The sequence below is a fragment of the Microtetraspora niveoalba genome (genome assembly GCF_001570405.1).
Taxonomy (GTDB): Bacteria; Actinomycetota; Actinomycetes; order Streptosporangiales; family Streptosporangiaceae; genus Microtetraspora; species Microtetraspora niveoalba.
The window spans coordinates 1-56,293 of record NZ_BBYM01000034.1; the positions used below are offsets into that span (position 1 = coordinate 1).

At 71.7% G+C, this 56,293-nt stretch carries 51 protein-coding genes and 1 pseudogene (1 of these 52 cut by a window edge); 23 read left to right on the forward strand and 29 right to left on the reverse strand.

Annotated elements, in window-relative coordinates; genetic code table 11:
- The first annotated feature begins 198 nt into the window (after positions 1–198).
- Entirely contained in the window at positions 199–1,623 is a 1,425-nt protein-coding gene (locus AWQ70_RS29120) for a hypothetical protein (protein WP_157530566.1), read from the forward strand.
- A 193-nt stretch (positions 1,624–1,816) separates the two neighbouring features.
- Positions 1,817–3,427: an NYN domain-containing protein gene (locus AWQ70_RS29125; protein ID WP_067182936.1), complete on the forward strand. Its 1,611-nt coding sequence runs from the start codon at positions 1,817–1,819 to the stop codon at positions 3,425–3,427.
- 284 nt (positions 3,428–3,711) lie between these two features.
- Here the strand turns inward: AWQ70_RS29125 and AWQ70_RS29135 are convergent, their stop codons facing one another.
- Positions 3,712–4,344 (reverse strand): response regulator, encoded by a 633-nt coding sequence (locus AWQ70_RS29135; RefSeq protein WP_067182942.1) that lies wholly within the window; start codon positions 4,342–4,344, stop codon positions 3,712–3,714.
- A gap of 3 nt (positions 4,345–4,347) precedes the next feature.
- A complete protein-coding gene (locus AWQ70_RS29140) occupies positions 4,348–8,523 on the reverse strand; it encodes a HAMP domain-containing protein (protein WP_067182946.1) in 4,176 nt (1,391 codons plus the stop codon).
- A gap of 245 nt (positions 8,524–8,768) precedes the next feature.
- Here AWQ70_RS29140 and AWQ70_RS29145 point away from each other — a divergent pair, with 245 nt between their 5' ends.
- On the forward strand, positions 8,769–10,211 hold the full coding sequence (locus tag AWQ70_RS29145; RefSeq protein ID WP_084517941.1) for a SpoIIE family protein phosphatase: 1,443 nt from the start codon (positions 8,769–8,771) through the stop codon (positions 10,209–10,211).
- On the opposite strand, the gene AWQ70_RS29150 is transcribed toward AWQ70_RS29145, so the two are convergent.
- Both AWQ70_RS29150 and AWQ70_RS29155 read right to left on the reverse strand, forming a co-directional pair.
- Complete coding sequence (locus AWQ70_RS29150; RefSeq protein ID WP_067182952.1) at positions 10,186–11,901, reverse strand: S9 family peptidase; 1,716 nt, start codon at positions 11,899–11,901, stop codon at positions 10,186–10,188. The two genes, AWQ70_RS29145 and AWQ70_RS29150, sit on opposite strands and share 26 nt — an antisense overlap.
- 174 nt (positions 11,902–12,075) lie before the next feature.
- A complete protein-coding gene (locus AWQ70_RS29155; protein ID WP_067182955.1) occupies positions 12,076–12,900 on the reverse strand; it encodes a putative RNA methyltransferase in 825 nt (274 codons plus the stop codon).
- Positions 12,901–12,967: 67 nt separating this feature from the next.
- Between AWQ70_RS29155 and AWQ70_RS29160 the strand changes: the two genes are divergently transcribed.
- A complete protein-coding gene (locus AWQ70_RS29160) occupies positions 12,968–13,711 on the forward strand; it encodes an MBL fold metallo-hydrolase (protein WP_067182959.1) in 744 nt (247 codons plus the stop codon).
- A gap of 176 nt (positions 13,712–13,887) precedes the next feature.
- A complete protein-coding gene (locus AWQ70_RS39365) occupies positions 13,888–14,763 on the forward strand; it encodes a TolB family protein (RefSeq protein WP_067182962.1) in 876 nt (291 codons plus the stop codon).
- A 225-nt stretch (positions 14,764–14,988) separates the two neighbouring features.
- On the opposite strand, the gene AWQ70_RS29170 is transcribed toward AWQ70_RS39365, so the two are convergent.
- A complete protein-coding gene (locus AWQ70_RS29170; RefSeq protein WP_067182965.1) occupies positions 14,989–17,250 on the reverse strand; it encodes an MMPL family transporter in 2,262 nt (753 codons plus the stop codon).
- 265 nt (positions 17,251–17,515) lie between these two features.
- On the opposite strand from AWQ70_RS29170, the gene AWQ70_RS29175 reads away from it, so the two are divergent.
- Together AWQ70_RS29175 and AWQ70_RS29180 are read left to right on the forward strand one after the other, a co-directional pair.
- Positions 17,516–18,004, forward strand: coding sequence for an NUDIX domain-containing protein (locus tag AWQ70_RS29175; protein WP_218004705.1), 489 nt, complete (start codon positions 17,516–17,518; stop codon positions 18,002–18,004).
- Positions 18,005–18,087: 83 nt separating this feature from the next.
- Complete coding sequence (locus tag AWQ70_RS29180; protein WP_067182969.1) at positions 18,088–18,315, forward strand: hypothetical protein; 228 nt, start codon at positions 18,088–18,090, stop codon at positions 18,313–18,315.
- A gap of 134 nt (positions 18,316–18,449) precedes the next feature.
- Here AWQ70_RS29180 and AWQ70_RS29185 read toward each other — a convergent pair whose 3' ends face one another.
- Together AWQ70_RS29185 and AWQ70_RS29190 are read right to left on the reverse strand one after the other, a co-directional pair.
- Positions 18,450–19,892, reverse strand: coding sequence for a rhamnulokinase (locus AWQ70_RS29185; RefSeq protein WP_067182972.1), 1,443 nt, complete (start codon positions 19,890–19,892; stop codon positions 18,450–18,452).
- A 10-nt stretch (positions 19,893–19,902) separates the two neighbouring features.
- A complete protein-coding gene (locus tag AWQ70_RS29190; protein WP_306303424.1) occupies positions 19,903–20,910 on the reverse strand; it encodes a LacI family DNA-binding transcriptional regulator in 1,008 nt (335 codons plus the stop codon).
- Between the two features lie 222 nt (positions 20,911–21,132).
- Here AWQ70_RS29190 and AWQ70_RS29195 point away from each other — a divergent pair.
- The 4 genes and pseudogenes from AWQ70_RS29195 to AWQ70_RS29210 all read left to right on the forward strand — a co-directional run.
- Positions 21,133–21,345 (forward strand): annotated as a pseudogene (locus tag AWQ70_RS29195) (L-rhamnose mutarotase); the annotation flags it as partial.
- A 13-nt stretch (positions 21,346–21,358) separates the two neighbouring features.
- Entirely contained in the window at positions 21,359–22,516 is a 1,158-nt protein-coding gene (rhaI, locus tag AWQ70_RS29200) for an L-rhamnose isomerase (protein ID WP_067182978.1), read from the forward strand.
- Between the two features lie 41 nt (positions 22,517–22,557).
- Positions 22,558–24,606: a bifunctional rhamnulose-1-phosphate aldolase/short-chain dehydrogenase gene (locus AWQ70_RS29205; RefSeq protein WP_084517931.1), complete on the forward strand. Its 2,049-nt coding sequence runs from the start codon at positions 22,558–22,560 to the stop codon at positions 24,604–24,606.
- Between the two features lie 119 nt (positions 24,607–24,725).
- Positions 24,726–25,154, forward strand: a complete 429-nt coding sequence (locus tag AWQ70_RS29210; protein ID WP_067182984.1) for a nuclear transport factor 2 family protein — start codon at positions 24,726–24,728, stop codon at positions 25,152–25,154.
- Here the strand turns inward: AWQ70_RS29210 and AWQ70_RS29215 are convergent.
- The 6 genes from AWQ70_RS29215 to pip form a co-directional block, all read right to left on the reverse strand.
- The gene (locus tag AWQ70_RS29215) at positions 25,143–25,682 is read right to left on the reverse strand and encodes an ATP-binding protein (RefSeq protein WP_084517932.1); all 540 of its coding nucleotides are present in this window, start codon (positions 25,680–25,682) and stop codon (positions 25,143–25,145) included. The genes AWQ70_RS29210 and AWQ70_RS29215 overlap by 12 nt on opposite strands.
- Entirely contained in the window at positions 25,679–25,873 is a 195-nt protein-coding gene (locus AWQ70_RS29220; protein ID WP_067182987.1) for a DUF5999 family protein, read from the reverse strand. The genes AWQ70_RS29215 and AWQ70_RS29220 overlap by 4 nt, the downstream gene beginning before the upstream one ends.
- Before the next feature lie 142 nt (positions 25,874–26,015).
- Positions 26,016–27,200, reverse strand: coding sequence for an acyltransferase family protein (locus AWQ70_RS29225; protein WP_084517933.1), 1,185 nt, complete (start codon positions 27,198–27,200; stop codon positions 26,016–26,018).
- Between the two features lie 143 nt (positions 27,201–27,343).
- Positions 27,344–28,171 (reverse strand): SAM-dependent methyltransferase, encoded by an 828-nt coding sequence (locus AWQ70_RS29230; RefSeq protein WP_067182990.1) that lies wholly within the window; start codon positions 28,169–28,171, stop codon positions 27,344–27,346.
- A 155-nt stretch (positions 28,172–28,326) separates the two neighbouring features.
- Positions 28,327–29,058, reverse strand: a complete 732-nt coding sequence (locus tag AWQ70_RS29235; protein ID WP_067182993.1) for an MOSC domain-containing protein — start codon at positions 29,056–29,058, stop codon at positions 28,327–28,329.
- Between the two features lie 120 nt (positions 29,059–29,178).
- Entirely contained in the window at positions 29,179–30,141 is a 963-nt protein-coding gene (gene pip / locus AWQ70_RS29240) for a prolyl aminopeptidase (RefSeq protein ID WP_067183153.1), read from the reverse strand.
- A 140-nt stretch (positions 30,142–30,281) separates the two neighbouring features.
- Between pip and AWQ70_RS29245 the strand changes: the two genes are divergently transcribed.
- Positions 30,282–30,704, forward strand: coding sequence for a hypothetical protein (locus tag AWQ70_RS29245; protein WP_067182996.1), 423 nt, complete (start codon positions 30,282–30,284; stop codon positions 30,702–30,704).
- 167 nt (positions 30,705–30,871) lie between these two features.
- On the opposite strand, the gene AWQ70_RS29250 is transcribed toward AWQ70_RS29245, so the two are convergent.
- The 6 genes from AWQ70_RS29250 to AWQ70_RS29270 all read right to left on the reverse strand — a co-directional run bounded on the left by AWQ70_RS29250 (position 30,872) and on the right by AWQ70_RS29270 (position 35,164).
- The gene (locus AWQ70_RS29250; RefSeq protein WP_067182999.1) at positions 30,872–31,417 is read right to left on the reverse strand and encodes an AAA family ATPase; all 546 of its coding nucleotides are present in this window, start codon (positions 31,415–31,417) and stop codon (positions 30,872–30,874) included.
- A gap of 127 nt (positions 31,418–31,544) precedes the next feature.
- Positions 31,545–32,150, reverse strand: a complete 606-nt coding sequence (locus AWQ70_RS29255) for a response regulator transcription factor (protein WP_067183002.1) — start codon at positions 32,148–32,150, stop codon at positions 31,545–31,547.
- On the reverse strand, positions 32,147–33,283 hold the full coding sequence (locus tag AWQ70_RS29260; RefSeq protein ID WP_084517934.1) for a sensor histidine kinase: 1,137 nt from the start codon (positions 33,281–33,283) through the stop codon (positions 32,147–32,149). Before AWQ70_RS29260 ends, AWQ70_RS29255 begins: the two co-directional genes overlap by 4 nt.
- A 41-nt stretch (positions 33,284–33,324) precedes the next feature.
- Positions 33,325–34,095, reverse strand: a complete 771-nt coding sequence (locus tag AWQ70_RS29265; protein ID WP_067183009.1) for an ABC transporter permease — start codon at positions 34,093–34,095, stop codon at positions 33,325–33,327.
- A complete protein-coding gene (locus tag AWQ70_RS42135; protein ID WP_281197128.1) occupies positions 34,092–34,226 on the reverse strand; it encodes a hypothetical protein in 135 nt (44 codons plus the stop codon). Before AWQ70_RS42135 ends, AWQ70_RS29265 begins: the two co-directional genes overlap by 4 nt.
- 44 nt (positions 34,227–34,270) lie before the next feature.
- Positions 34,271–35,164: an ABC transporter ATP-binding protein gene (locus AWQ70_RS29270; protein WP_067183012.1), complete on the reverse strand. Its 894-nt coding sequence runs from the start codon at positions 35,162–35,164 to the stop codon at positions 34,271–34,273.
- Between the two features lie 127 nt (positions 35,165–35,291).
- On the opposite strand from AWQ70_RS29270, the gene AWQ70_RS29275 reads away from it, so the two are divergent.
- Positions 35,292–36,257, forward strand: coding sequence for an LLM class F420-dependent oxidoreductase (locus AWQ70_RS29275; RefSeq protein WP_067183016.1), 966 nt, complete (start codon positions 35,292–35,294; stop codon positions 36,255–36,257).
- A gap of 123 nt (positions 36,258–36,380) precedes the next feature.
- Here AWQ70_RS29275 and AWQ70_RS29280 read toward each other — a convergent pair whose 3' ends face one another.
- Positions 36,381–37,214 (reverse strand): MerR family transcriptional regulator, encoded by an 834-nt coding sequence (locus AWQ70_RS29280; protein ID WP_067183019.1) that lies wholly within the window; start codon positions 37,212–37,214, stop codon positions 36,381–36,383.
- 11 nt (positions 37,215–37,225) lie between these two features.
- Positions 37,226–38,140, reverse strand: a complete 915-nt coding sequence (locus tag AWQ70_RS29285) for an alpha/beta fold hydrolase (protein ID WP_067183023.1) — start codon at positions 38,138–38,140, stop codon at positions 37,226–37,228.
- A gap of 342 nt (positions 38,141–38,482) precedes the next feature.
- On the opposite strand from AWQ70_RS29285, the gene AWQ70_RS29290 reads away from it, so the two are divergent.
- From AWQ70_RS29290 to AWQ70_RS29310, 5 genes are all read left to right on the forward strand, one after another.
- Entirely contained in the window at positions 38,483–39,367 is an 885-nt protein-coding gene (locus tag AWQ70_RS29290) for an ABC transporter substrate-binding protein (RefSeq protein ID WP_067183026.1), read from the forward strand.
- Positions 39,358–40,308, forward strand: a complete 951-nt coding sequence (locus tag AWQ70_RS29295) for an amino acid ABC transporter permease (protein WP_157530571.1) — start codon at positions 39,358–39,360, stop codon at positions 40,306–40,308. Before AWQ70_RS29290 ends, AWQ70_RS29295 begins: the two co-directional genes overlap by 10 nt.
- Entirely contained in the window at positions 40,305–41,081 is a 777-nt protein-coding gene (locus AWQ70_RS29300) for an amino acid ABC transporter ATP-binding protein (RefSeq protein ID WP_067183029.1), read from the forward strand. The genes AWQ70_RS29295 and AWQ70_RS29300 overlap by 4 nt, the downstream gene beginning before the upstream one ends.
- A complete protein-coding gene (locus tag AWQ70_RS29305) occupies positions 41,078–42,673 on the forward strand; it encodes an N-acyl-D-amino-acid deacylase family protein (RefSeq protein WP_067183032.1) in 1,596 nt (531 codons plus the stop codon). Before AWQ70_RS29300 ends, AWQ70_RS29305 begins: the two co-directional genes overlap by 4 nt.
- A 128-nt stretch (positions 42,674–42,801) precedes the next feature.
- Complete coding sequence (locus AWQ70_RS29310) at positions 42,802–43,659, forward strand: serine hydrolase (protein ID WP_245647200.1); 858 nt, start codon at positions 42,802–42,804, stop codon at positions 43,657–43,659.
- A 352-nt stretch (positions 43,660–44,011) separates the two neighbouring features.
- On the opposite strand, the gene AWQ70_RS29315 is transcribed toward AWQ70_RS29310, so the two are convergent.
- Positions 44,012–44,923, reverse strand: a complete 912-nt coding sequence (locus tag AWQ70_RS29315; protein ID WP_067183035.1) for a LysR family transcriptional regulator — start codon at positions 44,921–44,923, stop codon at positions 44,012–44,014.
- Between the two features lie 18 nt (positions 44,924–44,941).
- On the reverse strand, positions 44,942–45,751 hold the full coding sequence (locus tag AWQ70_RS29320) for an SAM-dependent methyltransferase (RefSeq protein WP_067183038.1): 810 nt from the start codon (positions 45,749–45,751) through the stop codon (positions 44,942–44,944).
- A 409-nt stretch (positions 45,752–46,160) separates the two neighbouring features.
- Here AWQ70_RS29320 and AWQ70_RS40685 point away from each other — a divergent pair, with 409 nt between their 5' ends.
- Together AWQ70_RS40685 and AWQ70_RS29330 are read left to right on the forward strand one after the other, a co-directional pair.
- Positions 46,161–46,682: a COG4315 family predicted lipoprotein gene (locus AWQ70_RS40685; protein WP_067183042.1), complete on the forward strand. Its 522-nt coding sequence runs from the start codon at positions 46,161–46,163 to the stop codon at positions 46,680–46,682.
- A 378-nt stretch (positions 46,683–47,060) separates the two neighbouring features.
- On the forward strand, positions 47,061–48,125 hold the full coding sequence (locus AWQ70_RS29330) for a quinone-dependent dihydroorotate dehydrogenase (RefSeq protein ID WP_067183045.1): 1,065 nt from the start codon (positions 47,061–47,063) through the stop codon (positions 48,123–48,125).
- Positions 48,126–48,201: 76 nt separating this feature from the next.
- Here AWQ70_RS29330 and AWQ70_RS29335 read toward each other — a convergent pair whose 3' ends face one another.
- From AWQ70_RS29335 to AWQ70_RS29350, 4 genes are all read right to left on the reverse strand, one after another.
- Positions 48,202–49,833, reverse strand: coding sequence for a beta-N-acetylhexosaminidase (locus tag AWQ70_RS29335; protein WP_067183048.1), 1,632 nt, complete (start codon positions 49,831–49,833; stop codon positions 48,202–48,204).
- A gap of 54 nt (positions 49,834–49,887) precedes the next feature.
- Positions 49,888–50,760 carry an N-acetylmuramoyl-L-alanine amidase gene (locus tag AWQ70_RS29340; RefSeq protein ID WP_067183051.1) on the reverse strand — a complete coding sequence of 291 codons (873 nt, stop codon included), beginning with the start codon at positions 50,758–50,760 and terminating at the stop codon, positions 49,888–49,890.
- A 90-nt stretch (positions 50,761–50,850) separates the two neighbouring features.
- On the reverse strand, positions 50,851–50,985 hold the full coding sequence (locus AWQ70_RS42140) for a hypothetical protein (protein ID WP_281197129.1): 135 nt from the start codon (positions 50,983–50,985) through the stop codon (positions 50,851–50,853).
- 208 nt (positions 50,986–51,193) lie between these two features.
- The gene (locus AWQ70_RS29350) at positions 51,194–52,294 is read right to left on the reverse strand and encodes a LacI family DNA-binding transcriptional regulator (protein WP_084517935.1); all 1,101 of its coding nucleotides are present in this window, start codon (positions 52,292–52,294) and stop codon (positions 51,194–51,196) included.
- A gap of 179 nt (positions 52,295–52,473) precedes the next feature.
- Here AWQ70_RS29350 and AWQ70_RS29355 point away from each other — a divergent pair, with 179 nt between their 5' ends.
- Positions 52,474–53,157, forward strand: coding sequence for a TetR/AcrR family transcriptional regulator (locus tag AWQ70_RS29355; protein WP_245647201.1), 684 nt, complete (start codon positions 52,474–52,476; stop codon positions 53,155–53,157).
- Between the two features lie 200 nt (positions 53,158–53,357).
- Here AWQ70_RS29355 and bldC read toward each other — a convergent pair whose 3' ends face one another.
- Both bldC and AWQ70_RS29365 read right to left on the reverse strand, forming a co-directional pair.
- Positions 53,358–53,561, reverse strand: a complete 204-nt coding sequence (gene bldC, locus AWQ70_RS29360) for a developmental transcriptional regulator BldC (RefSeq protein WP_012895355.1) — start codon at positions 53,559–53,561, stop codon at positions 53,358–53,360.
- A gap of 321 nt (positions 53,562–53,882) precedes the next feature.
- Positions 53,883–54,755 (reverse strand): DUF8083 family protein, encoded by an 873-nt coding sequence (locus AWQ70_RS29365; RefSeq protein WP_067183054.1) that lies wholly within the window; start codon positions 54,753–54,755, stop codon positions 53,883–53,885.
- Positions 54,756–54,958: 203 nt separating this feature from the next.
- Between AWQ70_RS29365 and AWQ70_RS29370 the strand changes: the two genes are divergently transcribed.
- Together AWQ70_RS29370 and AWQ70_RS38105 are read left to right on the forward strand one after the other, a co-directional pair.
- Positions 54,959–56,125, forward strand: coding sequence for a Leu/Phe/Val dehydrogenase (locus AWQ70_RS29370; protein ID WP_218004707.1), 1,167 nt, complete (start codon positions 54,959–54,961; stop codon positions 56,123–56,125).
- A 151-nt stretch (positions 56,126–56,276) separates the two neighbouring features.
- A protein-coding gene (locus AWQ70_RS38105; protein WP_084517936.1) for a DUF3073 domain-containing protein crosses the window boundary here: on the forward strand, positions 56,277–56,293 show its start. It continues 214 nt past the right edge of the window; the window shows 17 of its 231 coding nt (coding positions 1–17); the start codon lies at positions 56,277–56,279; its stop codon lies off the right edge, out of view.

The window sequence follows — 56,293 nt, forward strand, 5'->3', positions numbered from 1 at the left end:
GCCGAAGGCGGCCGCGGCGCCGGTGACGGGGCCGCCGGCGGGACCGGTGACGGCGGTGACGGCGTCGACGGCAGGCAGCCCGGGTCATCCCCCGCTTCATCCCCGGCCGCGCCGTCGCCGCCGGTGTCCGTTCCGTCGGCGCCCTCCTCACTCACGCCGTTCTCGCCGAAGGCGTCGCCCGCGCGACCTTCGGCCGGCGTGTCCCCCTCGGCCCCGCCGACGGGTACCGCGCCGCCGCGACCGGGCGGCGCGGAGGCGGAGGCGACCCCCGAGCCGCCCGCCGAGCGGCCGGTCCTGACCAGGAAGCGGGCACAGGCGCCCCTCCCCAGGGCGGCCACGCTCGCCGCGACCGTCGAGCCGGTCGGCTCGCTCGTGCGCGCCCGGCGCGGCATCGTCGCCGTACGGCTGCGCAACACGGGGACCGCCGCCTCCCAGGAGATCGAGGCCGCCGTGGACCTGCCCGAGGGGGTCGTCCCGGCGGCGGGCGCCGCGCGCAAGGGACGCTCGGCGGGCGCGCCGGAGACGGCGGGCGGCTGGGCGTGCCGTACGAGCGGGAGGAGCGTGCGGTGCGCGCACGGCGGGCTCGGCGCCGGGCAGGTCACCTCGCTCTTCCTGCCGGTGAGCGTGGCCCGGGACGCCCCGGAGGATCGCGGCCCCACAGTTCACGTACAGGCGGGGACGCTCCGGGCGGTGGCGACGTCGGCCAAGGGGGTCCGCGCTTCGGGCGCCACCGCGCGGTTCGCCGCTGACGGGCACGTGACCGGCCGGGCGATCGGCGGCGACCTGCTGGCCTGCCTCCCGAAGAAGCCGGCCTGCGCGGAGAAGGTCCTCGTCGACCGTGACACGGACCCTTCGACGCGCGGTTCCGGCTCCGCCCGCCTCACACTGCCGAGTGGGGCCCGGGTGCTCTGGGCCGGGCTGTACTGGTCGTCCGGCAGGGAGGGGACGTCCCCCGCCGGGGACATCCGGGTCAGGTCGCCGCGCTCGGGGCGCTACGTGACGGTGCACGCCACCGAGCTGACCCGGCGCTCGCTTCCTTCGGGGGCTGGTTATCTCGCCTTCGCCGACGTGACGAGCCTCGTCCGCGGCGGTGGCCCGAACGGCGTGTGGTGGGTGGCGGACGCGTCCGTCGGGACCGGTGCCGCGGGCTCCGGGGCGACGTCCACGCCCTCTCCGGCCGCCGAGTCCTCCCCGGCCGCGAAGTCCGCCCGGGCCGCCAGGTCCTCTTCGGCCGCCGGGGCGACCGGCGCCGCCACTCATGCCGAGCCCGCCGCCTCGGCGAGGACGGCCGCCGCCCGTTCCACCCGTTACACACGTTCCGCTTCACAAGCCGGGTGGACGCTGGTCGTGGTCGCCTCCGACCCGCGCCAGCCGTACGGGCAGGCGGCGGTGCTGGAGACGGCGTCGCTGCTCCGGGGCGGGCGCCCGCTGAACGTCGCGCTCGACGGACTGGCGGCCGGCGGACGGCAGGCCCGGCTGGAGGTCATGACCTGGCCCGGGAAGGCCGGGCCTCGTCGCGACTCCGTGACGCTGCGTGGCTCCAGACCGGTGCTCAACATCCTGACCAGGAACGACGCGCTGCTCTTCGGGGTGGCGGCGATCAGCGTTCCGGCCCTGCGATAGTGCCTGATCCATAACGAAATGGGGGGCAGGCAAGACCAGGACAAACTGGTACGGTCTCCGTGAACGTACGGCATCGGGGCTGGGGCGCACGAGACCCCCATCGTGTCGGCGGGGCCTGAATCGTGCCGATTCACCCTCGTCGCTTCACCGGCTTGATTACCCTGAGATGGCCACGTTGGAAGGGCGGTGTCGCGTGGATCGCTGCGCGTTGTTCGTTGACGCCGGCTACCTGCTGGCGGACGGCGCGCTCGCCGCGCACGGAACCCGTCACCGAGAGTCCGTCTCCTGGGACTATCCCGGACTCCTCCAACTGCTGACCGGCCTGTCCAAGGACCGCACCGGCCTCCCGCTGCTCCGCTGCTATTGGTACGAGGCGACGGTCGAAGGCCGCAGGACGAACGATCACGACGTGCTGGCCGACATCCCCGGGCTCAAGCTTCGCCTCGCCCGGATGCGGCCCGGTCGCCGCGAGGGCGTCGACGCGCAGGTGCATCGCGACCTGATGACGCTGGCGCGCAACAACGCCGTCTGCGACGCGGTGGTGGTCAGCGGCGACGAGGACCTGGCCCAGGTCGTCAGTGACGCGCAGGACCTCGGCATCCGGGTGACCGTCGTCCACATCGCCGTCGAGGGCGGGTGGGCGATCTCCCGCGCCCTGCGCCAGGAGTGCGACGACCTCATCGAGATCGGCGGCGCCCAGCTCATGCCGTACGCCACCCCGAACGCGGGCGCCGACGCGGCCCCCGCGCAGGCCAACGGGCAGCAGCCGGCCCTGAACGGTCAGTCCCGGCACAACGGCTCCGGGCAGCTCGCCGGGGCGGCTACCGGCAACGGCGCGCTGAGCGGCTCCGCGAACGGCGCGTTCGCGCTCGGCGGCGGTCTGAACGGAGCCTCCGGCGGAGGCGTCCCGACGGCCGGCGCTCCGGGCACCGCCGCTTCGGGTGTCGGTGCTTCGGGGGTCGGTGCTCCGGGTGCGGATGCTTCCGGCTCCGGTCCTTCGGGGGCCGGCGCCTCGGGTACCGGTTTTTCGCCGGGCGGTGCGTCCGGTGGCGGCAGCGTCACGCCGGCCTCGTCTCCCGCCCCCTTCTCGTCGCCCTTCTCAGGAGCCGCGCACGCCCGTCCGGCCCAGCCGGCGCTTCCCGCGTACTCGGCCTATCCGGTGGAGCCGCAGCCCGGGCAGCTTCCCGCGCCGTCGCCCATCCCGGCCCCGGCCACGTCGCCCGCCTCGTCGCCGGGCACCTCTCAGACGCCTCCACAGGTCCAGAGCCCGGCACCGGGTTCGCCCCCCGCCTCACCGCCGGCGCACGGCTCGTCCCCGGTGCAGATCTCCTCGCTCGCTCCGATCTCGCCGCCGCCGCTTCCCGCGCCCCTCTCGCCGCCGCCCGGGCAGGTGTCGCCCATACCGGGCGTCTCTCCCGCGCAGAGCCACCAGTCCGAGAGCTCGGGGAACTATTCCGGGGCGTCCGCGGGCGCCTATCCGGCACCGGGCCCGATGCCGCTCGGGCCGTACACGGGGCCGCAGCCCACGCAGTCGCCGTCGCACAGCGCGGGCCCCACCACGACGCTCGCGGAGTCGGTGCAGTCGGCGCACAAGGAGGGGTTCGACTTCGGCGAGTCGGTCGCCCGTGACGCCCCCGTCCTGTGGCTGGAGGCGGTCCTGGCCCGCAAGCCGCGGATGCCCTCCGACCTGGAGGCCCGGCTCCTCCAGGGCTCGTCCCTCCCGATCGACTTCCTCCTCCACGAGGAGGTCCGCCAGGCCCTCCGCCGCGGCTTCTGGGATGCGCTGGAGCGGGCGCGACGCTGAGCCGACCGACGAGCGAGCGGGCGACGGAGGAGTCCCGAGCGAGGACGGAGGCCAGCGGCTTCGGGCGTCTGCTCCCGCCGAGCGGAGCGAGGCTGTCGGGCACTGTGCGGGCGCGACGCTGAGCCGACCGACGAGCGAGCGGGCGACGGAGGAGTCCCGCGCGAGGACGGAGGCCGGCGGCTTCGGGCGTCTGCTCCCGCCGAGCGGAGTGAGGTTGTCGGGCACTGTGCGGGCGCGACGCTGAGCAGGTCGGCGGGCGGATGTCGGGCGGGCGCGGTGTCGGGTCAGGAGAGGGCGTCGAAACCGGCCCTGAGGCGGCCGACGCGTTCGGCGAGGTCGGCCACGGGGCCGGTGAGGTGGGTGTCGCCGGACTTCCCGACCAGTTCGCGTACGCGGGTCAGCTCCTCCTCGACGGCGTCGAGCCGGCGTGACAGTTCGGGCAGCACCTCGGCCTGGTCGGCGCCGTTGGTTTCGGACAGCTCGGAGTTCAGCCGCTCGCGCAGTAGCGACGCCTGTTCGGCGAGCCGCCGGTTCATGTTGTACAGCTCGACGAAGACGGCGACCTTGGCCCGCAGCACCCAGGGGTCGAAGGGCTTGGTGAGGTAGTCGACCGCTCCGGCGGCGTAGCCGCGGAAGGCGTAGTCGGGGGCGCTGTCCACGACGGTCAGGAAGATGATCGGGATGTTGCGGGTGCGCTCGCGCCGCTTGATGTGGGCGGCGGTCTCGAAGCCGTCCATCCCGGGCATGCGGACGTCGAGGAGGATGAGCGCGAACTCGTTGCCGAGCAGGGCCTTCAGCGCCTCCTCACCCGACCTGGCCCGGATGGGGATCAGGTCGAGCGAGCTGAGGATCGCCTCCAGCGCGATCAGGTTCTCTTCGCGGTCGTCGACAAGGAGGATCTTGGCGCGGTCCGGCATCGATCAGGTTCCTTCGCGGTTTTCGGAGGTCGCCTCACGGCCGCGCATCAGCCAGCCGCGCAGGCGCTCGAGCAGCCGGTCGACGTCCACCGGCTTGGGCACGTAGTCGGAGGCTCCGGAGGCGATGCTCTTCTCCCTGTCGCCGCGCATCACCTTCGCGGTCAGCGCGATGATGGGCAGGTCGGCGAACTGGGGCATCTGCCGGATGGCCGAGGTGGTGGCCCATCCGTCCATCTCCGGCATCATGATGTCCATCAGGACGAGGGCGACGTCCTCGTTGCGTTCGAGCTGCTCGATGCCCTCGCGGCCGTTCTCGGCGTACACGACGGTCGAGCCGTGCCGTTCCAGCACGCTGGTGAGCGCGAAGACGTTGCGGATGTCGTCGTCCACGATCAGGATCTTGGCCCCGCTGAGCGGGTCTTCGCCCTGCCAGTCGTGGCCGTTGCTGACCGGCGCGAGCTGGGACACCGGCAGGTCGGTCGGCAGCGGGATCTCGGGCAGGACCTCGTCCCGCTCGGTCTCGGGGGCCTCGCGGACCAGTTCCTCGCTGTGCGCGCCGGTGGCCGTGGCGCCGCCGTCGCGGGCCGCGAGCGGGCCGGAGTACGCGATGGGGAGGAAGAGGGTGAACGTGCTGCCCTTGCCCGGCTCACTGTCGACGTGGATCTCGCCGCCGAGGAGGCGGGCGATCTCGCGGCAGATGGACAGGCCGAGCCCGGTGCCGCCGTACTTGCGGCTGGTGGTGCCGTCGGCCTGGTGGAACGCCTCGAAGATCACTTCGAGCTTGTCGGGCGCGATGCCGATGCCGGAGTCGATCACTGAGAAGGCGAGGATGTTGTCCGACGCCTGGAGCGTCTCGTCGACGTACGGCACGTGCGCGGGGGCGGGGCTGACCTTGAGCTTGACCTCGCCCTTGGGCGTGAACTTGATCGCGTTGGAGAGCAGGTTGCGCAGGACCTGCTGCATCCGCTGCTCGTCGGTGCGCAGCTCGCCGGGCACGGTGGGGTCGACCTCGACCGAGAACGCGAGCCCCTTGTCCTGGGCGAGGGGCGAGAACGTGGCCTCCATGTAGTCGACCAGCCGGGGCAGCGAGAGCTGCTGCGGGTGGATGTCCATGCGGCCGGCCTCGACCTTGGACAGGTCGAGGATGTCGTTGATGAGCTGGAGCAGGGACGAGCCGGCGCCGTGGATGGTCCGGGCGAACTCGACCTGCTGCGGTGTGAGGTTGCCCTCGGCGTTCTCCGTGAGGAGCTTGGCCAGCACGAGCAGGCTGTGCAGCGGGGTGCGCAGCTCGTGCGACATGTTGGCGAGGAACTCGGACTTGTAGCGCGAGGAGACGGCGAGCTGCTCCGCCCGCTCCTCCAGCGTGCGCCGGGCCTGCTCGATCTGGAAGTTCTGGATCTCGATGGCGCGGTTCTGCTTGGCCAGCAGCGCGGCCTTGTCCTCCAGCTCGGCGTTGGACCTGCGCAGCTCCTCCTGCTGGCGCTGCAGCTCGTCGGAGCGCTCCTGCAGCTCGATCGCGAGGCGCTGGGACTCCTTGAGCAGGTCCTCGGTGCGGGAGTTCGCGATGATCGTGTTGATCGTCACGCCGATGGTCTCGACGAGCTGGGTCAGGAAGGCGAGGTGCACCTCGCTGAACTGGTTGAACGACGCCATCTCCAGGACGCCGAGCACCTGGCTCTCGAAGAGGATCGGCAGGACCACGATCTGGGCCGGGGTGGACCTGCTGAGCCCGGTCTCGATCGTGATGTAGTCGGCGGGGACGTTCTCCAGGATGATCTGCTGGGTCTCCAGGGCCGCCTGGCCGACGATGCCCTCGCCGAGGGCGAACCGGTGCCGGGGGCTGGGCCCGGGCTGGATGCCGTACCCGGCGATCAGGGTGAGCTCGCCGTCCACCATGAGGTAGCAGGCGCCGTGGCTGGCGGACACGAGCGGCGTCAGCTCGCTCATGATCAGCCTGGCGACCTCGATCAGGTCGCGGTGGCCCTGCATGAGGCGGGAGATCCTGGCCAGGTTGGACTTGAGCCAGTCCTGCTCCTGGTTGGCCTTCGTGGTGAGCCGCAGATTGCCCACCATCGTGTTGATGTTGTCCTTGAGGTCGGCCAGCTCGCCCTCGGCCTCCGCAGTGATCGACTGGGTGAGGTCGCCCCTGGCGACCGCGCTGGTCACGGCGGCGATCGCGCGCACCTGCGTGGTGAGGCGGCCGGCCAGCTCGTTCACGTTCTCGGTGAGGCCCTTCCAGATGCCTTCGACGCCCTCGACCCGGGCCTGGCCGCCGAGCCGGCCCTCGGAGCCGACCTCGCGGGCGACGCGGGTCACCTCGGAGGCGAACGAGGAGAGCTGGTCCACCATCGTGTTGATCGTCGTCTTGAGCGCCAGGATCTCGCCCTGGGCGTCCACGTCGATCTTGCGGGTGAGGTCGCCGTTCGCGACGGCGGTGGTCACCTCGGCGATGTCGCGCACCTGGTATGTCAGGTTGTTCGCCATCGAGTTGACGTTGTCGGTGAGATCCTTCCAGACGCCGGAGACGCCGAGGACGCGGGCCTGGCCGCCGAGGCGGCCTTCGGTGCCGACCTCGCGGGCGACGCGGGTGACCTCGTCGGCGAAGGCGGAGAGCTGGTCCACCATCGTGTTCATCGTGTCCTTGAGTTCAAGGATCTCGCCCTGGGCGTCGACGGTGATCTTCTTGGAGAGGTTGCCCTGGGCGACGGCGGTGGAGACGGCGGCGATCTGGCGGACCTGCGAGGTGAGGTTGTTCGCCATGAAGTTGACGTTGTCGGTGAGGTCCTTCCAGACGCCGGAGACGCCGCGGACCTGGGCCTGGCCGCCGAGGCGGCCTTCGGTGCCGACCTCGCGGGCGACGCGGGTGACCTCGTCGGCGAACGAGGAGAGCTGGTCCACCATCGTGTTCATGGTGCTCTTCAGCTCGAGGATCTCGCCCTGGGCGTCGACGTCGATCTTGCGGGTGAGGTCGCCGTTCGCGACGGCGGTGGTCACCTGGGCGATGTTCCGCACCTGGTAGGTGAGGTTCTTGGCCATCGAGTTGACGTTGTCGGTGAGGTCCTTCCAGACGCCGGAGACGCCCTTGACCTCGGCGCGGCCGCCGAGGCGGCCTTCGGTGCCGACCTCGCGGGCGACGCGGGTGACCTCGTCGGCGAAGGCGGAGAGCTGGTCCACCATCGTGTTGAGGGTGTCCTTGAGCTCGAGGATCTCGCCCTGGGCGTCGACGGTGATCTTCTTGGAGAGGTTGCCCTGGGCGACGGCGGTGGAGACGGCGGCGATCTGGCGGACCTGCGAGGTGAGGTTGTTCGCCATGAAGTTGACGTTGTCGGTGAGGTCCTTCCAGACGCCGGAGACGCCGCGGACCTGGGCCTGGCCGCCGAGGCGGCCTTCGGTGCCGACCTCGCGGGCGACCCGCGTGACCTCCTCCGCGAAGGCCGAGAGCTGGTCCACCATCGTGTTCACGGTGTTCTTCAGCTCGAACATCTCGCCGACCGCGTCGACGGTGACCTTGCGGCTCAGGTCGCCCCTGGCCACCGCGGTGGTGACGACGGCGATGTCGCGGACCTGCGCCGAGACGCGGCCGGACATCGTGTTCACGGCCTCGGTCAGGTCGCGCCAGCTCCCCGACATGCCGCGCACGTTGGCCCGGCCGCCGAGCTTGCCCTCGGTGCCGACGTCCCTGGTGACCCGCGTCACCTCGGAGGTGAAGAGCGCGAGCTGGTCCACCATGCCGTTGACGGCCTTGCCGAGCCGCCGCACCTCGCCGCGCGCCGCGCGTGAGATGTCGATGCGCCGGGAGAGGTCGCCCTTGGCGACGGCGTCGATCACGTCGGCCACGTCGCTGACCGGGGTGACCAGCGCGTCGATCAGGTCGTTGGTGGCCTCCACGCTCTCGGCCCACTGACCGGTGCCCGGCCCGGGCATCAGCCGCTCGGAGAACTGGCCCTCGCGCACGATCTCGCGCCGTACGCGGGTCAACTCGTTCGCCAGGTGCTCCCGGCGGTCGGCGACCTCGTTGAGGAGGAGACGAATCTCACTGAGGATCCCAGGGGGCGCGTGCGGCACCCGTCGGCGGAAGTCGCCGTCCCGCCACGAGTTGAGCGTGTCGAGCAACGGCCTCAGGTCGGCTTCGGCGTAGCAGATCTCAGATCCTGCCGCCTCACCGTTGGCACGCGACATCGAGCCTCCTTCCCCTGCGGGATTTCCCGGCCCGCGGGCACGCTGAAACAGCGTCGTGCCGGGCACGAACCTCATGCCAGTCTGTCACGTTCCGTGGCATGTAGTCGTCTGCTTGTTTGACGAGGGTCAGGTGGAAGTGTGATAACACGGAATCGGTGACAACTACCCCACGTGCCGTGCTCGCCGCGTCTTTCGCGCCGGGCGACGAAGCCGTACCAGCCGCGAGGCGGTTCACGCGTGAAGTGATGACCGCGTGGGCCGCCATGTCCGTGAGCCACGACGCCGAGCGGCTCGCCGGCGACCTGGTCCATGAGGCGGGCGACGGCCCGTTCGAGGTCATGTGGGTCCACCACGGCGACTCCGTGCAGGTGGAGGTACGTGAGAAGGGCGACGCCGAGGGGCTCGCCCCGCCCACGAACGCCATCTCCTGGGGGATCACGTTCAGCGGCTCCACCCGCACCCGCTGGGCCAGGATCGACCTCCCCGGCGGCGTCGGCCGTACGAGCGACGAGTGGGTGGGCGAGCCGATGCACGGGCCGGGCTGGCTCGGGTTCCTCGCGGACGCCAGCGACCTGCTCGCCGGGACGCTCGACCCCGACATGGTGCCGGCGATCATCGCGCAGATCGTGGTGCCGAGGCTGGCGAGCTGGTGCGCCGTCTACACCATGGAGCACGGCTCGGGCGAGGTGGTCCCGGCCTATCTCTGGCACGCCGACGAGACCCAGATCGACGCGCTGCGCGATGAGCTCGCCGAGATCGTGATGCCGCCGGGCGAGGGGCCGGCCGTGCTGCACGTGGGCGAGTGGCAGGCGCTGGCGTTCCCGCTGACCGCGCGGGGGCGGCGGCTCGGCGTTATGTGCCTGGGCCGCAGCGACCGTTTCCCCGACGAGGTGATGCAGCTCGCCGAGGACCTCTGCCGCCGGGCCGCCCTCGCGATGGACAACGCCCGGCTGTACGCGCAGCAGGCGGCGGCGAACCTGGCGCTCCAGCGCAGCCTCCTGCCGCCCGAGGAGCCGCACACGCCCGGCCTCGACTCGCACGTCATCTACGAGCCGGCCGGGGAGACCAACGAGGTCGGCGGGGACTTCTACGACCTGTTCCCGGTGGGCGACGGCGTCTGGCGCTTCGCGATCGGCGACGTCTGCGGCACCGGCCCCGTGGCGGCCGCGGTCACCGGCCTCGCCCGGCACACCCTCCGGCTGCTCGCCCGGGAGGGGTACGGCGTCGCCGCCGTGGTCGCCCGGCTCAACCAGGCGATCCTGGAGGAGGGCGACCGGGCCAGGTTCCTGACGCTGCTGCACGGGGAGATCACGCGCACGGAGGGCGGGCTCGACATCAGCCTGGTGTCGGCCGGGCACCCCGAGGCGCTCCGGCTGCGGCCGAGCGGGGTGGTCGAGGCGGTGGCGTCGCCGCAGTCCCTGCTCGGCGTCTTCCCCGAGGCCGAGTTCCACGAGGAGAGCGTGCGGCTGGAGTCCGGCGACGTGCTGCTCGGGGTCACCGACGGGGTGACCGAGCGGCGGTGCGGCTCGCGGCTGCTCGACGACGACGGCGGGCTGGCCAAGCTGCTGACCGAGTGCGTGGACCTGTCGGCGCGGGCGGTGGCCGAGCGGATCCGCCGTGCCTGCCAGGATTTCGCGCCGGAGCCGAGCGCCGACGACCTGGCTATTCTCGTTCTGCGAGCGCCCTGATCGCGAAATCGATCTGGAGTGACATCCTGCGGATGCGTTCCGCCACCACCAGGGTGCCGTGCCCGGCGTCGTACCGGTGGACGTGGACGTGGTGGCCGCGCCGGGCCAGGGCGTCGAGATAGCCGTCGATCTGGCGCATCGGGCAGCGGGGGTCGTTCTCCCCGGCGATGACCAGCAGCGGCGCCTGCACCAGGTCGGCGTACGTGATGGGGGAGGAGGCGGCGTAGCGCTCGGGCAGTTCCTCGGGCGGGCCGCCGAGCAGCGCCCGGTGGTGGGCGCGCAGCCGCTCCGCCTCGTCCTCGTACGCGGCCGCGTGGTCGGCGATGGGTGTGGTGGCGATGCCCGCGGCCCAGATCTTCGGCTGGGTGCCGACGCCGAGCAGCGTGAGATAGCCGCCCCACGAGGCGCCGGCGAGGACGAGCCGCTCGGGGTCGACGAGGCCGCGGGCGACCGCCCATTCGCGTACGGCGGTTACGTCGGCCAGCTCGATGTGCCCGACGTCGCCGTGCAGGGCGTCGCGCCAGGCAGAGCCGTACCCGGTGGAGCCGCGGTAGTTGACCCGGATCACGGCGAACCCGCCGTCCACCCAGGCGGCGACGGCGGGCTCGAAGGCGTCGCCGTCCCGCGAGGCCGGCCCTCCGTGCAGGAGGAACACCGCGGGGTACGGCGGGGCGCCGGTCTCGGGCCGGGAGATCAACGTGTGGACGCGCCCGCCGGGCCCCTCGACGTCGGCGTCCTCGACGGGCACCGAGGCGGGGGCGGCGCGACCCGGGTTCATCACCACGTGGCCGTTGCTCGACCTGATCACGGGCGGCTGGGACGCGCTCGACCACGCGTACTCGACGCTGCCGTCGGGGCGCGGGGCCGCCGCTTCGATGACGCCGCGCGGGGTGTCGATGGGGGTGAGCCCGCCGCCGGTCAGGTCGTATCTCAGCAGCTCGGTGCGGCCGCGGTGGTCGTGGACGATGAGCAGGGCGCGGCCGTCGTCGTACCAGGCGGCGTCGATGTCCCCGGGGACGCGGAGCCAGATCTCGCGCTGCTCGCCGGTCAGCGGGTCCCAGACCAGCGGCTCGCGCCGGCCGCGCCGTTCGTGCAGGACGAGCAGCCGGCGGTCGCCGAGCCCCGGGGCGAACGCGATGCCGGTCACGCCCCTGCCGGGGCCGTCGTCCAGCTCGCCGGCCGTGCGGCCGTTCGCCCTGAGCACGCGAAGGGCGGGGTGGCGGGAGTCGCCGTGCTCGCTGTGCTCGATCGCGACGAGCGAGCCGTCGAGGGACATCGCGGCGACGGAGGCATACTCGCCGTGCTCGTAGAGGGTGACCGGGTCCTCCTGGTCGTGGACGAGCAGGACCTGGAAGCCGTCGCGGCCGGACCGGCCGATCGCGGCGCTGCCCGCCACGGAGAGCCCGAGCCCGCCGGGGTGGCCGGGCGGCGCGTTGACGGGGATGTCGGGGCCGCCGGAGAAGCGCTGGCGCATCCACCGGCCGTGCTCGTCGCCCAGGGTGTCGGCGAACCACCAGATCCACTGGCCGGTGGGGTCGATGGCGGCGTGCGCGGTGCCGCCGGGACGGTCGGTGACCTGGCGGGTGCGGCCGGTCGAGCGGTCCCAGGCGTGGATCTCCCAGGCGCCGGAGGCGTCGCTGCGGTAGACCGAGCGGTGGGGCGCCCGCCGGGCCCACATCGGCAGGGTCATGCGTGGCGCCCGGAATCTGGCCTGCCAGCGCTCCTCGGCTTTCACGCGGCCTCCCCTGGATTCGGTGCCGGTGGGATCGCGTCAAGTATGTCCCGCGAATCTGCGGAATCGCCGGAGAACCCGAGGAAGAAAAAGCGGAATTTCCGGCGATATGCCCCTTTGGTATCAGGGGTATCAGCAGGCCCGGGGCACCCAGGTGGTGATCTGGAAGGAGGCGGTCACCCGTACCGGATCGGGCAGGGCGCGGACGCGGTCGGCGAGCGTGCCGGGGTCGGTGTGCCAGGCGCTCGGCCCCATCCCCACCACGGCCTCGACCGCCGGGTGGCCGAGATCGAGCGCGACCTCGACCGCGTCGAGGCCGGTCCGGGCGAACCGGCCGCCGAGCGCCTCCTCCAGCCGCCGTTCCTTGTCCTCGTCCACCGACAGCAGGCCGAGTCGCTCCACCAGGGGGCGCAGATGCCTGGCGGCCGGCGTGACCACCACCAGCGTCCCCCCGGGCCGCAGCACCCGGGCGAACTCGGCGGGGTTGCGCGGCGCGAACACGTTGAGGAGCACGTCCACGCTCACGTCGCGTACCGGGAGCGGGCGCCAGACGTCCGCCACGACGGCGCCGACGCGGGGGTGCGCCCGCGCGGCCCGCTTGATCGCGTGCCGGGAGATGTCGAGGGCGATCCCGGCGGCGCCCTCGGGGAGGGCACGGGCCAGGTAGTAGCCGGTGCCGGCCCCCGCGTCCGCGACGACGGCGGCGTCCGCGCAGAGCCGGGCGAGGCGGTCGGCGAGCGGCGCGTAGTGCCCGGCGGCGAGGAAGTCGGCGCGGGCGGCCACCATCGCCGGGGTGTCGGCCGTGCCGGGGGCCGCCGACCCGGTCAGCAGGCTGACGTATCCCTGCCGCGCGACGTCGAAGCTGTGCCCGCGCCCGCATCGCACCGCGCCCCCGGCCCGCGCCAGCCCTTCGCGGCAGACCGGGCAGATCAGGAGGTCGATCACGTCGGCGAGCATGGGTCCCATCATCCCGCGCCGCCGGTACGCGCGACGATCGGGCTGTTTCGTCCCTATCGTGTGGGCCATGCCGCATGAGATGAGGATCGTGTCCGGTGTCGAGGTCGTCCCGCTGTGCGACGCCGTCGGGCCGATGGGGACGCACATCCGCAAACCACTGCCCGAGATGTTCCCCGGAGGGTCGTTCGAGGAGGGAGAGGGGTGGATCCTGCACTTCCACTGCTACCTGCTGCGGGCGGCGGGCCGTACCGTCCTGGTGGACACGGGGATCGGCGGGACCGGATCGCCGGCGGCGAGCTGGGCGCCGGTGCCGGGGCGGCTGCCCGAGGAGCTGGCCGCCGTCGGCGTCGCACCGGAGGACGTGGACCTGGTCGTCCTCACCCACCTGCACAGCGACCACGCGAGCGGGTGCGTCGGCGGTGACGGCCCCGCGTTCCCCAACGCGCGCCATGCCGTACAGCGGGCCGATCTGGACTGGGCGCGCGGGCCGATGCTCGACCAGGTCGTCGCGCCGCTGCGCGACATGCTCCAGATCCTCGACGGAACGACGGAGCTGCTCCCGGGGATCACCGCCGTCCACACGCCGGGGCACACGCCCGGCCACCAGACGGTCGAGGTGGGCGACCTGGCGCTGAGCGGGGACGTGGTGCTCCACCCGGTGCAGATGCGCGACCCCTCGATCACGTACGTCTACGACGAGGATCCGGAGCTGGCGGTGCGGAGCCGGACGGCCCTTCTCCGCAGGGCCTCGGTGCTGGCCACTGGGCACTTCGCCGACCCCTTCACCCCGGTGCCCGGACCCCGCCCCTGAAGGCCCCTGACGCCCGCGGCGGAGCCCCCGAAGCCGCCGGCGAAGGCCCTGAGGTCGTCGGCGAAAGCCCCGAAGCTACCGGCGAAAAGCCCCCAAAGCGTGATTTTTCCGGACAAGGCGGGATGTGAATTGCGGGTGGGGGCGATGATCCGATAAGCGTTACGGATATGCGAATCATGACGGCTCTGTCCGTGCTGGCCCTCCCCCTCCTCGCGATCCCGGCGCCGGCCCAGGCGGCGGTGAAGCAGGTCGGCGGGGCGACCTTCGTCGGGTACGGGGGATCGGGCGCCAACGTGTACGCGTACCTGCCGGGCAAGGGGTTCACGACGACCAAGGTCGGCGGCAGCGCGTTCCAGTTCTCCGCCGCGCCCGACGGCAAGAAGATCGCCTGGGTCGACGACAAGGGCGGACTGCACGTGACCCAGGGGACGAAGGACACCGTCGTGGCCAAGGGCGCCGTGGCCGGCGTGCCGTGCGCCACCCCGGTCTGGTCGGCCGACTCCACCCGCATCGCGTACGCGATGACCGCCGCCGAGTCGATGGCCCCCATCGCGATCGTCGGCGCCGACGGCAGGAACCGCCGCAAGATCGGCAAGACGTACGGCGTGTGCCACCTCGCCTGGTCGGCGGGCGGCCGCTACCTCGCGGGTTACGCCGGGACGACCGACGGCGTCTTCCTCCTCGACACGACCAACGGGAAGTCGCGGCGCGCGGCGGGGATCAAGCTCGCGAACCACGTCCAGAGCCTGTCACCCGACGGCCGCCGGGTCGTCGTCAACAAGATCGGCGCGAACGCCCCCGGCGGCGACGGCACATGGCCGCTCTCCTTCCGTCCCACGCTGGTGGACACCGTGACGGGCGCGACCATCAAACTGCCGGTCAAGGGCAGCCTCATCGGCGCCCTCTACACGAAGGACGGCCGGCTCGCGGTGCGGGTCAAGGGCGCCAAGAACAACACCATCGCGGTGCTCGACCGGAACCTCAAGGAGATCCAGCGGATCGTCGAGCCCGCCGAGGCCCGCAAGCTCGGCCTGCTCGGCCTGATCCCGTAGGGCGCTGTCCGCAGACGTTCACCGGGACCGGGGGAGCGGAGCGGAAGGCGGCGAGGACCGCACGGGCCTCCGGGCGAAGCGCCGATCCGGCCAAGGTCCGTGGACACCCCACCAGCTTCCGGGCTTTCCAGGCTTTCCAGGCTTTCCAGGCTTTCTGGGTGTCGAGCGACGGCTCGGGCGCGGTGGCCTGCCGGCCTCCGCACCCTGTGCCGCCGTGCCCCGGCGTCAGCCGACCGGGACGGCGACCCGGTCCCGGTCGGGGGCCGGCCGGTCCTCGTCCTCGTCCTCGCCGTGGGAGAGCCGCGGCAGCCACTGGAGCCATCGGGGCAGGTACCAGTTCCAGTCGCCGAGCAGCTTCATCGTCGCGGGCAGCAGCACCGCCCGCACGATCGTGGCGTCGATCAGGACCGCCACCGCCAGGCCGACCCCCAGTTGCATGAACGTCAGCAGCGACAGCGTGGCGAACGTGGCGAACACCGCGACCATGATGAGCGCCGCGCTGGTCACCACGGCGGCCGTGCTCTTGATGCCGTGCGCGACCGCGTCCTCGGTGCGCATGCCCTTGTCGTACGCCTCACGGACCCGGCTCAGGATGAAGACGTGGTAGTCCATCGAGAGCCCGAAGAGGATCACGAACAGGAACAGCGGCAGCCAGTTGGTGATCGTGCCGGTGGAGTGGAAGCCCAGCAGGCTCTCGCCGTACCCCTTCTGGAAGACCAGCACGAGCACGCCGTACGCCGCCGCGACGGACAGCAGGTTGAGCACGATGGCCTTGATCGCGACCACCAGGGAGCGGAACGAGGCCAGCAGCAGCACGAACGCGAACAGCAGCACGAATCCGAACACGAGAGGCAGGCTCCGGCCGAGCCGCTCGTTGAAGTCCATCGACCCCGCCGTGGCACCCGTGACGTGCGCCCCGGGGATGGTCGCGGGGATGACCCGCTCGCGCAGCGTGCGTACGGCGTGCTCGGAGACGGCGTCGGAGCCGGTGCCCTTGATGCCGACGGCGATCCGCGCGACGGTCTTGTCCGGGTTGACCGAGACGGCGAACGGCTCGTTCGCCACGCCGGTCGCGAACGCCCGCTTCTTGAACTCGGCGATCGCCGAGGTCATCTCCGGGGTCGTCACGTCGGCCGCCTTGAGCACGACGACGGCGGGCTCGTTGCCGCCGGGGAAGGCCGCGTCGATCCGCTTGAAGGTCTGCGCGATCGCGTAGTCGCCCTGGAGGTCGTCGATGGTCTGCGGGCCGGTCTTCAGCCCGGCGGCGGGGATCGCCAGCGCCACGAGCAGGCCGCCCGCCAGCAGGGCGGAGATCGCGGGACGGCGCAGCACCGGGCCGAGGACCGCGCCCCAGAAGCGGCTCTCGCCGCCGCGTACGCCGAGGACGCGCCGCCAGGTGACCCGGCCGCGGGTGGCTGCGCGGACCGCCCCGTGGACCACGCGCGCGTCGATCTTGTCGCCGATGAGCGAGAGCAGCGCGGGCAGCACGGTCAGCGAGCCGACCACGGCTGTCAGCACCACGAGGATCGTGCCCTCGGCGAAGCCCATGAAGACGCCGTTGCCGGTGAGGAACATCCCCGCCATGGCGACGATCACCGTGACGCCGGAGACGAGGACGGCCCGGCCCGACGTGGCGGCCGCGATCTCCATGGCCCTGCGCCGGTCGCGGCCCTTCGCCCGCTCCTCCCGCTCGCGCATGATGTAGAAGAGCGAGTAGTCGACGCCGACCGCCAGGCCGATCAGCAGCATCACGTTGGTCGTGGCGTCGTCCACGTGCAGGAGGTGGCTGGTCAGGGCCAGCAGCCCGGTGGCGGAGAAGATCGCCGTCATCGCGAGGGCGACCGGGACCACCGCGGCCAGCAGCGCGCCGAACGCGGCGAGCAGGATGCCCAGGGTGATCGGCAACGACAACTGCTCGGCCCGGACGAAGTCCTTGTCGATCGCCTCGCCGACCAGCTTGTCCGAGCTCGCGCCGCCCGCCTGCTCGATCAGCAGGGCGGGGTGCGCGGAGGCCACCCCGGCCACCGCGTCGAGCACCGGCTGGACCCGGTCCTTGGCCGTGCGGCCCTCACCCTTCATGTCGAACTGGACCAGTGCCGTCCTGCCGTCCTCGGTGACCGGCGACGGCTCCTTGTCGTACGGCGTGCGCACGTGCTCGACCTGGCCGGTGGCCTCGACTGCCTTCTTCACGTCGGCGACGGCGTCGCGGAACCCCTTGTCCCTGACGGTCATCGTGCCGCTCCGCAGGAGGACGACCTCGCTCGCGACGTCCCTGAAACCGGCGCCGTCGAGGATGCGTCCGGCCTCCCGGGAGTCCCCATTTGCGCTCTCGTAGGACTTCATCTTCGCGACGCCCACCGCGTTCCCCACGAGGACCGAGGCGATGACGAACGAGGTCCAGATCAGCAGTGCCCACCATCTGTGGCGGGCGCTCCACCCTCCGATGGACGCGGCGATGTTCCCGCGGCGGCGTTTCGGCGTTTTCACACTTCGACGGTAGGAAACGGTCGGGGCCCCGACCTCGGGCTGGAAGACCAATCCGCGCTACTGCCTGCGGCGGAAGTGAGCGCCGTGCGCCTCCGCCTCGCGATCTAATGGACACCCCTGGGAGCCGCCTCGGGGACACCCTGACCCGGTCCCGAGAAGGGGCGCGCGGCCGTCGGCCCGGGGCCTTGCACCCGGACCTGAGCGCGCCCTGGGCGCCCACGCGGATGCGGCGGTCCGGGAGGGGCCCGGCATAAGCTCGTCCCATGTGCGTCTCCTGCCGTGCGGCCCGCCCATGATCCCGCCCGACGTGTTCTACGCCGGGCTGCACAAGGTGGTCGCCGCCGCCGCCGGCTTCATCACCGATCCCGAGGGCCGGGTGCTGCTGGTCAAGCCGAACTACCGCGACCACTGGGGCTGGCCGGGCGGCCACGTCGACGAGGGCGAGTCGCCGGAGGCGGCCTGCGGGCGCGAGTTGCGTGAGGAACTGGGCCTGAGCCTGCCGGTCGGCCCGCTGCTCGTCGTCAACTGGGTCGATCCGCTCGACGACCGGCCGATCCCGCTGGTCCACTTCCTGTTCGACTGCGGCACGCTGGCGGACGGCGACGGCGTCGTCCTCCAGGAGGAGGAGCTCGACGGCTTCGGCTTCTTCACCGCGCGTGAGGCCGACGCGCTCATGCCGTCCTATCTGTCCGCCCGGCTGCACGCCGCCCAGGCCGCGCGTACGGCGGGGAGCGTCGTCTACCTGTCTCCCTGACCACACGCTGCCCAAAGTCCGATTAGTCCGGTCTGTCGGTGGAATGTCGTTGAAGAACGGTTGACGACGACGGGCGGGAACCTATGAGCGAGCCGGGATACAGGGAGCAACTGGAGCGCGTGGACGCGGATCTGGCGCGGATGCGCCAGGAGGTGGCGGAGATGCGCCGTGAGATCGGCGAGCGCAGCGCCGGCGCCACGGACGCGGCCGAGATGGCCACCGTCTTCACGAACGTCGAGCAGCAGGAAGCGTTGATCGAGGACCTGGAGATCAGGCGCAGGCAACTGCTCCAGCGCCTCGAGAAGGAATGAGCACGTCGATCGCCGGCGACGCGCGGGCGCTGACCGACCATGCGCCGCCGCCGACGGCGTGTCCGCGGAACGCGCGGCGAGCCGATCAGCCTGCGGCGGGGCCGGTCAGGCCGCGGTGGTGCGGCCACTTCCGGTCAGCCCGCTGCGGTGCGGTCGCTTCCGGTCAGCTCGGCGAGACGGGATTCCGCCGCGTCCCACAACCCGCCGTCGCCTCGCGGCTCGTAGGTCACGAGCCGCTCGCTGTGCCGTACGAGAGCGCGGATGTCGCGGACCTCGCCCCGCGCCCTGGCCTGGACCAGCGCGTTGCCGAGCGCGGCGGCCTCCACCGGGCCCGCGACGACGGGAAGGCCGGTGGCGTCGGCGGTCATCTGGCACAGGAGCGCGTTGCGCGCACCGCCGCCGACGACGTGCACGACGTCCGCCTCCTGGCCGCTGAGCCGTACGGCGGCGCGGAGCGTGCGGCGGTAGGCGAGGGCCAGGCCCTCCAGCACGACGCGTACGGCCTCGCCCCGGCCGTCGGGCGGGCGCTGCCCGGTGCGCGCGCATAAGGCGTCGACGCGGCCCGGCATGTCGCCCGGGGGCAGGAACGCCGGGTCGTCCGGGTCGATGACGGCCGCGAACGGCCGGGCCCCGGCGGCGGCGTCGAGCAGGCCGGGCAGGTCGCTCTCGCCCCAGGCGCGCAGGCACTCCTGGAGGATCCACAGGCCCATCACGTTCCGCAGGTAGCGGACGGTGCCGTCCAGGCCGCCCTCGTTGGTGAAGTTGGCGAGCCGGCTCGCCTCGGTGAGGACGGGCCGGGGCAGTTCGAGGCCGACCAGCGACCAGGTGCCGGACGAGATGTAGGCGAACCGGTCGCCGTTCGCCGGAACGGCGGCCACGGCGGAGGCGGTGTCGTGCGAGGCGACCGCGGTGACCGCGGTCGCGACGGGCAGGCCGGTCTCGGCCGCGACGCTCGCGCGGAGCGTACCGGCGGGAGCGCCCGGCGGCCGCAGCTCGGGCAGGATCCGGGACGGGATGCCCAGCCGGGCGGCGAGGTCGTGCGCCCAGGACCGGGCGCGCACGTCGTACAGGCCGGTGGTGGAGGCGTTGGTGACCTCGGCGCCGACGGAGCCGGTCAGCCAGTACGTGAGCAGGTCGGGGATCAGCAGCAGCGTCTCGGCCCGATCGAGGGCCGGGTCGGCGAGGAGCTGGTAGATCGTGTTGAACGGCAGGAACTGGAGGCCGCCGACCTGGTAGAGCGTGGCCGCGCCCAACTCGGCGGAGACGCGCTCCATGATCCCGGCGGTTCGCTCGTCGCGGTAGTGGACGGGGTTGCCGATCAGTCGCCCGGCGTCGAGCAGGCCGTAATCGACCGCCCAGGAGTCGATGCCGATCGAGTCGACCGCCCCGGCCTTCGCCAGCCCGTCGAGCACGCCCCGATAGAGCGCGAGGACATCCCAGTGGAGGGCGCCGCCGGCGCGGACCGGCCGGTTGGGGAAACGGTGCGTCTCGGCGAGGTCGAGCCGGTCGCCGTCGACCCGCACGGTCATCACCCGGCCGCTGGACGCGCCGAGGTCGACTGCCGCGTAAACGCTCATTGCGTACCTTTCAGCGGGGGGAGCCGGTCGACTCGCGCACGACGAGCTCGGGCTGGAACATGATCTGCCGGTGGGCGTGGGTGTCCGGGTTGTCGCACTCGTCGAGCAGCAGCTCGGTGGCGATCTGGCCGAGCCGGTGCGCGGGCTGCCGGATCGAGCTGAGCGACACGGCGGAGGCCGCGGTGAAGTCGATGTCGTCGTACCCGATCAGGGCGACGTCGCCGGGGACGCGCACCCCGGCGAGGAGCAGACCGCGCAGCAGGCCGAGGGCGAGCAGGTCGTTGGCGCAGAAGACGGCCTCGGGCAGGCGGCCGGCGGCGAGCATGCGCTCGGCGGCGACCTGCCCGGCGCGGGCGGTCATGGCCGGCATGGCGACCACCTCCAGCACGTCGGCGGGGTCGAGCCCGGCCGCGAGCACGGCCCGCCGCGCGCCGGTCGCCCGCTCGCGGCACTGCCGGATGGTCAGCGGGCCGGTGAGGTGGCAGATCCGCCGGGAGCCGCGTTCGAGGAGGTGGGACGTCGCCATCTGGCCGCCGCCCTCGCCGTTGACGGTGACGGAGCACTGGTCGGGGCGGTGCGCCGGATGGTCCACGAGGACGACGCTGATGCCGCGCTCGCGCAGCCGGTCGAAGCGGGCGGGATCGTCGTCCGACGGCGTTATGAGGACGCCGCGCACCCGCTGCTCGGCCAGGACGTGCAGGTTGCGCTCCTCCTTCTCGAGCGAGCCGGCCGAGTTGCCGAGGATCACCGCGTACCCGAGCGCGCTGGCGGTCTCCTCGACGCCCGCCGCGACGTCGGTGAAGAACGGGTTGCCGATGTCCATCACGGACAGGCCGATGGTCCGGCTGTGGCCGGCGCGCAGTGTGGACGCCGAGCCGTGCCGGACGAAGCCCAGCTCGCGTATGGCCTCCTCGACGCGCTCGCGGGTGGCCGGGGCCACCAGTTCCGGCCGGTTGAGCGCGTTGGAGACCGTGCCCGGAGACACCCCCGCGCGCTGGGCGACCTCCTTGATGGTCACGGTGCCCAACTGCCCTCCTCGATCGCCATTCCATTAAAACGTGTTAGCGGAATTTGGCAAGACCCTAGCGGTATTCGCAGGTCAGTACGGACTTCTGTGTCGCACGGAAAGCTCGGTAGCGGTGGAAACGACCGGCTCACCCCTCATTGACAAGGCCCAATGTGGCCCATTACCTTCCGAGGCGTTCGCTAAAACGTTTTTAGAAAGAGGTGGGCGCGGTGACCGAGCCGCCGGGAGGGAACACGCCGCCCGTCCTGGCACGGCCTGCTCGTCGGCTATCTGGAGACCGACGACTTCGAGGCGGCGAAGGCCGCGATGGCCGGGCGGGAGGTCAGCGCCCGCTGGCAGGCCGAGATGGCGCCCTTCTTCGAGGATCTCGACGGCGCGCCGGACGAGGGCATGGTCGCCCTCCGCGAAGTTTTCCATCTCGACTGAACCCGGGGGTTCGATGAGCGACATCAGGGCGGCGCTGCGGCGGCAGTCCATCGAGACGCCGTCATGGGCATACGGCAACAGCGGCACCCGGTTCAAGGTGTTCGCACAGGAGGGCGTGCCGCGCGACCCGTACGAGAAGCTGGCGGACGCGGCCCAGGTGCACGCGTTCACCGGGATCGCGCCGAGGGTCTCGCTGCACATCCCGTGGGACCGGGTCGACGACTACGGCGACCTCGCCCGGCACGCGGCCGACCTGGGCGTGCGGATCGGCGCGATCAACTCCAACGTGTTCCAGGACGACGACTACCGGCTCGGCAGCGTCACCAACCCGGACCAGGCGGTGCGCCGAAAGGCCCTGGACCACCTGCTGGAGTGCGTGGACATCATGGACCTCACCGGGTCGGACACGCTCAAGCTGTGGTTCTCCGACGGGACGAACTATCCCGGCCAGGACGACATCCGCGCCCGGCAGGACCGGCTGGCCGAGGCGCTCTCGGCCGTGTACGACAGCCTGGGGGAGGGCCAGCGGTTCCTGCTGGAGTACAAGTTCTTCGAGCCCGCGTTCTACGTGACGGACGTGCCGGACTGGGGCACGGCGTACGCGCACTGCCTGCGGCTCGGGCCGAAGGCCCAGGTCGTGGTGGACACCGGGCACCACGCGCCGGGGACGAACATCGAGTTCATCGTGGCGTTCCTGCTCCGCGAGGGGAAGCTCGGCGGGTTCGACTTCAACTCCCGCTTCTACGCCGACGACGACCTCATGGTCGGCGCGGCCGACCCGTTCCAGCTCTTCCGCATCATGTACGAGGTCGTCCGGGGCGGCGGGTACGGCCCGGACTCGGGTGTGGCGTTCATGCTCGACCAGTGCCACAACATCGAGCCGAAGATCCCGGGCCAGATCCGTTCGGTGATGAACGTCCAGGAGGCCACCGCCAAGGCGCTGCTGGTGGACGGCGGCGCGCTCGCCGCCGCCCAGGCGGCCGGTGACGTGCTGGGCGCGAACGCGGTGCTGATGGACGCCTACAACACCGACGTCCGGCCGCTGCTCGCGGAGGTGCGCGAGGAGCAGGGGCTGGACCCCGACCCGATGGCGGCCTACGCCAGGTCGGGCTACTTCGAGAAGATCCGCGCCGAGCGGGTGGGCGGTCGCCAGGCCGGCTGGGACGCCTGACACCATCGTGGGTGTCTTGACACACTTTGGGGGGATATTTCGTGATTTCGCCGGTTGAAGAGCTGCTGAACCGGTCGCACGCGCTCGGAGCCGACCCGCGGAACACCAACTTCGCCGGGGGCAACACCTCGGCCAAGGGCGTGGCCGTGGACCCGGCGACCGGCACGGACGTCGAGCTGATCTGGGTCAAGGGGTCGGGCGGCGACCTCGGCACGCTGACCGAGGCCGGCCTCGCCGTACTGCGCCTGGACCGGCTGCGCGCGCTGACCGGCGTCTACCCGGGCGTCGAGCGCGAGGACGAGATGGTCGCCGCGTTCGCCTTCTGCGCGCACGGTAAGGGCGGGGCCGCGCCGTCCATCGACACCGCCATGCACGGCCTGGTCGAGGCCGCGCACGTGGACCACCTGCACCCCGACGCCGGCATCGCCATCGCGACCGCCGCCGACGGCGAGGAGCTGACCCGGCGCATCTTCGGCGACCGCGTCGTCTGGGTGCCCTGGCGGCGGCCCGGCTTCCAGCTCGGCCTGGACATCGCCGCGATCAAGGCGGAGAACCCGCGGGCCATCGGGTGCATCCTCGGCGGCCACGGCATCACCGCCTGGGCCGACACCTCCGCCGAGTGCGAGGCCAACTCGCTGGAGATCATCCGCACCGCCGAGGCGTACATCGCCGAGCACGGGAGGCCCGAGCCGTTCGGGCCGGTGCTGCCCGGCTACGAGCCGCTGCCGGAGGAGGAGCGGCGCGCCCGCGCCGCCGCGCTGTTCCCGATCATCCGGGGGCTGGCGAGCACCGACCTCCGGCAGGTCGGCCACTTCACCGACACCCCCGAGGTGCTGGACTTCCTGTCCCGGGCCGAGCACCCGCGCCTGGCCGCGCTCGGCACGTCCTGCCCGGACCACTTCCTGCGCACCAAGGTCGTCCCGATGGTGCTCGACCTGCCCGCCGGGGCGCCGCTCGACGAGGCCGTCGCCCGGCTGCGCGAGCGGCACGCCGCCTACCGTGAGGAGTACCGCGCCTACTACGAGCGGAACGCGGTGCCCGGCTCGCCCGCCATGCGCGGCGCCGACCCGGCGATCGTGCTGGTGCCCGGCGTCGGCATGTTCTCCTTCGGCAAGGACAAGCAGACCGCCCGGGTCGCCGGCGAGTTCTACCTCAACGCGATCAACGTGATGCGCGGCGCCGAGGCGCTCTCCACGTACGCGCCGATCCCCGAGGTGGAGAAGTTCCGCATCGAGTACTGGGAGCTGGAGGAGGCCAAGCTCCGCCGCCTCCCCGCGCCCAAGCCGCTGGCCGGGCGGGTCGCCCTGGTCACCGGCGGCGGCTCCGGCATCGGCGCCGCCACCGCTCGCAGGCTCGCCGCCGAGGGCGCCTGCGTCGTGGTCGCCGACCGCGACCTCGCCGCCGCCGAGAAGGTCGCCGCCGAGCTGGGCGCCCGCGCGTACCGGCCGGCGGACGCGGCGGTGGCCGCGGGGGTGGACGTGACCGACGAGGAGCAGATCGCCGCCGCCTTCCGTGCGGCCGTGCTGGCCTTCGGCGGCGTCGACCTGATCGTCAACAACGCCGGCCTGTCGTTGTCGCGTTCGCTGCTGGAGACCACCGTCCAGGACTGGGACCTCCAGCACGACGTCATGGCGCGGGGCTCGTTCCTGGTCTCCCGGGAGTCCGCCCGGATCATGATCGACCAGGGCATGGGCGGCGACATCGTCTACATCTCGTCCAAGAACTCCGTCTTCGCCGGGCCGAACAACGTCGCGTACGGCGCGGCCAAGGCCGACCAGGCGCACCAAGTGCGCCTGCTCGCGGCCGAGCTGGGCGAGTACGGCATCCGCGTCAACGGCGTCAACCCCGACGGCGTGGTCCGCGGCTCCGGCATCTTCGCCTCCGGCTGGGGCGCCAACCGGGCCGCCGTGTACGGCGTGCCGGAGGAGAAGCTGGGCGAGTTCTACGCCCAGCGGACCCTGCTCAAGCGCGAGGTGCTGCCGGAGCACATCGCCGCGGCGGTCTTCGCGCTCACCGGCGGAGACCTGTCGCTCACCACAGGGCTGCACATCCCGGTGGACGCCGGCGTGGCTGCCGCCTTCCTCCGCTAGGAGCGGCGCCGGGAACGGCGTGCGTCTCGTAAGGGGCGGCGTGCGCGCGGCGGGGACGGCTCCGCCGCGCGCACGGGGCTCCAGGTTCGACCCCTGGCGCAGCGGGAAGAGGGAACGCCATGACGGAGGCCCGCGAGCTCCTGAACAGGCACACGGCCGCGTTCAACGACCACGACATCGAGGCGCTCCTGCGGGTCGTCAGCCCAGGGGCCGTGTGGATCAGCCCGGAGGGCCCCGCCGAAGGGCACGAGGAGATCGCCTCCCACATCGGGCAGTTCTTCACCGCGTTCCCCGACGTCCGCGCGGTGGTCTGGGAGACGATCGACCACGGCGACCTGGCGGCCGAGGAACTGATGATGGTGGGCACCCACGGGGGGACGTACCTGATGCCCGGGGGACGGGCCGTCCCGGGGACCGGCCGGCCCATCCAACTGCGCTGCTGCTCCATGTGCACCGTCGAAGACGGCCTGATCGTCAGCCTGCGCTTCTATTTCGACCAGTTGGAGCTGCTCGCCCAGCTCGGATTGTTGCCGGACTCACAGGTGTGAGCGCACCGGCAGCTCGAACCACACGACCTTGCCGGTGAGCGTCGGGACGCTGCCCCAGCAACAGGAGAGCCGCTCGACCATGTTCAGGCCGCGGCCCCGCTCGTCGTACGGGTCCGCCTCGTGGAGGCGCGGCGGCCTGCGGTCGGTGTCCTCGACCTCGCCGCGCAGCAGGCCGTCCTCCAGCGAGAGGGAGAGCTGGACGGGGCCCTGGGTGTGCCGCAGCGCGTTGGCGGCCAGCTCGCTGACCAGCAGCTCGACGGTGTCGATCGTGTCGTCCGGCAGACCCCACTTGGTGAGCCGGGCGCGGGTCACCCGCCGGGCCATGCACGTCGAGGACAGCCGCTGGGGCAGCTCCCACGTGGCCGTGCGCTCCTCGGGCTCCGGCTCGCGGGCCGGGCCTCCGGCCGAGGACGCGGTCGGTGCGCCTGCCCACTCGCGGTCCCAGTCCACAGCCCAGGTCCGCCCGGCGGAGAACGGAAAGGCCGACGGGGAGTTCCGAACACCCGCCGCCGCGATGTCGATGGTCATGCCGCACACCCCGAAAGCTTCCGATCGGCCGGGACACTGCGCCCGTCGGGCAGCAGCTCGCCGCTGTCGTCGAAGACCACCACGCCGTTGCAGAGCAGCCCCCATCCCTGTTCCGGGTGGTACGCCACCAGGACCGCCGCCTCGTGGTCGGAGGCGGACGCGGGAGGACAGGAAGGCTGGTGCTGGCACATGTCGGTGTCCTCGGTAGATCCTCGCTGGTCGTCGTGGCCGGTCGCCGTGGTTTTCTTCCACCATCAGGATGCCGAACGGCGCCCCCCGGTCGTGAGGGGATAAACCCCCATATGGGTACGTATCCTCAGCTACGTACCTGAGCTAAGGGATGGTAATGCGCTCGCGGGCGGGGGTGGGGGCCGCCGGTCGCCGCTTCGCCAGGCGCCGTCCGAGCCGCTGCATCGGCAGTTCGACGAACCGGTACGTCAGCCAGCTCACGCCGCAGACTCCGGCGAGGACGGCGAGGCCCAGCCCGAGCTGGACGAGCGGGGGGAACCTGAGCGGGTTGCCCATGACGAGGAAGAAGATCCGCAGCACCGGCATGTGCAGCATGTAGACGGAGTAGCTGATCAACCCCAGCCAGGCAAGCGCGTACGGGATCCGGCGGCCGCGCAGGGCGTAGAACAGGCCGAACGTGCCCGCGGCCAGCGCGACCGTCATCAGGTTGGCCATGCCGTTGACCGTGACCGGCTTCATGAAGGGCGTCAGGCAGACCAGGAAGGCGACCCCCAGGATCGGCCACATCCCCGACGCCTCGCCCCGCTCCCATCGGTAGATCACCGTGCCGGTGAACATGACCGCCAGGACCATCGCCCCCTGCCAGGGCACCCGGCTGCCGACCACGATCAGCCCGATGGCGAGGACGCCCAGCGCGGCGGCCCCCGCCGTACGGACCCGGCCGGCGCCGAACAGCACGCCGCCGAGACCCGCCGCGATCACCGCGAGCACGACGACCGGCACGACCGGGCCGCCGAGCAGGCCCCGGGCCGGCATGACGAACGCCACCAGCACCGACAGCGCCGCGAACGACAGGGCGAAAAGGCCGCTCCGCCGGTGCACGCCCGCCACGAAAAGGGCCGTGACGAGAAGGTAGAAGACCATCTCGTACGAAAGCGTCCACATCGGCTCGGTGAACGCCCACGAGCCGGTTACCTCCATGAGCATCGTGATGTGCCCGATGGGGTCGATGTTGGCGCGCAGCGGCTGGATCGGCGTCATCGCCACGACGATGGCGATGGTGAGGACGTACAGCGGATAGAGGCGGAACAGCCGGCCGACCCAGAACGCCCGCACGTCGCCCCTGCGCTCCAGCGAGGCGGGGATGATGTAGCCGCTGACCAGGAAGAACACCAGGACGCCGTAGTTTCCCATGTTGAACCAGGTCGGCCTGAGGTCGGGCAGGAAGCGGTACGTCATGTGTTCGAGGAGCACCGCTGTCGCACCCACGCCACGCAGGGCGTCGAGCCATCTATATCTGGTTATGGGAACCTGATCGTCAATAGGCACTTATGTCACATTAAACGATGCTCCACGGTGCTCGCAGAAGAGTTCCCGGTTTGGCCGGATATAGCGGGAGGCGTCGTGATCCGTACGTTCTGATCCACGGTCCGCACCGGAGGCCCGCCACGCGTGCCACCGGTGGACCGCGCCTACCTCGTGCGGCGCAGCAGGAGCGAGACGAAGCCCAGGACACGCCGGTAGCCGTTCAGCCACATCTCGCGATGGGCGAGGGCCGCCTCGCGCGCCGCCTCGCCGTCGGGGCCCGGGTGCTCCTCGGCCCACCGCAGGAGCGTGCCGGTCCAGGACCACTCGTAGTCGTCCCACTCCGCGAGCTCACTGGTGTGCGCGTACACGGTGACGTAGCCCGCGTTCTCCGCACGCGCCACGGTCCCCCCGAGATCGGCGTACTCGTCCGGGTCGTCGACCAACTGGGCGGCCAGCTCCGGCGTGGGCGGGCTCTCCCAGAAACCCTCTCCCACGAGGGCGAGGCCGCCGGGCCGCAGGAACCCGGCGACGGCCTCCATCGTGGGGACGAGCCCGCCGAAGACGTGGGTCGACCCCACGCACATCACCAGGTCGTACGGCTCCCCGCCGGTCGCCTCCGGGGTCCGCGCGGCTCCCGTTCCCCTGCCGGACGTCTCGGGGACCCGGGTCTCGCCGTCGCCGGCGCCCGGCAGGCCGAACTCGGTCGCGGAGACCCGGTGCAGGCGGATGCGATCGGCCACACCCCGCTCCTCGGCGGCCCGGGTGGCCGAGGCGAGGGCGTGCGCGGAGACGTCCACCCCGTCCGCCGTCGCGTCCGGATAGAGGGCGAGCGCCCGCAGCGTCCACTCCGCCGCGCCGCACCCCAGGTCGAGGATCCGCGCGTCCTTGGGCAGCTTCGCCCGTACGAGCAGGCGGTCGATGTGCTCCTCGCTGATGGGCGACGCGACGGGGTGGTCGGCGTGGGCGATGTGGCTGATCAGATCACGTTCCATGTGTGAACCTTTTCGTGCGCCAGGCCCGAGTCGCCACTGGATATCCGGTTGTCGTGGTTTGTCGGGGCTGCACGACGGCACGCCGCGAGGTGCCGCCCTGGCGACGTTCGCCCAGCTCGCCGGGGTTCTTCACCCGGCATCCGAGCTGGCGCGACCTAGCGCCGTACCTCCGCGGGGTCGCCGAGACGCGCCGTGCCGGGCCGGGTCACCCGCATGATCACGCCGAACTTGTTCTCGTGCGCCCCGATGAGGTGCTTCTGCAGCTCGGGCCAGCGTTCCCGCCCGTACGGGTCCCAGCTCGGCACCGCGCAGCGGATGCACGGCCCCGCGTGTGCGCCTGTCACTTCGAGGACCGCGTCACCCACCGTGATCACGGTGCCCTCGGTGAAGGTCTCCTCGGCGAACGCGGGCATGTCCGTGGCCAGGTGGACGTTGGGGCGGAACCTGTTCAGTTCGACCTTCGCGTCGAGCTCCTCCTCCAGGCCGCGCAGCGACGCCTCGAAGGTGACCAGCACCGTCGGGCCCCGGTCCTGCTGGCCGTCCTGCGCCCGCAGCGACAGCGGCACGCCGTACGACTCGGTCAGCTCGGCGGGCAGGCCGGGATCGTCCCACGCCCAGGGCACGCCGCCGGGTGAGTAGAGGATCGGAGGGCCGGGCGGTTCGGGGGAGCCGTCGCAGGTGGCCGGGTAGGCGGCCTCCCAGGCCAGCATCGGCGGCGACTGGCGCACCGTGAGCCGCTTACCCGCGTGGGCCGGACGTTCGTCGATCAGAGCGTAGGCGCGGTCGCCGGCCAGACCGCGATGGTCCAGCAGAGCGGTGGTGAGGGACTCTCCGCGCAAGGACTTGACCGGCCAGCGGAAGAGGCCGTCCACGGTTCCGCGATGCATGCCCACGATCCTATGCAGCCACCGCGCCGACGAAGGGCGGCGGTCCCGTCGTCGATCCCGGCGGCGGCCCGGTCCGTGTGTGGCGCGGCGGCGCCCGCGACGCCGAACGAGGAGCCGGGGTCAGCGGCGCCGCGCGAAGCGGTCGGTCGCCTCGATCAGGCGGTCCAGGATGCCCGGCTCGGTGTAGGCGTGCCCGGCGTCGTCCACCATGTGGAACTCGGCCTCGGGCCAGGCCCGGTGCAGATCCCAGGCGGTCGCCGCCGGGGTGCACATGTCGTAGCGTCCCTGCACGATGACGCAGGGGATGTGCCTGATCCGGTCGACGTCCCGGAGCAGTCGCCCCTCCTCGAAGAACCCGCCGTTCACGAAGTAGTGGTTCTCGATCCGGGCGAACGAGACCGCGTAGCCGTCCTCGGCGTGCTTGGCGACGAGCCCGGGGTCGCGGCGCAGCGTGATGGTCGAGCCCTCCCACACGCTCCACGCCCGCGCGGCGGAGATCCGTACGGCCGGGTCGGGGTCGTTCACCCGCCGGTGGAAGGCGGCGATGAGGTCGTCGCGCTCGTCCTCCGGGATCGGCGCGACGTAGCTCTCCCACAGGTCGGGATAGACCATGGACGCGCCCTCCTGGTAGAACCAGCGCAGCTCGGACGGCCGCAGTGTGAAGACGCCGCGCAGCACCAGCTCGGAGACCCGGTCGGGATGGCTCTGCGCGTACGCCAGGGAGAGCGCGCTGCCCCACGAACCGCCGAACACCATCCAGCGGTCGATCCCCAGATGCTCGCGGAGCCGTTCCATGTCGGCGACGAGGTTCCAGGTGGTGTTGAACTCCAGCGACACGGCCGGGTCGGACGCGTGCGGGAGGCTCCGCCCGCAGTTGCGCTGGTCGAAGAGCACGATCCGGTACGCCTCCGGGTCGAACTGCCGGCGGTGGTCGGCGGTGCAGCCGCTCCCCGGGCCTCCGTGGAGCATGACGACGGGCTTGCCCTCCGGGTTGCCGCACACCTCCCAGTAGATCTGGTTGCCGTGGTCGACGGAGAGCAGGCCGGAGTCGTGGGGCTCGATCGGCGGATAAAGCGTCCTCATGAGCGGCATTATCGGGGCTCCTCCGCTTCCGTACGGTGCGGCGGCGTCCTGGAGCGATCAATAAAACCCCAAGTGGCGGATAGCGGCGATGTCACCGGGTAGGGCGAACAAACCGGATAAATCACTCTTCAGGAGATGACATGAGGTTTCTCGTCCGGCCACATCAGATCCCCGTACGGCTGGCCACCGGGCTGTTCATGCTGAACTCGGGACTCGGCAAGGCGTCGGCGGACGAGCAGACCGCCGCCGGGCTGCACGGGATGGCCTCGGGAACCTATCCCTTCCTTAAGGACATGGACCCGATGACCTTCGTCAAGCTGCTGTCCAAAGGCGAGATCGCGCTCGGCGTGGCGTTGCTGCTCCCGGTCGTCCCCTCCGTTCTCGCCGGGGCCGCGCTCACCGCGTTCGCGGGCGGGCTGATGGGCCTGTACCTGAAGACGCCGGGCCTGCGTCAGGAGGGCAGCCTGCGGCCGACCCCGGAGGGAACCGCCATCGCCAAGGACACCTGGCTGGTGGGCATCGGAGCCAGCCTTCTCTGCGAGGAGCTCGGCCGCCGCGACTGACGCCGCGACTGACGCCGCGACCGACATCCCGACCGACACGGCGGACATCCGGACCGACGCCGCCACACATCCGGTGCGACGCCGCGACACATCGGACCGACATCCGGCCCGACGCCGGGCCGACGCCGTGCCCGGCGCCCGGGGCCTGACCGGCTGCGGCCCCCCGATCAGTCCAGTCGCGCGGTGACGAACCGCAGCCGCTCCTCCACCGGCCCGCGCGGCAGCGGGACCAGCTCGTATCCGTAGTCCGTGTACGTCGCGACCATGGACGCGTACGTGCGCTCGGCCTCGTCGAGCGACTGCCTGCGCTCGTCGTCCCGGCGGTAGATCTCGGGCCAGGGCGGGGCGATGAAGACGCGAGGGTGGTACCGGAAGGCCAGCGCGGCGGCGTGGACATGATCCGGCACCGCGCGTCCTTCCAGTCGTAGATATCCCACGATGTCCGGCAGGCCACGATCGAAGAAGACCGGCCCCGCGTGGTCGTCGGCGAGCCGGTACGAGCGCAGCTCCCAGCAGAGCATCAACTCGGCGAACAGATCCGGGTCGAGCCAGGGCAGGCCGCGACCCCCGATCTCGGTCTGGTCCCGGATGATCGAGCGTCCCGCTTCCTGCGACCGCGCGAAACCGGCGTGTTCAAGCCGGTCGATCAGGGTGCTCTTCCCCGAACCCGGCCCTCCGGTGATGACCACGAAATCTCCTGATCTGCCCGGCATGTACGTCTCCTTGTCCGGCCGGTTTCACGACATGTGCGCGCCACGAGAAGTGCTCAACACGGATGGGGAGTTCCCGGCATCGTCAGGGGAAGGCGCCGCGGCGACGCTTCGTGAGAAGAGGCCCGGGTCAGAGCCAGCCCGCGTCCTGGGCCACCCGGATGGCGTCGATCTTGTTGCGCGCGCCGGTCTTGGTGATCGCGCTGGTCAGATAGTTCCGCACGGTCCCGGGGGAGAGGTGCAGCCGCTCGGCGATCTCCTCGGCCGACGAACCCCGGGCGGCCTCCTTGAGCACGGTCGTCTCCCGCGGCGTCAGCGGGCTGGCTCCGTAGTCCATCGCGGACGCTACCAGCTCGGGATCCAGGACGCGCAGGCCGTGGTGCGTACGGCGGATGGCGTCCGCGAGCCGGTCGCCGGGCGCGTCCTTGACGAGGAACGCCTCGATGCCCGCCGCCAGGGCACGCCGTACGTGCCCGGGCTGGCCCATCGCGGTGAGCACCAGGATCCGGCAGGCGGGCAGCCGGCCGCGCAGCTCGGCCGCCGCCGTGATGCCGTCCACGACCGGGAGGTCGATGTCGACGACCGCCACGTCCGGCCGGGTGCGGAGCGCCTCGGGGACGATCTCGTCGCCCCTGGTCACCTCGGCGACCACCTCGATGTCGGATTCGAGGCGCAGCAACGCCGTCAGCGCCGCCCTGATCATGTGCATGTCCTCGGCGAGCAGCACCCTGATCACGCGGTCACCTCCGTGTCCGCGAGCTCGGCGGCATTCGTGGGCGGCGCGGCGGGGATCTCCATGACCAGCCGGAACCCGCTGTCGCCGACCGGTTCGGCGGTGAGCGAGCCGCCGGCCTGCTCCGCGCGTTCTCGCAGGCCCGCCAGCCCGTTGCCGCCGTCGCCGCCTTCGACGCGGCCGTCGTTCACGATCTCCAGACGTATGGTGCGGCCGCGCCGCGAGGTGCTGATCGAGCAGGTCGTCGCGCGGCTGTGCCGTACGACGTTGGTGACCCCCTCGCGTACGCCCCAGGCCAGCGTCTCGACGGCGGCCTTCGGGAGCTCGATCTCGGCGAGGTTGACGTGGCACCGGACGCCGGAGGCCGCGAGCAGCGCCGTACCCCGATCGACCTCCTGCGTCAGCGACATCTCCCTGAACCCGCGCGCGACCTGGCGTACGTCCTGGGCGGCGTCCCTGGCGACCTGGACCAGCTCCTCCAGCTCGCCGGCGGCCATGGCCGGGTCGCGCTCGACCAGCCTCCGCGCGAGGTCGCCCTTGAGCGCGATGGCGGACAGGCTGTGCCCGAGGCCGTCGTGGAGATCCCGGGAGATGCGCAGCCGCTCCTTCAGCACCGCCGCCTCGGCGAGGTCGGCGCGGGCCCGCTCCAGCTCCCTGGTGACGACCACGAGGCGGGTCACCGCGTAGATCACGAACCCGGTGACGAAAACGGTGATCGCGTAGTAGAAGCCGGAAGCGAGGCCGCCCCCGGGCACGGTGGTGAACACCCAGGCGTGCAGGGCCATGGCGCAGCCCATGATCGGCAGGGCCAGGGTGAACCGCAGGCGGAGCAGCACCGCGCCCATGAGGATCGGGGCCATCGGGGCGATCCAGTAGGAGCCGAACGCGAGCGCCGGGGCGTACGCGGCCACCGCCTGCACCAGCAGGGCCGCCGGGAATCCCCGGAAGGCGTCGCCGCGCAGGACCGTGCGTATGTGGAGGTAGTGGGGGACGAAGAACCCCGCCATCGCGACGATCATGATCGCGTCGTAAAGCGCGGAGCCGTACCAGAGGACCGAGGCGATCATGGAGACCGTGAATCCCACCGAGATCGTGACGACCACGGCGACGGCCAGCCTTTGCGGCGTTATACGCATGATGAGGTGATTATTGCCCGGGCGCGAGGGTGACGGGAGGGTTACGAGCGGCGCGGTTCCCAGCGGAACCGGCGGCTGACCACCAGCAGTGCCACGGCCGCCCAGACGCTCAGGTTCAGCAAGGGAACCACCGCGGCCCGCAGGTCTCCGCCGAACGTGCCGTCGGCGAACGCCGCCTCGCCCACCTTGACGACCGCCGCCGTCGGCAACAGGTCGAGCACGGTCGACAACCAGCCGGGGAGGAACTGGTTCATCGGCCCGAACGCCCCGGCGCCCAGTCCGGCGATCATGAAGAACGGGATGCTCATCGGGGCGGCCACCTCGGCCCGGGGGATCACCACGGTCCACGCCGCGCCGAGCAGTGTGATCACGGCCGCGCCGAGCGCCATGAAGACGGTGAGCAGCACGGGGTCGCGGGGCGCGGTGGCCGAGGTGAGGCTCACCACGGCCACGATCGCGACCAGCGCGATCAGCACGCTCTGGACCGCGATGTTGAGCAGCTCGCCGCCGAGCACCGCCGTGTCGCTCAGCCCGGCGGCGCGCAGCCGCTTGAGGATGAGCTGGTCGCGCCGGGCGGTCAGCGAGACGGCGGTCTGGTTGAACGCGCCCAGCGTGAGAGCCACCGCCAGCATGCCGAGCAACTGGGCGACGACCACCCCGGGGTCGCCGGGGCGGAGCCGGTCCATCAGCACCGGCAGGCCGACCCCGAGCCCCAGGGAGGTCATCACGGTCGCGGTCAGCGCCTGCTTGTCCCGCCAGTAGATCCGCCCGCCGAGGCGGGCGACCGCCAGAGTCTCGCGTACCTGCGTCATCGCGCACTCTCCTCGCTCGCCGGGGTCTCGCCGGCCGCCGTCGTCATCGTCATCGCCGTCGTCATCGCCATCGTCATCGCCGTCGCCGTCGCCGTCGTCATCGCCGTCGTCATGGTCGTCGCCGTCGCCATCGCGCCGTCTCCTCGTCGCGGACGCGTGCCGGGAACCTGTGTCCTCACGCCTTCTCCCTGCTCGCCAGGTCGAGGAACAGGTCTTCGAGCGTCGCCGTACGGACCTCCAGGCCGCGCAGCCGCAGCCCGCGCTCGCCGGCCCAGCCGAGAAGCGTCTGCGCGGCCACGTCAGGGTCGGCCACGCGGCAGATCACGGTGGCGCCCTCCACGGCCGTGACCTCCACGGGCAGGTCGCCGACCTCCACCCCGGCGGGCAGCTCGAACGCCACCCGCCCGGTCTCCGCGGCGAGCGTCTCGGCCATGCCCCCGCTCGCCACGATCGTCCCCTTGTCCATGATCGCCATCCTGGAGGCCAGACGCTGGGCCTCCTCCAGGTAGTGCGTGGTGAGCAGGACCGTCGTGCCGTGCGCCGCCAGATCCGTGACGACATCCCACGTCGCCCGGCGCGCCTCGGGGTCCATGCCCGTCGTCGGCTCGTCCAGGAAGAGCAGGTCGGGGCGGCCCAGCGTGGCCAGGGCCAGGTCGAGCCGGCGCTTCTCGCCGCCGGAGAGCTGGCGAACCTTGGTCCCCGCCTTGCCGGTCAGCCCGACCAGCTCAAGCGCCTCGGCGCGCGGGCGGGCGGCCGGGACGAGCTCCCGCCAGGAGTCGACCGTCCGCGCGACGGTCAGGTCGGGGAAGAAGCCCGCCTCCTGCAACATGATCCCCGTGCTCTTGCGCACCTTGGCCCGGTCCTTCACCGGGTCGAGGCCGAGCACCCGTACGGTCCCCCCGTCGGGGCGCTGGAACCCGGCGAGGATCTCGACCGTCGTGGTCTTGCCCGCGCCGTTCCTGCCGAGCAGGGCGAAGATCTCCCCTCGGGCGACGGAGAACGAGATCTCCCGCACCGCTTCGAAGTCGCCGTAGCTCTTCCTGAGCCCGTCCACCTGGATCGCTGTCATGTGTCCGATTCTTCGGAGCGGAGCGGCGCGGCGGCAGTGAAAAATTCACGATCTGCTCCGGAGCCGGTTCCGGCAAAGAGACCTTCCGCCCCGGCGAGGGCGGGCGCGAGATGGGTACTCGTGCCCCATGGCACAAATCGGGTACACGATGATGACCGAGCAGACGCCCCCCAGGCAGTTGGTCGACGACGTCGTCACGGCCGAGCGCGTCGGCTTCGATTACGCCGTCATCTCCGACCATTACTTCCCCTGGCTGGAGGAGATGGGGCACGCGCCGTACGCGTGGTCGGTGCTGGGCGCGGCGGCCGTCTCGACCCGGCGGCTGCCGCTCATGACGTACGTCACCTGCCCGATCATGCGCTATCACCCGGCCGTGGTCGCGCAGAAGGCGGCCACGATCGGCGTCCTCTCCGAGGGGCGGTTCACCCTCGGCCTGGGCGCGGGCGAGAACCTCAACGAGCACGTGATCGGCCACGGCTGGCCGCCCGTCAACACCAGGCACGACATGTTCCGCGAGGCCATCGAGATCATCCAGGAGCTGTTCGAGGGCGGCTACACGAGCTATCGCGGCGCGCACTTCGACGTCGACTCGGCCCGCCTGTACGACCTGCCGGAGCAGCCGGTGCCGATCGCGATCGCCGCCTCGGGCGAGCAGTCCGGAGAGATCGCCGCCGAGTACGGCGACGCCCTCGTCGCGACCGAGCCGGACGCGGAGCTGGTCGCGAAGTTCGCCGCCGAGGGCGGCCGGGGCAAACCCGTCTACGGTCAGCTCCCGATCGCCTACGACACCGACAGGGACGCGGCCGTGGAACGGGCCCACCGGCTGTGGCGCTGGTCGGCGGCGGGCTGGAAGGTGATGGCCGAGCTGCCCGCGCCGGTGAACTTCGACGCCTACGCCGCGACTGTCCGGCCCGAGGACGTCGCGGAGAAGGTGCCGTGCGGGGCGGACGTGGACGCCGTGGTGGAGGCCGTGCGCCAGTACACGGACGCCGGATTCACCCACGTCGCCCTGGTCCAGATCGGGCACAAGCACCAGAACGGGTTCTTCGAGTGGGCGGAGCGGGAGCTGCTGCCCGCGCTGCGCCGCCTCTGAGAGCGCGCCCTCAGGGACCGATCAGCGTGAGCCCCGCCAGCGCCCGCCCGCCGCGACCGTCCTCCCGAGCCCGGCGCTCCGAGGGCCACAGTTCGGCGGCACCCGGCACGCCCTCTGCCGCCATCACTGACGGTGCCCGGAACGCCGCACCGTGGTGTCTTCCCGCCGTACTCCGGCCGCACCCCGTGTGGTGTCCACGCGCTCAAGCTTGGTCCAGCCGGTCCAGCCGCGCTTTCTCAGCAGCTCGATCAGCCGACGGGCCGGCGGCACGGTGTCGAACGCCAGTCTGTCCATCAGCGTGACCAGCGGTGGCTCGATGTCGGTGTCGTCGACATAGTCCTCGCCCTTCTCGTCGGCCAGCCGCGTGATGTAGGCGGCCAGCTCGTCGGCCAGCTCGACCAGCCGCGGGTCGTCGGCGGTCCCGGCGAGAGCCTGGCCCAGGGTGCGATAAAGGGCGATGAGTCGCGGGTCGGCGATCTGCTCCCTCTTGCGCGCCATCCACTCCGGGACTCGCTGGGGTGAGTGCGCGGCCAGCAGGATCCAGCCGTCACGTTCGACCTGGACGATCCGCTCGTCGATCCCGAGCGCCCGCAGCCGGTCGAGATATTCGACCACCTCCGGTGGCAACACCAGGCTGTCCCCGGCGGCGAGCCGGGCTATCTGCTCGCGGTGCCGCTGCCGCTGCCGGATCTCCGCCCGCAGCCGCTTGTCGATGTCGGCGACCGCCGCGGCGAACTCCTCCTCGTCGGCCCGAAGCAGCTCCCGCACCCGTGCCAGCGGGACCCCGGCTTCGGCGAGGGTCCTGATCCTGATCAGCTCGATCACGGCGCCGGCGTCGTACCTGCGGTAGCCGGAGTGGTCCCGTTCCGGCTCCGGCAGCAACCCCTTGGCGTGATAGTGCCTCACCGCGCGCACCGTCACTCCGGCGTACGACGCCAGCTCACCGATAGTCAGCATCGCACCAGTCTCTAGGGTGCCTTCAAGGAGGCTGCCCGGCGGCCGCCCGCGCCCTGGGCGCTCCGGATGATCTGGGCGATTTCCGGGGCGTGGGTGAAGACCAGCCGGTGGTCGGCGTCGAGCCGGAACGTGGTGATGTGCGGCTGCTCGCGGACCAGCCGCTCGACGCCGGCACGCCAGTTCTGATTGAGCCGCGGCGCGTGCCCCTCGCCGCTGTCGCCGGCCATCGAGGTCGACATGATCATGCTGATCGGGCGGTCGATCTTCCTGTACCGGTCAAGGATCCCGGCCCGCACCACATCGATCTCGACATTCAGGTCGAGAATCTCCCGGGCGGTGAGCAATACCTGCCGCGCGGAGCCCCGCACGGCCTCCTGCCGCGTCGCCAGGTCCTCCCACATCGCGCGGAACTCCGGCAGGACGGCCTCGGAGATGAACGGGTCGGGCACCGGGTTCGCTCCGTCGATGAGGACGAGCTCCGCGACGGTGCCAGGATGCTCGGAGGCATAGTGCACAGCCAGGTCCGCGCCCAGCGAGTAGCCCACGAGCACGGGCGCCGCGGGCAGGGCGAGGCGTCCCAGCTCCGCGAACACGGCGACCAGATCACTGAGGAACGCCTCGAAGGAGTACCGGTCGGCGGCCGAGGCGAGGCCGTGGCCCCGTAGGTCGAAGGTCACCACGTCGTGGTCGCGCCGCAGCAGTTCGGTCAACTCGTGCAGGTCGGCCTGCGTCGAGTTCAGCCCGGGGCACAGGACCAGCGGTCGCCCCCGGCCGCCGCGAGACACCGGGATCGTGACGCCGTCGTGGTGGATCGTGAAGTGCCGCATCGTCCTGTCGCCTCTCTCGGCCCGCTCCCCGTCGCCGCCGTGGTCGCCGTACGGCTCGCGCGGTCCGGCGACGTCCATCGCACTGGGTTTCTCGGTCATGCCGCCATGCTGAGAGATTGACCCTGCGTCAGGGTCAACCGTCGCGGCGAGACGACCGCGCACCCTGGCGGTCGCTGACCTGGGCCCCGCGTCGGCCACGGCCGGCTGTCGTACGAGTGCGCCGAATGCCTGTTCGGGCAGGCCGCCAAGAAGTACGACCGCCGCGAGCGCGGCGGCGATCGTCGCCGAGGCCGTACGGCGGAAAGGCGGCGGGGTCCGGCGCGGGGCGGCCCGGGGAGCATCGAAGAATTCGGCGCTCAGGACCGCAAGCGTTCATGAGTCTTGGGGCTGTGACTCGGCGTCGCCAGCATATGCTCAATCGTTCGCAAAATAGGAGGATCCATGGCAAATCGCCTATTTGTTGCCATTGCTGGCGCGCTGGTGGTGTCCGCGCTCGCGGGCGGCTGCGGGCGTTCGTCGTCAGGAGACACCGCGGGCGAGGGCGCTGCGGCGACGGCGGGCAAGTCCGCGAAGGATCTGGTGCCCGAGGCCGTGCGCAAGACGGGTGAGCTGCGGGTGGCCACGTCCGAGGGGTACCCCCCGATGGAGATGTACAAGGAGGGCACCCAGGAGCTCACCGGCGTCGACCCCGACCTCGGCGCGGCGATCGCCGAGAAGCTGGGGCTCAAGTTCACCATCACCAACGCCGCCTTCGACGGCCTCATCCCCGGCCTCCAGGGCGGCCGCTGGGACATCGTGATGTCGTCGATGAGCGACACCGCGGAACGGCGCGGCGCGGTCGACTTCGTCGACTACTTCAACGCCGGTGGCGCGATCATGGTCAAGAAGGGCAACCCCGAGGGCATCAAGACGCTCGACGACCTCTGCGGCAAGACGGTGGTCCTCGCCAAGGGCAGCTCCAACCTGGCCATCGGCGAGAAGCAGAACGAGAAGTGCTCCACCAAGATGAAGATCATGCAGAGCGAGGACGCCCCCACCGGCCTGCTCTCCCTGGACTCCGGCCGCGCGGTCGCCACCATCGTCGACTCGCCCGTCGCCCACATGTACGCCAACGACACCGGCAAGTACGACGTGCTCTCCGAGCAGTACGAGGCCGGCCCCTGGGGCATCGCGATCGACAAGCGCAACACCGGGCTGCGTGACGCCGTGGCCAAGGCGATGGGCGAGCTCCAGGCCGACGGCGGCTACAAGGAGGTGCTCGACAAGTACGGCGTCGGCGCCAACGCCGTGCCCGAGGTCATGGTGAACACCACGCCATGGAAGTGACGTCCTCCGGGGGCGCCCCCGGCTCCCGCGACGAGGAGGCCGCCGCCCAACCGCCGGTCGAGCTGCCGATCAACGCGGTGCGCCCGCCACGGCCGGGCCGCCTGATCGGCGCGGCGGTGGCGCTCCTCTTCATGGCCTGGCTCGCGTACACGATCATCGTCAACGAGAACCTGCACTGGGACGTGATCGTCTCGTTCCTCATGGACGGCCGGATCCTCGGCGGCCTGTGGGTGACGATCCAGCTCACCGTGTACTCGATGGTGATCGGCCTGATCCTCGGCGTGCTCGCCGCGGTGATGCAGCTCTCCGACAGCCCCGTGCTGCGCGGCACCTCGGCGCTCTACACCTGGTTCTTCCGGGGAACGCCCCTGCTGGTGCAGCTCATCTTCTGGTTCAACATCGGGCTGGTCTTCCCGAGCTTCGGGATCGGCGTGCCCTTCGACGGCCCGAAGCTGGTCGAGTGGCAGGCCAACGAGCTGATCACCCCGTTCACCGCGGCGCTGCTCGGCCTCGCGATCAACGAGGGCGCGTACATGGCCGAGATCGTGCGCGCGGGCATCCGCTCGGTGGACCCCGGCCAGCGCGAGGCCGCCGAGGCGCTCGGCATGTCGCACCGGCAGGTGCTGCGCCGGGTGGTGCTCCCGCAGGCGATGCGCGTGATCATCCCGCCCACCGGCAACCAGTTCATCTCCATGCTGAAGACCACGTCGATGGTCTCGGTCATCGCCGGGGCCGAGCTGCTGACCGTCGCCCAGCGCATCTACCTGGGCAACTTCGAGGTCATCGCGATGCTCATCGTGGCGTCGATCTGGTACGTCGTGCTCACCACGATCGCCAGCGTCGGCCAGCACTTCATCGAGAAGCGGTTCGAGCGCGGGCACGCCGCGCTGGGGGCCCGGGTCCGCCGCAACCTGCGGCCGTTCGCGAAGGAGCCTGCATGACGGCCGGGCACGCCGAGCCGATGGTCAAGATCCGCTCCCTGCGCAAGCGGTTCGGCTCGGTGGAGGTGCTCAAGGGCATCGACCTCGACGTCCCGCACGGCCAGGTGGTGTGCGTGGTCGGCCCGTCCGGATCGGGCAAGTCGACCCTGCTGCGCTGCGTCAATCGGATGGAGACCATCGACTCCGGCCGGATCTGGGTGGACGGCGAGCTGATGGGCTACGCCGAGCGCGGCGACCGCCTGCACCTGCTCCCTCCCGCCGAGCTGTGCCGTCAGCGGCGCCCGATCGGCATGGTGTTCCAGCGCTTCCACCTGTTCCCACACCGTACGGCGGTCGAGAACGTCATGGAGGGCCCGGTCACCGTGCTCCGCACCTCCCGTGCGGAGGCCCGGCGGCAGGCCATGGAGCTGCTGGAGCGGGTCGGCCTGGCCGACCGCGCCGGGCACTACCCCGCGCAGCTCTCCGGCGGCCAGCAGCAGCGTGTCGCCATCGCCCGCAGCCTGGCGATGCGGCCCAAGCTGATGTTGTTCGACGAGCCGACCAGCGCGCTCGACCCCGAGCTGGTCCAGGAGGTGCTCGCGGTCATGCGCGACCTCGCCGCGAGCGGCATGACGATGATGGTCGTCACCCACGAGATGGGCTTCGCCCGCGAGGTCGGCGACCAGCTCGTGTTCGTCGACGGCGGTGTGATCGTCGAGCGGGGCGACCCCCGCGAGGTGCTCGCCGCACCCAAGAACGACCGTTTCCGCGCCTTCCTCGGGCAGGTCCTGTGAGCCGCTTCGACCTCCTGATCCGCGGCGGCCTCGTGTTCGACGGTACGGGACGCCCCGGCCGTCAGGCGGACGTCGCGGCCGACGGCGGGCGGCTCACCGTGCTCCCGCCCGGCTCGGCGGCGGACGCCGCCGAGGTGATCGACGCCCGCGGCCGCGCCGTCGCCCCCGGGTTCATCGACGTGCACACCCACTCCGACGGCGTCACCCTGCTCGGCCAGGACGACCGCGAGCTGGTGCGCGCCTCGGTGCTCCAGGGCGTGACCACGGAGATCTGCGGCAACTGCGGGTCGAGCCTGTTCCCGGCGCTGCCGGAGCGGGTGGACGGGATGCGGGCGGACGCCCGCGTGTCCTTCGGCGGCGACGTCGGCGTCTATCCGGACTTCACCGGGTTCGCCGAGGCGCACGCCCGGATGCCGCGGGCCAACCACATCGCCTCGCTCGTCGGCCACGGCACGCTGCGCGCCGGCGTGCTCGGCCCGGTGGACCGGCCGGCGACCCCCGCCGAGCTGGCCGCGATGTGCGACCTGCTCGACCGCGCCCTGTCCCAGGGCGCCGCCGGGCTCTCCACCGGCCTCATCTACACGCCCGGCACGTACGCGAGCACCGACGAGGTGGTGGCGCTCGCCGCCGTCGCCGCCCGGCACGGCAAGCCGTACGTCACCCACCTGCGCGACGAGATGTCCCGGGTGGAGGAGGCGCTGGAGGAGGCGATCGAGATCGCCCGCCGCAGCGGCGCGGCGTTGCACGTCTCCCACCACAAGACCGCCGGCCGGTACGCCTGGGGTCGCACGGAGCGCACCCTGCCGAGGATCGCCGAGCTGCGGGCCGGCGGCATGGACGTGACCTGCGACGTCTACCCGTACACGGCGGGCAGCACGGCGCTGGCCGCGATGCTGCCGCCGTGGGCCAACGACGGCGGCATGGCCGCGCTGACCCGCAGGCTGGCCAGCCCCGACGAGCGGGACCGGATGCGCCGCGCCATCGCCGAGGGCGTGCCCGGCTGGGAGAACACGGTCGGCAACGGCGGCTGGGACCGGATCTCGGTCGCCTGCGCGCCGCGCAACCCGCGGACCGAGGGCAGGACGATCGCCGACCTGGCCGCGGCCTCGTCGGCCGACCCCCTCGACATGGTCGCCGAGCTGCTCCTCGCCGAGGGCGGCGAGGTGACGATCATCAGCCACTCGATGGTCGAGGAGGACGTGCGGCGGGTGCTGGCCGCGCCGTACGCGATGATCGGCTCGGACGGCGTGCCCAAGCCGGGCGGGCGGCCGCACCCGCGCTGGGCGGGGACGTTCCCCCGCGTCCTCGGGCACTACGTCCGAGAGCTGGGGTTGCTCAGCCTGGAAGACGCGGTGCACAAGATGACCGGGATGGCGGCGGCCAGGTTCGGCCTCGCCGGGCGGGGGGTGATCCGCGACGGAGCGCACGCCGACCTGGTGGTCTTCGACCCGGACACGGTGGCGGACGGCGCCACCTTCACCGACCCGCTGCTGCCTCCGGCGGGTGTGGACGCGGTCGTCGTCGGCGGCGCGGTCGTCGCCCGCGAGGGCGTGGAGACCGGCGCCCGGCCGGGCGGGGTCCTGGCCCTCTGACGGCTCGGCGACGGCGGCGAGACGGCGATGAGACGGCGGCGAAACGGCCGGGACCGATCGCCGGGCGAGCCGCCGTCGCGAGCGGGACGAGCGGCCGGCGAGCGGTATCGGTGAGTGGGTGATCTTCGATGAGCACGATTGACGGGACCATGATGATCGACGGGCGTGACGGGACCATGACGGTCGACGAGCGGGTGGCCGCCGTGGCGGCCCGGGTCGAGGAGGTCGCCGCGTCCTGCCCGGGGACGCTCGCCGCCTGCGTGCCCGGCCTGTTCGGCGTGAACGAGGACGTCGAGCTGCCGCTCGCCAGCACCGGCAAGGTGCTGCTGCTCGCGGCGGTCGCCCAGGGGGTGGCCGGCGGCGAACTGGACCCGGCCGAGCCGGTCGAGCTGGCCGAGGACGACTACGCCGCCGGGTCCGGGCTGCTCACCGGCCTGTCCGCCCGCACCTGGACGATCGGGGACCTCGCGTTGCTCACCGCGTCGGTCAGCGACAACACCGCGACCAACGCCCTGTTGCGGCGACTCGGCCTCGACCGTGTCGCCGCCGTCGCCGCCGGGCTCGGGCTGGCCAGGACCCGGATCCTGGACCGGATCAGGGAGCCGCGGCTGCCCGTCCACCCTCCGGCCTTCGCCCTCGGCACCGCGCGCGAGCTGGGCGCCCTCGCCGCCTCCCTGGACGGCCCGGAGCCGTGGAAGCACCTGATGCTCGGCTGGATGGCGCACAACACGGACCGGAGCCTGGTGCCCGCCCCGCTGCCGCACGAGCCCGAGGACCGCGAGATCCCCGAGGCCGTGCCGTACCCGGGGGTGTGGGTGGCGAACAAGACGGGCACCGACGCCGGGACCCGGGCCGATGTCGGCCTGCTCGTCGGGGCCCGAAGGCTCGGCTACGCCGTGCTGGCGCACGGGCCGGAGGGCGGCGAGCACGACCTGGTCCTGGCCGTCCGCGAGGTCGGCCGCGCCGTCGCCGCGCTCGCCCATTGAACTGTGTTTATTTGCGCTCGCTTCGCTCGCGCGGGCTCGGGGCGCCTTGAGGCGATGTCTTCCCTCGTCACTCGGGACTCGTTCCTCGCCCGCTCGTTCCTCAGTCCAGACACCGCCGCGCCCCTCGCGTGATGGGTTCGGCACCGTGGTGATTGATGGGGCTCGCGGGCTCGGGGCGCCTTGAGGCGATGTCTTCCCTCGTCACTCGGGACTCGTTCCTCGCCCGCTCGTTCCTCAGTCCAGACACCGCCGCGCCCCTCGCGGAGTCGCTCGTTCCTCAGTCCAGACACCGCCGCGCCCCTCGCGGAGTCGCTCGTTCCTCAGTCCAGACACCGCCGCGCCCCTCGCGGGATCAGCGCAGGGCGATCCGCATCCGGGCCGACGCGTCGCGCAGGTAGTCCAGGAAGGACCGGAGCGCGGGGTTGGGGTTGGTCGGCCGGGAGGCGGCGCCGATCCTCCGGTAGAGCTTGGGGGCGTCCACCTGGCACACCTGGATGCCGCCGGCGCCGTGCGCGCCCAGGCTCGGCACCAGCGCCACCCCCAGACCGGCGCGCACCAGGCCCAGCGTCACCTCGTAGTGGTCGCTGCGGCACCGGATGGTCGGGCTGAACCCCTCCAGCGCGCTGGCGCGTTCCAGAACCGAGACCGGTGTGTCCGTGCCGTACGTGGTGATCCACGGCTCGTCGGCGAGGTCGGCGAGCCGCACCCGGGAACGCTGGCCCGCCGGATGGCCGAGCGGCAGCACGAGCAGTTGCGGCTCGTCGAACAGGTGGGTGACCTCGACGCCCTTGGGCGGCTTCCACGGGTCGAGCGCATGCTCGAAGACGACGAGCACGTCCAGGGCGCCCCGCTCCACATCGGGCAGCAGGTCGTGCGGCTGGCCGAGCACGAGATCCAGCTCGACGGCGGGATGCCGGGCGGTGAAGGTGGACAACGCGAGCGGCAGCAGCCGATAGCCCGCCGAGGCGAAGAACCCGATGCGGAGCTGCCCGGCGTCGGCCCGCGCCTGGGCGAGCAGGTCCTTCTCCGCGGCCTCGATCAGGTCGAGTACCTCGTGCGCCCGGGTGGCGAGCCGCCGCCCGGCCGCGGTCAGCCGCAGGCTGTGCGCCGCGCGTTCCACCAGCCCGACGCCCGCCTCCTCCTCCAGCCGGGAGAGCTGGTGGGAGACGGCGGAGGGGGAGAGCCGCAGATTACGCGCGGCTCCGGCGATGCTCCCCGTCCTGAAGACCTCGAGAAGCACCCTCAGGCGGTGGCTGCTCAGCATCCACCCAGTATCGGCGCACTACGGGAGCAGACCGACCCCGCTGTACCCGTCGACGCCGGGGAGCTTGGGCAGGTCGGGCTCGCCCGCCTCGGGACGCCAGTCGCCGGTCGAGACCAGGCCGGGCTCCACCAGCTCGAAGCCGTCGAAGAACCGCAGGATCTGCGTCCTCGTCCTGGGGGTGGCGTTACCGGCCGAGGTCCGCGCGTACAGCTCGCGGCCCTCACGCAGCGCGTCCTCGTCCAGGTCTCCGTACGACAGGTGACTGATCACCATGGCGCTGCCGGGGGCGAGGCGGGCGCGCAGCGTCCCGACCACCCGCTCGGCGAGGTCGTCCTCGGGGATGAAGTGCAGCACGGCCAGCATGAGCAGTCCGACCGGCCGGTTGAGGTCGAGATGCCCCGTGACGCGTGGGTCGTCGAGGATGGCCGCGGGGTCCCGCAGGTCGCCGTCCACGACGATGGTCGAGGGGTTGTCCGCGAGCAGAGCCCGCCCGTGCGCGAGCACGATGGGGTCGTTGTCGACGTACACGACGCGGGATTCCGGGGCCGCGCGCAGCGCCACCTGGTGCACGTTCTCCTGGGTGGGCAGTCCGGCGCCGATGTCCAGGAACTGGCGGATGCCGGTCCCGGCCAGGAACTCCACGGCCCGGCTCAGGAAACGCCGGTTGGCTTGGACTCCCTCCCGCACGTTCGGGGTGAGCGCGATGACCTTCTCGGCCGCGGCCCGGTCGGCGGCGAAGTTGTCCTTTCCGCCGAGGAGATAGTCATAGATCCGCGCCACGCTCGGAATGGTGGGGTCGACTCCCGGCGGTGCCTGTTCCGTGCTCATCTGTCCCGTCCGCTGTGGTTCGCCGTAACGACGAACGCTAGCCGATCGGCACGGCGTATGCCGCGATACAGCCCCTATCGTTACATTTCGGGAGAAGGGCGGTTTCCCGGGCTTCGCCGAGGGGGCTCGGCGCGGCCCCCGCGCTCCGCCGTTCCCGCCCCCGGGCCGGTCGTTTCCGATGGCGCCGCCGCCCCCGCCCTCGCCGTGGGCCCCGGAAATGTGATCTGCCCGATATTTCCGTCCTGTACGGCCAAGCGTCGCGGATTCGGAACACCTTTCGGAATGGCCGCGTGCCGCAATTCAAAAGACTTGTAAAGGCATCTCTCTGTACTTCGTGTCTCGCCGGTGGAAAGGCCCCGCGGCGTGTCTCCTAGATAGCCGTATTCGCCTACTGCCTTGGAGGCCGAACATGAAGAAACTGCTGTACGTCGGTGCGCTCGCGCTCGGCGTTCTGGCGACCGGCTGCGGCGCCGGCACCGACACCAGCGGAGCCAGCCCCGTCGCCGGGGAGGAGACGTCCCCCGGCATGATGTCTCCCTCCGAGATGATGACGCCGATGCCGGCCGAGACCGGCCCCGCCAAGCTCGCGGTCATGACCTCGGGCATCGGCAAGATCCTCGTCGGCACGAACCAGCGCACGGTCTACCTCTTCGAGAAGGACAAGAACGGCAAGTCGTCCTGCACGGACGCCTGCGCGGAGGCGTGGCCTCCGGTCGTCTCCGAGGGCAAGCCCGAGGCGGGCGAGGGCGTCAAGGCGAACCTGCTCAGCACGCACAAGCGCCCCGACGGCAAGATGCAGGTGACCTACAACAACCACCCGCTGTACTACTTCGTCAAGGACGAGAAGCCCGGCGACACCAAGGGGCAGAAGCTCAAGGACTTCGGCGCCGAGTGGTTCGCGGTGAGCCCGGAAGGCAAGAAGGTGGGCTAGGTCGTATTCCTCGGGTCTTCCCGTCTGCCGCGGTCTTCCGGACGGGCCCTCGCGGTGTTGTCGCCCCACCCGCGAAAACTCCTCGCACCCTCGGAGTTTCCGCGGGCCGGGATCGTCGGCCGGAGGCTCACTCCGACCTTCGTCTCCGCCTCGCGAGGCATCCGTCCGGCCGGTCCACGGCGCGGTGAAGATCCACGGAACACGTCCTAGAGCCGGTGGCCCCGGGCCCCCCGAGGCACCGGCTCCGCTCGACACTCGTCGCCCCGGGCTCACCGCCCGGGCGACGAGCTCTGCGGCGCTCCCGCGACGCCGCGCCGGGCAGGCGACGGACCGCCCGGTGAGCAGGTGGGCGGCGGTGAACCGCTACTCTGACCGGTGATGTATCGATTCGTGTTCACGCTGGTCCTGAGCCGCCTCGACGCGGAGGACGTCCACCATCTGACGATCAGGGCGCTCCGCCTGCTGGCGGTCCTCCCGGTCGCCAAGCGGGTGCTGCACCGGCGGCTGGCCCCCCGTGACGAGGCGCTCCGCGTACGCGCCTTCGGAGTGCACTTCCCCGGCCCCTTCGGCCTGGCCGCCGGGTTCGACAAGAACGCCGAGTGCTTCGAGGCGCTCGCCGCCTTCGGATTCAGCCACGTCGAGGTCGGGACCATCACCGCGCGGCCCCAGCCGGGGAACCCCCGTCCCCGCCTGTTCCGGCTGACCCGCGACCACGCGATCATCAACAGGATGGGGTTCAACAACGCGGGAGCCCGCGCCGCCGCCGCCCGGCTGCGCCGTCCCCGCTCGATTCCCGCCGTCGTCGGCGTGAACATCGGCAAGACCAAGGTGGTGCCCGAGGAACGGGCCGCCGAGGACTACATGGCCAGCGCGAAGGAACTCGCGCCGCTCGCGGACTACCTGGTCGTCAACGTCAGCTCGCCCAACACCCCGGGTCTGCGCAACCTGCAGGCCGTGGAACTGCTCCGCCCGCTCCTGGAGAGCGTCAAGAGCGTCGCGGGCCGCACCCCTCTGCTGGTGAAGATCGCGCCCGACCTGGCGGACGAGGACGTGGACGCCGTCGCCGACCTGGCGGTCGAGCTGGGCCTTTCCGGCATCATCGCCACCAACACCACCATCGGACGGCCCGGCGTCGTCAGCGGCGAGGCGGGCGGGCTGTCCGGCCGCCCGCTCAAGGCCCGGTCGCTTGAGGTGCTGCGCCGGCTGCACGCCCGCGTGGGCGACCGGCTGACCCTGGTCTCCGTGGGCGGCGTCGAGGACCTCGACGACGTGTGGGAGCGCATCCTCGCCGGTGCCACCCTCGTCCAGGGATACACCGGCATGATCTACGCGGGTCCGCTGTGGGCCGCGCGCATCCACCGCGGGCTCTCCCGGCGGCTGCGACGGCACGGCTACCGTTCGATCTCCGAGGTCGTCGGGGCGGCGAACCGCGTCGGCGGCTGACCGCCGGGCCCGCCGGTCGTCACCCTCTCCTGAGGCGACGAGCGGCGGACCACACGCGCCGGCCCGGCGAGACCCGTCACATGCTGGGGCGGGTGGAGTCCGCCGTCAGGGTCATCTCGTCCAGGTGCAGCATCACGTCCTGGACGTCGATGACACCCGGCCGGTGCCGCCGCGCCCCGCCGCCGCGCTGCCACGGCCGCGGCCCCTCGACCGGGCGGTACTCCACGCCGAACGCGTCCAGCCGGTCGAGATGGCGGGCGAGCCGGTCGGGGAACGACGCCGGCGCGGGGCCTCCCGTCCAGCCGACCTCGGCGGCGGCGCAGCCACGCGGCCAGGCGCGGTAGTCCAGCGTCCGGCCGTCCGGGATGCGCTCGCTCCAGAGCTGGAACTGCAGACCGGCGACCCGGGCGCGCTCCCCGTCCTCCCACGTCGCGGGGGCGGGCTCGAACGCCGCCACGTCCCCGACGGTGATGGTCTCGCCGATCGCCAGCGGCTCCTCGGCCGACGCCGCCTCGCCGTAGTCGAAGTACAGCGGGAACACCGGGGTCGCGATCACCTCGTGCCCGGCGGCCGCCGCCCGCCTGCCCACGGCGGCGCCCCGCCACGGCATGACCAGCGTGTCCTCGCGCAGCATGCCGCTCACGAACGCCTCGTCCCAGACGACCGCGCGGACGCCGCGCTCGGCGAGCAGGTCGGCCAGCCGACGCAGGAACCAGGCGTGCAGGTCGGCCGGCGACTCCAGGCCCAGCTCCGCCCGGTACGCGCTGATCTCGGCGGACGCCTCCCAGGCGTCCAGCACGCATTCGTCCCCGCCGATGTGCAGGTACGGCACGTCGCCGAGCGCGCCGATGATCTCGTCGAAGACGGCGGCCAGGAAGTCCACGGTGCCCGGCAGCGGCGAGAGGATCGCGGGCGAGATGCCCCAGCGGTCCAGCACCCGGTGCCGCTCGCCGGGGATCGCCCCCAGCGACGGGTACGCCGCGAGGATCGCCGAGGCGTGGCCGGGCACGTCGACCTCGGGGACGACGGTGACCGCCCTGGCCCGCGCGTACGCGCCGATCTCGGCGAGGTCGCGCAGCGTGTAGTAGCCGCCGTGCGGCACCCCGTCGTAGGTCGGCTCCTCGTGGTAGTAGCTCGTGACCGTCTGGGTCCGGTGCGAGCCGACCTCGTGCAGCAGCGGGTACGCCCTGCTCTCCAGCCGCCATCCCTGGTCGTCGGCCAGGTGCAGGTGGAGCCGGTTCAGCTTGTGCAGGGCGAGCAGGTCGATCATCCGCAGCACCTCCCGCTTGGGCAGGAAGTTCCGGGACACGTCGAGATGCGCGCCGCGCCAGGAGAACGCGGGGGAGTCCTCGATCCGCCCGCAGGGCACCCGCCACTCGGTCCCCGGGAGCGCGACCGATCGGAACGCCTCCACCGGGAGCAGTTGCCGGAGGGTCTGCCCCGCGTAGAACGCGCCCGCCGTGTCCCCGGCCGCGATCAGCACCTCGTCCGCCGCGATCGTGAGCGTGTACGCCTCGGCCCCCAGGCCCGGGTCCAGGGTCACCCGCACCCGCGCGGACGCGTCCCCGCGCCCGAGGTCCAGGACGGCGAGCGCGAGCCGTACGGCGTCGACCAGGTCGGCGGGACCCGACACGGCGGTCCCGGGCGTGAAGGCGAACGATCCCGGCGCGGCCTCGGCCAGCCGTGGGCGAGGAAGGAGGTGATCCATGGCTGAATCATGCCAAATCACGCACGCCTCGCCCATGGGCCGGGAGTGACCGGCTCAGGACACGTAGTTCGTGATCCCCTTGGCCAGGGCGGCAGCCGCCTTCTGGCGGAACTGCGGGCTCTTCATCTTGGCCGCGTCGCCCGAGTTGCGCATGTTCCCGACCTCGATGAAGACCTTGGGAACGGACGAGAGGTTCAGCCCGCCGAGGTCGCTCCTGAAGTCCAGCGCGTTCTTCCCGATGTACGTCGAGTACGGCTGGCCGGTCCCCGAGTGGAAGGCGTTCCGGACCGCGATGCCCAGCTTGCGCGAGTCGTTCACCACCGGGTCGACCGGGCCGTTGATCTTCTTCGGCATGATGATGTGGAAGCCGTGCCCGCTCGCGGGGGCCCCGTCGCCGTGGATCGAGATCGCGGCGTCGGCCTCCGCGTTGTTGCCGATCGCCGCCCGCTGCGTGATGCACGGCCCGACGCTCGTGTTGTTCTTTCGGGTGAGCTTGACCGTCGCGCCCTCAGCCCGCAGCAGCTTGGCCAGCCGGGTCGAGACGTCCCAGGTGAAGGCCGCCTCGCTGTACCCGTCGTTGGTCGCGGTGCCGGTCGTGTCGCACGGCTTGCGCTTGGTGAGGACGTTCACCGGTTTGTTGATGATCTCGGGATGCTTGTAGTTGCCGCCGTTGTGGCCGGGATCGATCACGATGACCTTGCCCGCGAGCGGCTTATCCGCATGGCTGGACGGCGCCCCGTCCGCCCGCTCGGAGACCTTCCCCGCGCCGATCGCGGCCGTACGGCTCTGCCCCTCGCCGGGGGCCGCGTCGGCGGCGACCCGCCCGGTGGCCGCTCGGACATCGGTGGCCTGGCCCGCGCCACCGCACGCGGCGACTCCCAGCCCGCTGCAGGCCAGAATCGTGGCGATGAGTGGTCGTCTGATCACGCTCGGATCCCTTCGCAGAAGTCAGCTCACCAACTTACGCGAGCGTCGGCGTGATCAGACCGTTATGTCGGTGATATGCCGTGAAAGGAGTCACCAGGCGGGTTCGGCGACCTCCTGCTTCTCCAGGAGGGCGGCCAGCTCGCGGGCGTCCTCCGCGTCCAGCCCGAGGACCACGCGGGGCCGCCCCCACGGATGATCGATCGAATGGGCGACGTAACTGGCCACGGACTCGCCGCCGGCCGCCCTCGCGTCTCCAGCCAGTGCGCCCAGGCCCGCTCCAGTTCGGCGGCGGCCCGCTGCGCGCAGGAGACCAGTTCCGGATCACGCATGAATCCCCCCGTAGTCGCTGTGGCCGCCCACCGAGCGACCCGCCGGGGGACGGCGTCTTGCCCAGAGTCAACACCCTCGGCATCCGGACGCCGCGCAGGTTGACCTAGCTTTGGTCATCGCTTGGAGCGGCCCCGGTGCTGTGCCGTACGACGATCTGGGGCGTGACCTCGCGCAGCCGGCCGACCTTCCCCGGCTCGGTGATGCGCTCGCTGAGCAGCGCGGCCGCGGAGCGGCCCATCGCCCGGCGCGGCTGGTCGACGCTGGTCAGCGACACGTGGCTGACCGCGGCCAGATGCGTGTTGTCGTAGCCGACGACGGACAGGTCCTCGGGCACGCGCAGCCCCAGCTCGCTGGCGGCCGTGAGCACGCCCATGGCGACGATGTCGTTGGCCGCGAAGATCGCGGTCGGCCTCGGCTGCCGTTCGAGCAGCGCCCTGGCGGCCCGGCGTCCGCCCTCCTCGGTGAAGTCGCCGTGCTCCACCATGATGTACGGCGCGAGCGCGTGGCGGCGCATCGCCACCAGGTAGCCCTCGCACCGGCACCTGGCCGCCGACGACGGTGTGCCCTCGATGTGCGCGATGCGGCGGTGGCCGAGCTCGACCAGGTGGTCGACCGCGAGCCGGGCGCCGAGCTGGTCGTCGTCCACCACGATGTCCACGCCGTCGAGCTCGACGTCGCGCTCGCCCACCACCACGGTCGGCGTGTAGGCGGCGGCCTCGGCGAGGGTGTGGCTGGACGGGGCGACGCCCAGCAGGACCAGGCCGTCCACCCGGAGTTCGAGGAACGCCTCCACGGCCTCGTCCTCGAACGCGGGGTCCCAGCGCCCGCTGCCGATCAGCAGCCGCAGGCCGTCGCCGTGCAGGCTCTCCTGCAGGCCGTCGAGGAACTCGGCGTAGAACGGGTTGTGCAGGTCGGCGACCAGCGCGCCCACCAGGTGGGTGCGGCCCTCGACCAGGCTGCGCGCCACCGCGTTCGGGCGGTAGCCCAGCTCCCTGGCGGCCTGCAGCACCGCCTCCCTGCGGTGTTCGCTCACGTGCGGCGATCCCCGGAGCACGAGCGAGACCAGCGACTTCGAGACGCCGGCACGCTCGGCCACGTTTCGGATCGTCGGCCGTGGCCGCGGGCTGAAGCCATCGGGCAGACCCGCGTCTGGTACGGACACGATGGCGTGCCGGGCGGTGGTCTGTATGGACGGTCCTGACATGGTTCTCCCCACGATGCGCGGACGTGCACCTGTCTGACCAAACGATCGAGAAGCCGTAAGGGTACGGGTTTCTCTCCGTAACGCGCATTTCCCGCTTTCCCGGCAAGGGGGACGGGCGATCCGCCGCGCATGATCAAATCGAGTGATCATCCTGGCCGTGCTCCGCTAGTCTGCGGAGTGTGGGCGCGATATCCCGGGCGAAAAGCGATCAGAAGATCCCGGACAGGCCGGCCGCGCGACCGGTACGCCGCCGGCTCAGCGTCGATCGGCGGCGCGAAGAGCTGATCACCGCCGCGCTGGAGCTGTTCGGCAGGCGCGACGCCGAGGACGTCTCGATCGACGACGTCGCCACGGCGGCCGGGGCCTCGCGGGCGCTCGTCTACCACTACTTCGGTGGCAAGCAGGAGCTCTACGTCGCGTCGTTGCGCAGCGCGGCCGAGGAACTGGAGGCCCGGCTCCGCCCGGAGGACGCCGGACGTCCCGTGGAACGGCTGGCCCAGGCGCTCACGCGATATTTCGACTTCGTCGAGGAGCACGCCGCCGGGTTCGCGGCGCTGCTGAAGGGAGGCCCGGCCAACAGGGCCGGCGAGGTCGGCGAGATCGTGGAGGGCGTACGGCGGCGCCTGCTCCGGCTGATCACCGACGAGATGCGGATCGCCGATCCCGGACCGGTGCTGCGGGTCGCGCTCAGATCGTGGATCGCCTCGGTGGAGACCGCGGGACTCGACTGGCTGGAGCACCGCGACATGGAGCGGTCCGAACTGGAACGCCTGCTGGTCGACCAGATGGTCGCGCTGCTTGAGGTCGCCGGGCGGCACGACCACCGTGTTCGGGGGATCGTCACGGCCGAGCCGGCGTCCTAGAGATCCCGCGAAAGGGGCGCTCGGGGACGGTGGCGCCGGGAGGGCGGCGCCGGTACGGCACCTCCCGCGGCCCGTATCGGCCACGGGCGTGCGGTGCCGCGATGGACGCGCTCACATCGATGACGTTGCTGACGCGAGCGCGCCGTCTCCCCCTCGACTGGTGGACGACTCCCCCTCGATCGGCGGACGACGCCCGGACCCTACTCGGTGCGCTGCTGCGGAATCCCCGCCAGCAGCGCGCGGACCTCGGTCTCCCGGTAACGGCGGTGACCGCCGAGGGTGCGGATGGATGTCAACTTGCCCGCCTTCGCCCACCGAGTGACGGTCTTGGGGTCGACGCGGAACATGGTGGCGACCTCCGCCGGGGTGAGCAGTGGCTCGGCCTCGGGTGTACGAGCTGACATGTGTGCGGCCTCTCCTCCGTGTGGACCGGCGACAGCGATCCTGCGACTTATCCTGGCGCTTGTCACGGATGTCCCCCAATGATCCATAAGTGCGGTTTCATGGATCATTTTCGGTATCACCCGATGTGACCATACAGCCACGTAACGCGATTGGCGAGCCCTCTGGGAGCAACGCCACGACCACGTGGTGATGTCACGCTCGGTGATTCTAGCGACACGCTTCGTGGTATCGCAGTGAAAACGGCAAACTACTCAGTTCGCAGATCTGAGATCGAACATCCCATGACCCAATAGTGCAGGTCGGTGGGTGCGATATGGGCTTTAGTTGGCAGACTGCAGTGCCTGGATCGACCTCCACCGAAGCACCACACGCTGGTACATCGCGAAGGCAAGTTCTTCCTGACCGTTGTCCAAACCGGTGAGCGCGGCGGCCAGCTCGGCCACCGACTGGTCGGCCTCCAGCGTCTCGTCGTCCATGAGATGGACCAGCCCGCCGTAGTCGAGCTCCACCAGCGAGTGGGGGTGGAACTCCTCGAGCCACCTGCCGACGTCCTCGAAATCGGCGTACGCGGCGGTGTCCGGCGCGTGCTTCCTGATCACCCCGAGCGCCTTGGCCACCCGCCTGCGCGCCTGCGCCATCGAGGTGACGTACAGCATGGTGCGCGCGGGGGCGGCCACGGCCTGCGCGGGTTGGTCGGCGCCCTCCGCGGGCTCCCCGCCCAGCACGAGCCACCGCTCCGTCGAGTCGAAGGGCGCGAACCACGACGTCGGCACATGCCAGGTGCTCGACCTGATGTGCGTGCGCAACGACGTGCCCGAACGCTTGTGGCGGTCGAAGTCGTCGGCCGTCCGCTCGGCGACCGCCTGCGGCACGAAACGGTCCGCCAGCTTCACCGGGGTGCCGCCGCGGAACGAGGCGAACGCCAGCCAGGACCTCAGCCTGCTCTGCCACGGGCAGACGTAGAGCACGTCCTCCACCCGGCGCAGGTAGGCGTTGGAACTCTCCCGCTCCGGCGCGGGAGCCGGGGGGACGCCGAGGATCCTGCGTACCGCCTCGCCGTGCTCCACCTCCAGCGCACCGGCCCGCCGCGGACGATCACGGGACTCGGCGTACGCGGCCCAGATCCTCTGATCCCGGGGGGAGAAGGCGGCCAGCGGCTCATAGACGCGGAGGTAGGCGGCATAGGGCAGCACACCAGAATCGTGCCACGAGGCCGGGGACGCTGGGGAGGGCCGTCTCACTTTCCATGATCCGACGGTGGTGACCCGGTTAGGCTGTGGACGGCCCGTCCGCGCACCCGACGTCGCCCTACCCGGCGCGACGGCGGACCTCCCGCGGCGGGCCGGCGGATCCGCCGTGACGGAGCGGCGGACAGAAGCGGTCAGGAGTCACCACCGTGATCGACGTCTTCGGGCTCTCCCACAAGGACAGCGGGCCCATCAGCGTCACGACCGGAGCGGAGCGGAACGCGTCCGCGACGGATTCCCCCATCGGTTCCCCCACGAGGCGAGGCCCCCGGCACGAGCAGGTCGTGTTCTGCTCCGACGAGCGCAGCGGCCTCTACGCGATCATCGCCGTCTACAGCACGGCCCTCGGGCCCGCGCTCGGCGGCACCCGGTTCTATCCGTACGAGAGCGAGCAGGCGGCGCTGGCCGACGTGCTCAACCTCTCGCGCGCCATGGCGTACAAGAACGCCCTCGCGGGGCTCGACCTCGGCGGCGGCAAGGCCGTGATCATCGGCGACCCGTCGGCGGACAAGTCCGAGGCGCTCCTGCGGGCATACGGACGGTTCGTCGAGTCGCTCGGCGGGCGCTACTACACCGCGTGCGACGTCGGCACCTACAGCGAGGACATGGACGTCGTCGCCCGCGAGTCGTCGTACGTGACGGGGCGCACCCCGGCGCACGGCGGCGCCGGAGACTCCTCGATCCTCACCGCCTTCGGCGTCTTCCAGGGCATGCGGGCCGCGGCGGACCACACGTTCGGCACGCCCACGCTGCGCGGCAGGCGGGTGGGCGTCGAGGGGGTCGGCAAGGTCGGGCGGCGGCTCGTCGACCACCTGATCGAGGACGGCGCCGAGGTCGTGGTCTGCGACGTCGACGAGCACGCCGTCGATCTCGTACGGCGCCGCCACCCCTCGGTGGACGTCGTCGCGGACAACGCCGCGCTGATCGCGTCCGACATCGACGTCTACGCCCCGTGCGCCCTGGGCGGCGCGCTGAACGAGGCGACCGTCCCGCTCCTGAGGGCGCGGATCGTCTGCGGCGGAGCCAACAACCAGCTCGCCGACGCCGGCGTCGGAAAGCTGCTGGTGGAGCGCGGCATCCTGTACGCCCCTGACTACGTGGTGAACTCCGGCGGAGTCATCCAGGTCGCCGACGAGATCGAGGGGTTCAACATGGAGCGGGCCAGGGCAAGGGCCGCTCAGATCTTCGACACGACCGCGAAAATCTTCGCCCTCGCCGCCGCCGACGGGGTCCCTCCGGCGACCGCGGCGGATAGGCTCGCGGAGCGCAGAATGTCGGAAGTCGGGCGGCTTAGGGGCATCTGGCTCCGCCGCTGACCGCCGACGCCCATACGGCGTACCGAGCGGCGCGCAAAACAGGTACGGTTATAGGCGAACGAGAGACTGGCGCCTAAAGTCAGGTGGCGCCAGTGCGCGGTGCGTTAGCGACGAGGGGTCCGGTGCGACCCCGCATGAGGGGGTCGAGCCAATGGGGCGCGGCCGAGC

Coding starts and splice junctions, on each gene's coding strand:
- AWQ70_RS29135 (WP_067182942.1), bottom strand. CDS start 4,344: ATGCCGGACCGCGCCAAGATCCTCCTTGTCGACGACCGCGAAGAGAAC.
- AWQ70_RS29140 (WP_067182946.1), bottom strand. CDS start 8,523: ATGTCGCGTGCCAACGGTGAGGCGGCAGGATCTGAGATCTGCTACGCC.
- AWQ70_RS29145 (WP_084517941.1), top strand. CDS start 8,769: ATGACCGCGTGGGCCGCCATGTCCGTGAGCCACGACGCCGAGCGGCTC.
- AWQ70_RS29150 (WP_067182952.1), bottom strand. CDS start 11,901: ATGACCCTGCCGATGTGGGCCCGGCGGGCGCCCCACCGCTCGGTCTAC.
- AWQ70_RS29155 (WP_067182955.1), bottom strand. CDS start 12,900: ATGCTCGCCGACGTGATCGACCTCCTGATCTGCCCGGTCTGCCGCGAA.
- AWQ70_RS29160 (WP_067182959.1), top strand. CDS start 12,968: ATGCCGCATGAGATGAGGATCGTGTCCGGTGTCGAGGTCGTCCCGCTG.
- AWQ70_RS39365 (WP_067182962.1), top strand. CDS start 13,888: ATGACGGCTCTGTCCGTGCTGGCCCTCCCCCTCCTCGCGATCCCGGCG.
- AWQ70_RS29180 (WP_067182969.1), top strand. CDS start 18,088: ATGAGCGAGCCGGGATACAGGGAGCAACTGGAGCGCGTGGACGCGGAT.
- AWQ70_RS29185 (WP_067182972.1), bottom strand. CDS start 19,892: ATGAGCGTTTACGCGGCAGTCGACCTCGGCGCGTCCAGCGGCCGGGTG.
- rhaI (WP_067182978.1), top strand. CDS start 21,359: ATGAGCGACATCAGGGCGGCGCTGCGGCGGCAGTCCATCGAGACGCCG.
- AWQ70_RS29210 (WP_067182984.1), top strand. CDS start 24,726: ATGACGGAGGCCCGCGAGCTCCTGAACAGGCACACGGCCGCGTTCAAC.
- AWQ70_RS29215 (WP_084517932.1), bottom strand. CDS start 25,682: ATGACCATCGACATCGCGGCGGCGGGTGTTCGGAACTCCCCGTCGGCC.
- AWQ70_RS29220 (WP_067182987.1), bottom strand. CDS start 25,873: ATGTGCCAGCACCAGCCTTCCTGTCCTCCCGCGTCCGCCTCCGACCAC.
- AWQ70_RS29230 (WP_067182990.1), bottom strand. CDS start 28,171: ATGGAACGTGATCTGATCAGCCACATCGCCCACGCCGACCACCCCGTC.
- AWQ70_RS29235 (WP_067182993.1), bottom strand. CDS start 29,058: ATGCATCGCGGAACCGTGGACGGCCTCTTCCGCTGGCCGGTCAAGTCC.
- pip (WP_067183153.1), bottom strand. CDS start 30,141: ATGAGGACGCTTTATCCGCCGATCGAGCCCCACGACTCCGGCCTGCTC.
- AWQ70_RS29245 (WP_067182996.1), top strand. CDS start 30,282: ATGAGGTTTCTCGTCCGGCCACATCAGATCCCCGTACGGCTGGCCACC.
- AWQ70_RS29250 (WP_067182999.1), bottom strand. CDS start 31,417: ATGCCGGGCAGATCAGGAGATTTCGTGGTCATCACCGGAGGGCCGGGT.
- AWQ70_RS29260 (WP_084517934.1), bottom strand. CDS start 33,283: ATGCGTATAACGCCGCAAAGGCTGGCCGTCGCCGTGGTCGTCACGATC.
- AWQ70_RS29265 (WP_067183009.1), bottom strand. CDS start 34,095: ATGACGCAGGTACGCGAGACTCTGGCGGTCGCCCGCCTCGGCGGGCGG.
- AWQ70_RS42135 (WP_281197128.1), bottom strand. CDS start 34,226: ATGGCGACGGCGACGACCATGACGACGGCGATGACGACGGCGACGGCG.
- AWQ70_RS29270 (WP_067183012.1), bottom strand. CDS start 35,164: ATGACAGCGATCCAGGTGGACGGGCTCAGGAAGAGCTACGGCGACTTC.
- AWQ70_RS29275 (WP_067183016.1), top strand. CDS start 35,292: ATGGCACAAATCGGGTACACGATGATGACCGAGCAGACGCCCCCCAGG.
- AWQ70_RS29280 (WP_067183019.1), bottom strand. CDS start 37,214: ATGCTGACTATCGGTGAGCTGGCGTCGTACGCCGGAGTGACGGTGCGC.
- AWQ70_RS29285 (WP_067183023.1), bottom strand. CDS start 38,140: ATGACCGAGAAACCCAGTGCGATGGACGTCGCCGGACCGCGCGAGCCG.
- AWQ70_RS29290 (WP_067183026.1), top strand. CDS start 38,483: ATGGCAAATCGCCTATTTGTTGCCATTGCTGGCGCGCTGGTGGTGTCC.
- AWQ70_RS29295 (WP_157530571.1), top strand. CDS start 39,358: ATGGAAGTGACGTCCTCCGGGGGCGCCCCCGGCTCCCGCGACGAGGAG.
- AWQ70_RS29300 (WP_067183029.1), top strand. CDS start 40,305: ATGACGGCCGGGCACGCCGAGCCGATGGTCAAGATCCGCTCCCTGCGC.
- AWQ70_RS29310 (WP_245647200.1), top strand. CDS start 42,802: ATGAGCACGATTGACGGGACCATGATGATCGACGGGCGTGACGGGACC.
- AWQ70_RS29315 (WP_067183035.1), bottom strand. CDS start 44,923: ATGCTGAGCAGCCACCGCCTGAGGGTGCTTCTCGAGGTCTTCAGGACG.
- AWQ70_RS29320 (WP_067183038.1), bottom strand. CDS start 45,751: ATGAGCACGGAACAGGCACCGCCGGGAGTCGACCCCACCATTCCGAGC.
- AWQ70_RS40685 (WP_067183042.1), top strand. CDS start 46,161: ATGAAGAAACTGCTGTACGTCGGTGCGCTCGCGCTCGGCGTTCTGGCG.
- AWQ70_RS29330 (WP_067183045.1), top strand. CDS start 47,061: ATGTATCGATTCGTGTTCACGCTGGTCCTGAGCCGCCTCGACGCGGAG.
- AWQ70_RS29335 (WP_067183048.1), bottom strand. CDS start 49,833: ATGGATCACCTCCTTCCTCGCCCACGGCTGGCCGAGGCCGCGCCGGGA.
- AWQ70_RS29350 (WP_084517935.1), bottom strand. CDS start 52,294: ATGTCAGGACCGTCCATACAGACCACCGCCCGGCACGCCATCGTGTCC.
- bldC (WP_012895355.1), bottom strand. CDS start 53,561: ATGTCAGCTCGTACACCCGAGGCCGAGCCACTGCTCACCCCGGCGGAG.